This window comes from Marinobacter sp. (genome assembly GCF_048259445.1).
Lineage (GTDB): Bacteria > Pseudomonadota > Gammaproteobacteria > Pseudomonadales > Oleiphilaceae > Marinobacter.
This window is the reverse complement of sequence record NZ_JBLXHQ010000015.1, coordinates 55,118-112,788: the sequence shown is the minus strand read 5'-3', so window position 1 is coordinate 112,788 and position 57,671 is coordinate 55,118. Positions and strand designations below refer to the sequence as shown.

General features: G+C 55.4%; 49 protein-coding genes (2 of these 49 running past the window's edge). 37 read left to right on the top strand and 12 right to left on the bottom strand.

Going from position 1 to position 57,671, the window contains the following annotated elements:
* The 9 genes from rplS to ung form a co-directional block, all read left to right on the top strand.
* Positions 1 to 227, top strand: partial view of a 50S ribosomal protein L19 gene (gene rplS / locus ACN0RL_RS12320; RefSeq protein WP_417517155.1) — the 3' portion only. The gene continues 130 nt to the left of window position 1, outside the view; the window shows 227 of its 357 coding nt (coding positions 131-357); its start codon lies off the left edge, out of view; it ends in the stop codon at positions 225 to 227.
* Positions 228 to 341: 114 nt separating this feature from the next.
* Positions 342 to 1,244, top strand: coding sequence for a site-specific tyrosine recombinase XerD (gene xerD, locus ACN0RL_RS12315; RefSeq protein ID WP_417517153.1), 903 nt, complete (start codon positions 342 to 344; stop codon positions 1,242 to 1,244).
* A gap of 99 nt (positions 1,245 to 1,343) precedes the next feature.
* Entirely contained in the window at positions 1,344 to 2,075 is a 732-nt protein-coding gene (locus tag ACN0RL_RS12310) for a thioredoxin fold domain-containing protein (protein ID WP_417517151.1), read from the top strand.
* Between the two features lie 174 nt (positions 2,076 to 2,249).
* Positions 2,250 to 3,551: a homoserine dehydrogenase gene (locus tag ACN0RL_RS12305; protein WP_417517149.1), complete on the top strand. Its 1,302-nt coding sequence runs from the start codon at positions 2,250 to 2,252 to the stop codon at positions 3,549 to 3,551.
* Between the two features lie 11 nt (positions 3,552 to 3,562).
* Positions 3,563 to 4,963 carry a threonine synthase gene (gene thrC / locus ACN0RL_RS12300; RefSeq protein ID WP_417517147.1) on the top strand — a complete coding sequence of 467 codons (1,401 nt, stop codon included), beginning with the start codon at positions 3,563 to 3,565 and terminating at the stop codon, positions 4,961 to 4,963.
* A 6-nt stretch (positions 4,964 to 4,969) separates the two neighbouring features.
* Complete coding sequence (gene recJ / locus ACN0RL_RS12295; RefSeq protein WP_417517145.1) at positions 4,970 to 6,703, top strand: single-stranded-DNA-specific exonuclease RecJ; 1,734 nt, start codon at positions 4,970 to 4,972, stop codon at positions 6,701 to 6,703.
* A 390-nt stretch (positions 6,704 to 7,093) separates the two neighbouring features.
* Positions 7,094 to 8,189 (top strand): peptide chain release factor 2 gene (gene prfB, locus ACN0RL_RS12290; protein WP_417517143.1). Its coding sequence is split into 2 segments (ribosomal slippage): positions 7,094 to 7,165 and positions 7,167 to 8,189, totalling 1,095 coding nucleotides; the frame shifts between segments, so codons are not numbered across the junction.
* A 53-nt stretch (positions 8,190 to 8,242) separates the two neighbouring features.
* Positions 8,243 to 9,775: a lysine--tRNA ligase gene (gene lysS, locus ACN0RL_RS12285; RefSeq protein WP_417517141.1), complete on the top strand. Its 1,533-nt coding sequence runs from the start codon at positions 8,243 to 8,245 to the stop codon at positions 9,773 to 9,775.
* Positions 9,776 to 9,777: 2 nt separating this feature from the next.
* Positions 9,778 to 10,503 (top strand): uracil-DNA glycosylase, encoded by a 726-nt coding sequence (gene ung / locus ACN0RL_RS12280; protein WP_417517139.1) that lies wholly within the window; start codon positions 9,778 to 9,780, stop codon positions 10,501 to 10,503.
* Here ung and ACN0RL_RS12275 read toward each other — a convergent pair.
* From ACN0RL_RS12275 to nadB, 5 genes are all read right to left on the bottom strand, one after another.
* Positions 10,497 to 11,330, bottom strand: coding sequence for an HDOD domain-containing protein (locus ACN0RL_RS12275; RefSeq protein ID WP_417517137.1), 834 nt, complete (start codon positions 11,328 to 11,330; stop codon positions 10,497 to 10,499). The two genes, ung and ACN0RL_RS12275, sit on opposite strands and share 7 nt — an antisense overlap.
* A 118-nt stretch (positions 11,331 to 11,448) precedes the next feature.
* Positions 11,449 to 12,312, bottom strand: a complete 864-nt coding sequence (locus tag ACN0RL_RS12270) for a YgfZ/GcvT domain-containing protein (protein ID WP_417517173.1) — start codon at positions 12,310 to 12,312, stop codon at positions 11,449 to 11,451.
* Positions 12,313 to 12,480: 168 nt separating this feature from the next.
* Positions 12,481 to 12,960: a hypothetical protein gene (locus tag ACN0RL_RS12265; RefSeq protein WP_417517135.1), complete on the bottom strand. Its 480-nt coding sequence runs from the start codon at positions 12,958 to 12,960 to the stop codon at positions 12,481 to 12,483.
* The gene (locus ACN0RL_RS12260; RefSeq protein WP_417517133.1) at positions 12,926 to 13,192 is read right to left on the bottom strand and encodes a succinate dehydrogenase assembly factor 2; all 267 of its coding nucleotides are present in this window, start codon (positions 13,190 to 13,192) and stop codon (positions 12,926 to 12,928) included. The genes ACN0RL_RS12265 and ACN0RL_RS12260 overlap by 35 nt, the downstream gene beginning before the upstream one ends.
* Before the next feature lie 11 nt (positions 13,193 to 13,203).
* Positions 13,204 to 14,808 (bottom strand): L-aspartate oxidase, encoded by a 1,605-nt coding sequence (gene nadB / locus ACN0RL_RS12255; RefSeq protein WP_417517171.1) that lies wholly within the window; start codon positions 14,806 to 14,808, stop codon positions 13,204 to 13,206.
* 202 nt (positions 14,809 to 15,010) lie between these two features.
* On the opposite strand from nadB, the gene rpoE reads away from it, so the two are divergent.
* The 13 genes from rpoE to pdxJ all read left to right on the top strand — a co-directional run bounded on the left by rpoE (position 15,011) and on the right by pdxJ (position 28,306).
* Positions 15,011 to 15,628: an RNA polymerase sigma factor RpoE gene (gene rpoE, locus ACN0RL_RS12250; RefSeq protein ID WP_417517169.1), complete on the top strand. Its 618-nt coding sequence runs from the start codon at positions 15,011 to 15,013 to the stop codon at positions 15,626 to 15,628.
* Positions 15,629 to 15,643: 15 nt separating this feature from the next.
* Complete coding sequence (locus ACN0RL_RS12245) at positions 15,644 to 16,213, top strand: sigma-E factor negative regulatory protein (RefSeq protein ID WP_417517131.1); 570 nt, start codon at positions 15,644 to 15,646, stop codon at positions 16,211 to 16,213.
* Positions 16,214 to 16,234: 21 nt separating this feature from the next.
* Entirely contained in the window at positions 16,235 to 17,278 is a 1,044-nt protein-coding gene (locus ACN0RL_RS12240) for a MucB/RseB C-terminal domain-containing protein (protein ID WP_417517129.1), read from the top strand.
* Entirely contained in the window at positions 17,275 to 17,742 is a 468-nt protein-coding gene (locus tag ACN0RL_RS12235) for a SoxR reducing system RseC family protein (RefSeq protein ID WP_417517127.1), read from the top strand. Before ACN0RL_RS12240 ends, ACN0RL_RS12235 begins: the two co-directional genes overlap by 4 nt.
* Before the next feature lie 114 nt (positions 17,743 to 17,856).
* On the top strand, positions 17,857 to 19,236 hold the full coding sequence (locus ACN0RL_RS12230; protein ID WP_417517167.1) for a DegQ family serine endoprotease: 1,380 nt from the start codon (positions 17,857 to 17,859) through the stop codon (positions 19,234 to 19,236).
* A 137-nt stretch (positions 19,237 to 19,373) separates the two neighbouring features.
* The gene (locus tag ACN0RL_RS12225; RefSeq protein WP_417517125.1) at positions 19,374 to 22,097 is read left to right on the top strand and encodes an EAL domain-containing protein; all 2,724 of its coding nucleotides are present in this window, start codon (positions 19,374 to 19,376) and stop codon (positions 22,095 to 22,097) included.
* Between the two features lie 105 nt (positions 22,098 to 22,202).
* On the top strand, positions 22,203 to 24,005 hold the full coding sequence (gene lepA, locus ACN0RL_RS12220) for a translation elongation factor 4 (RefSeq protein ID WP_417517123.1): 1,803 nt from the start codon (positions 22,203 to 22,205) through the stop codon (positions 24,003 to 24,005).
* A gap of 11 nt (positions 24,006 to 24,016) precedes the next feature.
* Entirely contained in the window at positions 24,017 to 24,796 is a 780-nt protein-coding gene (gene lepB, locus ACN0RL_RS12215) for a signal peptidase I (protein WP_417517121.1), read from the top strand.
* Positions 24,797 to 24,823: 27 nt separating this feature from the next.
* Positions 24,824 to 25,213: a DUF4845 domain-containing protein gene (locus tag ACN0RL_RS12210; RefSeq protein ID WP_417517119.1), complete on the top strand. Its 390-nt coding sequence runs from the start codon at positions 24,824 to 24,826 to the stop codon at positions 25,211 to 25,213.
* On the top strand, positions 25,210 to 25,899 hold the full coding sequence (rnc, locus tag ACN0RL_RS12205; protein WP_417517117.1) for a ribonuclease III: 690 nt from the start codon (positions 25,210 to 25,212) through the stop codon (positions 25,897 to 25,899). The genes ACN0RL_RS12210 and rnc overlap by 4 nt, the downstream gene beginning before the upstream one ends.
* The gene (gene era, locus ACN0RL_RS12200) at positions 25,899 to 26,816 is read left to right on the top strand and encodes a GTPase Era (protein ID WP_417517115.1); all 918 of its coding nucleotides are present in this window, start codon (positions 25,899 to 25,901) and stop codon (positions 26,814 to 26,816) included. Before rnc ends, era begins: the two co-directional genes overlap by 1 nt.
* A 31-nt stretch (positions 26,817 to 26,847) precedes the next feature.
* On the top strand, positions 26,848 to 27,576 hold the full coding sequence (gene recO / locus ACN0RL_RS12195; RefSeq protein WP_417517113.1) for a DNA repair protein RecO: 729 nt from the start codon (positions 26,848 to 26,850) through the stop codon (positions 27,574 to 27,576).
* Positions 27,566 to 28,306, top strand: coding sequence for a pyridoxine 5'-phosphate synthase (pdxJ, locus tag ACN0RL_RS12190; protein WP_417517111.1), 741 nt, complete (start codon positions 27,566 to 27,568; stop codon positions 28,304 to 28,306). Before recO ends, pdxJ begins: the two co-directional genes overlap by 11 nt.
* 30 nt (positions 28,307 to 28,336) lie before the next feature.
* Here the strand turns inward: pdxJ and ACN0RL_RS12185 are convergent, their stop codons facing one another.
* On the bottom strand, positions 28,337 to 31,213 hold the full coding sequence (locus tag ACN0RL_RS12185) for an ATP-binding protein (protein WP_417517109.1): 2,877 nt from the start codon (positions 31,211 to 31,213) through the stop codon (positions 28,337 to 28,339).
* A 223-nt stretch (positions 31,214 to 31,436) separates the two neighbouring features.
* Between ACN0RL_RS12185 and cysM the strand changes: the two genes are divergently transcribed.
* The 5 genes from cysM (at position 31,437) to ACN0RL_RS12160 (ending at position 37,332) form a co-directional block, all read left to right on the top strand.
* Positions 31,437 to 32,330, top strand: a complete 894-nt coding sequence (gene cysM / locus ACN0RL_RS12180; RefSeq protein ID WP_417517107.1) for a cysteine synthase CysM — start codon at positions 31,437 to 31,439, stop codon at positions 32,328 to 32,330.
* Between the two features lie 26 nt (positions 32,331 to 32,356).
* Entirely contained in the window at positions 32,357 to 33,700 is a 1,344-nt protein-coding gene (gene rlmD / locus ACN0RL_RS12175; protein WP_417517105.1) for a 23S rRNA (uracil(1939)-C(5))-methyltransferase RlmD, read from the top strand.
* Positions 33,701 to 33,764: 64 nt separating this feature from the next.
* Positions 33,765 to 36,005, top strand: a complete 2,241-nt coding sequence (gene relA, locus ACN0RL_RS12170) for a GTP diphosphokinase (RefSeq protein WP_417517103.1) — start codon at positions 33,765 to 33,767, stop codon at positions 36,003 to 36,005.
* Entirely contained in the window at positions 36,002 to 36,853 is an 852-nt protein-coding gene (gene mazG / locus ACN0RL_RS12165; protein WP_417517101.1) for a nucleoside triphosphate pyrophosphohydrolase, read from the top strand. Before relA ends, mazG begins: the two co-directional genes overlap by 4 nt.
* 134 nt (positions 36,854 to 36,987) lie before the next feature.
* Positions 36,988 to 37,332, top strand: a complete 345-nt coding sequence (locus ACN0RL_RS12160) for a pilin assembly protein (RefSeq protein ID WP_417517099.1) — start codon at positions 36,988 to 36,990, stop codon at positions 37,330 to 37,332.
* A gap of 27 nt (positions 37,333 to 37,359) precedes the next feature.
* On the opposite strand, the gene ACN0RL_RS12155 is transcribed toward ACN0RL_RS12160, so the two are convergent.
* A complete protein-coding gene (locus ACN0RL_RS12155) occupies positions 37,360 to 37,593 on the bottom strand; it encodes a hypothetical protein (RefSeq protein ID WP_417517097.1) in 234 nt (77 codons plus the stop codon).
* 122 nt (positions 37,594 to 37,715) lie between these two features.
* Between ACN0RL_RS12155 and ppc the strand changes: the two genes are divergently transcribed.
* The 6 genes from ppc to ACN0RL_RS12125 all read left to right on the top strand — a co-directional run bounded on the left by ppc (position 37,716) and on the right by ACN0RL_RS12125 (position 44,684).
* Entirely contained in the window at positions 37,716 to 40,361 is a 2,646-nt protein-coding gene (gene ppc / locus ACN0RL_RS12150) for a phosphoenolpyruvate carboxylase (RefSeq protein ID WP_417517095.1), read from the top strand.
* Between the two features lie 61 nt (positions 40,362 to 40,422).
* Positions 40,423 to 41,796 (top strand): HDOD domain-containing protein, encoded by a 1,374-nt coding sequence (locus ACN0RL_RS12145; protein WP_417517165.1) that lies wholly within the window; start codon positions 40,423 to 40,425, stop codon positions 41,794 to 41,796.
* A 202-nt stretch (positions 41,797 to 41,998) separates the two neighbouring features.
* A complete protein-coding gene (gene adk / locus ACN0RL_RS12140; RefSeq protein WP_417517093.1) occupies positions 41,999 to 42,652 on the top strand; it encodes an adenylate kinase in 654 nt (217 codons plus the stop codon).
* 33 nt (positions 42,653 to 42,685) lie between these two features.
* A complete protein-coding gene (gene tsaB, locus ACN0RL_RS12135; RefSeq protein WP_417517091.1) occupies positions 42,686 to 43,384 on the top strand; it encodes a tRNA (adenosine(37)-N6)-threonylcarbamoyltransferase complex dimerization subunit type 1 TsaB in 699 nt (232 codons plus the stop codon).
* A 77-nt stretch (positions 43,385 to 43,461) separates the two neighbouring features.
* Positions 43,462 to 43,821: a UDP pyrophosphate phosphatase gene (locus tag ACN0RL_RS12130; RefSeq protein WP_417517089.1), complete on the top strand. Its 360-nt coding sequence runs from the start codon at positions 43,462 to 43,464 to the stop codon at positions 43,819 to 43,821.
* Positions 43,821 to 44,684, top strand: a complete 864-nt coding sequence (locus ACN0RL_RS12125) for a class I SAM-dependent methyltransferase (protein ID WP_417517087.1) — start codon at positions 43,821 to 43,823, stop codon at positions 44,682 to 44,684. Before ACN0RL_RS12130 ends, ACN0RL_RS12125 begins: the two co-directional genes overlap by 1 nt.
* A gap of 30 nt (positions 44,685 to 44,714) precedes the next feature.
* Here the strand turns inward: ACN0RL_RS12125 and plsB are convergent, their stop codons facing one another.
* Entirely contained in the window at positions 44,715 to 47,183 is a 2,469-nt protein-coding gene (gene plsB / locus ACN0RL_RS12120) for a glycerol-3-phosphate 1-O-acyltransferase PlsB (protein ID WP_417517085.1), read from the bottom strand.
* Positions 47,184 to 47,322: 139 nt separating this feature from the next.
* On the opposite strand from plsB, the gene nudC reads away from it, so the two are divergent.
* Together nudC and murI are read left to right on the top strand one after the other, a co-directional pair.
* Positions 47,323 to 48,150: an NAD(+) diphosphatase gene (gene nudC, locus ACN0RL_RS12115; protein WP_417517083.1), complete on the top strand. Its 828-nt coding sequence runs from the start codon at positions 47,323 to 47,325 to the stop codon at positions 48,148 to 48,150.
* Complete coding sequence (murI, locus tag ACN0RL_RS12110) at positions 48,147 to 48,980, top strand: glutamate racemase (protein WP_417517081.1); 834 nt, start codon at positions 48,147 to 48,149, stop codon at positions 48,978 to 48,980. The genes nudC and murI overlap by 4 nt, the downstream gene beginning before the upstream one ends.
* On the opposite strand, the gene ACN0RL_RS12105 is transcribed toward murI, so the two are convergent.
* From ACN0RL_RS12105 to ACN0RL_RS12090, 4 genes are all read right to left on the bottom strand, one after another.
* A complete protein-coding gene (locus tag ACN0RL_RS12105; protein WP_417517079.1) occupies positions 48,975 to 49,982 on the bottom strand; it encodes a DUF2156 domain-containing protein in 1,008 nt (335 codons plus the stop codon). The two genes, murI and ACN0RL_RS12105, sit on opposite strands and share 6 nt — an antisense overlap.
* 42 nt (positions 49,983 to 50,024) lie before the next feature.
* The gene (locus ACN0RL_RS12100; RefSeq protein ID WP_417517077.1) at positions 50,025 to 50,678 is read right to left on the bottom strand and encodes a class I SAM-dependent methyltransferase; all 654 of its coding nucleotides are present in this window, start codon (positions 50,676 to 50,678) and stop codon (positions 50,025 to 50,027) included.
* A 248-nt stretch (positions 50,679 to 50,926) separates the two neighbouring features.
* A complete protein-coding gene (locus ACN0RL_RS12095; RefSeq protein WP_417517075.1) occupies positions 50,927 to 53,104 on the bottom strand; it encodes an EAL domain-containing protein in 2,178 nt (725 codons plus the stop codon).
* A 23-nt stretch (positions 53,105 to 53,127) separates the two neighbouring features.
* The gene (locus tag ACN0RL_RS12090) at positions 53,128 to 55,110 is read right to left on the bottom strand and encodes an HDOD domain-containing protein (RefSeq protein WP_417517073.1); all 1,983 of its coding nucleotides are present in this window, start codon (positions 55,108 to 55,110) and stop codon (positions 53,128 to 53,130) included.
* A gap of 191 nt (positions 55,111 to 55,301) precedes the next feature.
* Between ACN0RL_RS12090 and ACN0RL_RS12085 the strand changes: the two genes are divergently transcribed.
* Together ACN0RL_RS12085 and ACN0RL_RS12080 are read left to right on the top strand one after the other, a co-directional pair.
* Positions 55,302 to 56,633, top strand: a complete 1,332-nt coding sequence (locus ACN0RL_RS12085) for a MinD/ParA family ATP-binding protein (RefSeq protein ID WP_417517071.1) — start codon at positions 55,302 to 55,304, stop codon at positions 56,631 to 56,633.
* Between the two features lie 172 nt (positions 56,634 to 56,805).
* Positions 56,806 to 57,671, top strand: partial view of a fatty acyl-CoA reductase gene (locus ACN0RL_RS12080; RefSeq protein ID WP_417517069.1) — the 5' portion only. 682 nt of this gene lie beyond the right edge of the window; only the first 866 of its 1,548 coding nucleotides appear in the window; it begins with the start codon at positions 56,806 to 56,808; its stop codon lies beyond the right edge, outside the window.

Sequence of the window (57,671 nt, the reverse complement as noted above, 5' to 3'; positions counted from 1 at the left end):
AGGCGTTTGAAGGCGTTGTTATCGGTAAGCGTAACCGTGGCATGAACTCGTCTTTCACTGTCCGTAAAATTTCTTACGGCGTGGGCGTTGAGCGTACTTTCCAGACCTTCTCCAAGCTGATCGAAAGCATTGCAGTTAAGCGTCGTGGTGACGTTCGTCAGGCCAAGCTTTACTACCTGCGCGATCTCTCGGGCAAGGCCGCACGTATCAAGGAAAAGTTGGGCTGATCAGCTTTGTGCTGAGCAACCTTGCATTGAAAAAGGCAGCCCTGGGGCTGCCTTTTTCGTTTCTGGCGAGCCAGAATGTACAGTTATGAATAGGGGTTGTCAGAGAGCTATGGTGTGAGACCAGAGGATGAGGCGGTTATTGTCCGGTTTGTTGACGCAGTCTGGCTTGAGGATGGTCTGGGGGAAAAAACCCGCCAGGCTTATCGCAGCGATTTGCAGCGTCTGGTTGCCTGGTTGGAAAACCAGCCCGGGCGGCCGCTACTGACAGAGGCGCGGAGGACGGATTTGCTGGCATGGATGGCTAATGGGCTCGCTGAGGGTATAAAAACATCAACTGCGGCCCGCCGGCTTTCCGGGATTCGCCGGTTTTACCGGTTTTTGCTCCGGGAGCGGCTGATCGCTGAAGACCCCACTTTGCGTATAGACAGCCCGCGGTTGCCACGGAGATTACCGGACTCCCTGACCGAAGAGGAGGTAGATGCACTTCTGGCGGAGCCGGATCCAGGTTTACCGATAGAGCAGCGGGACAAAGCCATGCTGGAGATTCTATATGGCTGTGGTTTGCGGGTGTCTGAGCTCACGGGTTTGCGCGTCGACCAGGTAAATCTGCGCCAGGGTGTCATACGCGTTACCGGTAAGGGCGATAAAGAGCGCCTGGTTCCCTTGGGTGAAGAAGCTGTGGACTGGCTTGTCCTGTATATGAAAGAAGGTCGCCCTGAGCTACTGAAGGGGCGGGCCTGCGATGCGCTGTTTCCTGGCAACCGGCCGGTTGCAATGACGCGGCAGACGTTCTGGCATCGGGTCAGGCATTACGCCGTTCGTACGGGTATTCGCAAGCATCTTTCACCCCACACGCTCAGGCATGCCTTTGCAACCCATCTGCTTAACCATGGTGCCGACCTGCGTGTGGTTCAGATGTTGCTGGGCCATTCGGACCTTTCGACAACGCAGATATACACTCACGTGGCACGCCAGCGTCTGCAATCCTTGCATCAGGCTCATCATCCCCGTGGTTGAGCCTGCGATTATTAGGTAAGGTAGCGTTCTGAACTTTTGTAGCGAGCAGATGTCGCACGTAAACCAATAATACCCGACTGAAAAGGTGTGTGTGCCAGGATGAATTTAAAACGTTTTTTTGTGGTAGCAGTAATGGCAGCAGGCGTTCTGGGCTCGCCCTTGAGCCTTGCCGGTGATGTTGAAGACGGCATCAGCGAGCGTCTTTCCAAGGCCGTACCCGGGCTGAAAATATCGTCTGTACGCGAATCCGAGGCTAAAGGGCTTTACGAGGTCATCAGCAATAATGGAGACACTATCTACACTACGCCTGATGGCCAATACCTGCTCACAGGTGATCTGCTCAGGGTTACCAGCAGTGGCATCGCCAACGTGACAGAAGAGGCCAGAGCCGGCGAGCGGCGCAAAACCATGGAGGGCTACAGTGGAGGCGGTGTTATTAGCTATAAGGCGAGTAACGAGAAGGCTGTTATTGATGTGTTCACTGACATTGACTGCCCCTATTGCCGCAAACTGCATGATGAAGTGCCGCAGCTCAACGACTATGGCATTACTGTGAATTACTATGCCTACCCGCGTTCAGGTCCGGGCACCCCGTCGTTTACAAAGTACACATCTGTCTGGTGCTCTGATGATCAGCAGTCTGCGATGGATTCAGCCAAGGCCGGCAAAACAATTGCAGCGGCAACCTGCGATAACCCTGTCCTGAAGCAGTTCCAACTTGGCCAGCGCGTTGGCGTAACGGGTACACCGGCTATCCTGCTCGAGGACGGCAATATCGTGCGTGGTTATGTTCCAGCGAAGAACCTTGCCGAAGGACTCGGCCTGCTCTGATATAACCATGAGCCCGGATGCATCCCGGGTAGCTATCTTATGTGACAAGCTTTTGGTTCAGGGCTTATTCAGCAAGCCCTGAACCGGTATACTATCTGGCCTTTCGGTGTCGCAAAATCACTATGCTGCACTATTACAATTTATCAGCACCCCTTCGGGATCAGAGGTGAGAGCTTGAAAGACGTTAGTGTCGGAATCTGCGGACTTGGAACCGTTGGCGGCGGTACATTCAATGTATTGACTCGCAACGCCGCCATTATTGCGGGCCGTGCGGGCTGTAATATCCGGATTACCCGGGTTGCCAGCCGACGCAATCGCGACGATCTGGATTTTGGCGACGTGCCTTTCAGTACTGACATTTTCGACGTGGTGAACGATCCTGCGGTTGATGTAGTGGTAGAACTGATCGGCGGCTACGACACGGCGCGGGAGCTGGTGCTTGCAGCAATTCGTAACGGCAAGCATGTGGTTACCGCCAATAAGGCGCTGATTGCTGTACATGGCAATGAGATTTTTGCAGCGGCAGAAAAAGCCGGCGTTGTGGTTGCCTATGAAGCCGGCGTTGCCGGTGGTATTCCGGTAATGAAGGCTATTCGCGAGGGCCTCGCGGCAAACCGTATCGACTGGATTGCCGGTATTATCAACGGCACGGGCAACTACATTCTTACCGAAATGCGTGCAGGCCGGGCATTTTCCGAGGTTCTTAAAGAAGCCCAGGACCTCGGTTATGCAGAAGCAGATCCTACCTTTGATGTTGAGGGTATCGACGCTGCACACAAACTGACCATTCTTGCTTCGGCCGGTTTTGGGGTTCCTTTGCAGTTCGAAAAGGCCTTTACCGAAGGGATTTCAAAGATCACACCCTACGATATCGCGCATGCGGAGCAGCTCGGCTACCGCATCAAGCACCTTGGCATCGCACGTCGTCGTGAAGAAGGTATTGAGCTTCGCGTCCACCCGACCCTGGTGCCCCAAAGCCACCTGATTGCTCAGGTTGATGGTGTTCTGAACGCGGTGCTTGTTGATGGTGATGCTGTTGGCCAGACCATGTACTACGGGCCTGGCGCTGGTGATGAGGCAACCGCTTCCGCTGTGATTGCCGATATTGTAGACGTCGCCCGGATTGTCGCGAGCGAAAGCACGCTGCGAGTACCTTACCTCGGGTTTGTATCGGATGCGCTGGAGAGCCTCGATGTCCTTTCGATGGAAGATATCCAGTCTGCATATTATCTGCGCATAACCGCTCTGGATCGCCCGGGTGTGTTGGCCAAGATAGCCTCGATTCTGAGTGAGCATGGCATCAACATTGAGTCGATCATGCAGAAAGAATCCGAAGTGAAAGATGGCCGGATTCCCGTCATCATTCTGACTCATACAGTGCAGGAGCGTCAGATCAACCGCGCTATCGAAGAGCTGGAATCCCTCTCCGATACCGATGGTCCCGTTATTCGCATCCGCGCCGAAAACTTTAACTGACAGGTACGCACGTGAAATACATCAGTACGCGGGGGGAAGCCCCCGCTCTGGGCTTTGAAGACGTTCTGCTAACCGGCCTGGCTCCCGACGGTGGCCTCTACGTGCCGGAGTCGCTCCCATACTTCAGTCTGGAAGAAATCCGCAGCTGGCGCGGGCTTCCATACGCAGAGCTCGCGTTCAATATCATGTTCCCGTTTGTGGAAGAGGCCATTCCGGAGGCTGACTTCCGCAAGATGCTTGATGACACCTACAGTGGTTTTGCCCACAAAGCTGTCGCTCCGTTGGTTCAGCTTGATACCAACGAGTGGGTGATGGAGTTGTTCCGTGGCCCAACGCTGGCATTCAAGGATTTCGCGCTTCAATTGCTGGGCCGTTTGCTGGATTACGTACTGGAGAAGCGCCAGCAGCATGCTGTAATTATGGGTGCCACATCCGGGGATACCGGCTCTGCGGCCATTGAAGGCTGCCGCCGCTGCGAGCATGTGGATATTTTTATTCTGCATCCATACGAGCGTGTGTCGGAAGTGCAGCGCCGCCAGATGACTACGGTTCAGGGTGACAACATTCACAACATTGCCGTTCGTGGCAATTTTGACGATTGTCAGCGCATGGTCAAAGAAAGCTTCGGTGATCAGTCGTTCCTGGGTGGTAAAGCCAGGCTGGCAGCGGTTAACTCGATCAACTGGGCCCGGATCATGGCCCAGATTGTGTATTACTTCCATGCCTCGCTGGCCCTGGGTGGCCCGGATCGCAGCATGGCCTTTTCTGTGCCTACCGGTAATTTCGGAGATATCTTCGCCGGCTACCTGGCAAAGAAAATGGGGCTGCCTGTGTCGCAGCTGGTTATTGCGACCAATAGAAACGATATTCTTCATCGGTTCATGAGTGGCAATAAATATGAGCAGCATCAGCTCGAGCACACGCTTTCGCCAAGTATGGATATCATGGTATCCAGCAATTTTGAGCGTTTGTTGTTTGACCTCCATGGTCGTGATGGGCTTGCGGTCAAACAGTTGCTGGAAAATGCAGCCAAAGGTCCGGTGAGCATCGAAGATTATCGATGGAAGTATGCTCGCAAGCTTTTTGACAGTGCGGCGGTTGATGATAAAACGACGTGTGAAACTATCCGTGAAGTCTATGAGCAGAATGAATACTTGCTGGATCCGCACACAGCCATCGGCGTGCACGCTGCCCGTGCCTGCCGCCGGGATCCTCAGGTGCCGATGATCACCCTGGGAACCGCCCACCCGGCCAAGTTCCCCGATGCTATCGTCGACTCTGGTCTGACTGTAAAGCCAGAGCTTCCGGCACATATGGCGGATCTGTTTGATCGCGAAGAGCGCTACACTGTGCTTGATAACGACCGGGCGGGTGTGCAGGCATTTATTGCCAAACACTGGAAGAATGCCTGACCAAGTATGACTCCCAAAAAGATCCTGCGTCGCCCCAGCCCGGACATCAGCCCGGGCTGGGGGCAAGACCTGTCTCCCTTGCTCCGCCGTCTGTATGCCGCCCGCGGTGTTACCTCCGACGAACAGTTAAGCTATACCCTTCGACACCTTGCTTCACCCTTCGAGCTGCGTGGCATTGATCGTGCGGTTGAACTATTGGCAGACGCCATTGCCAGGAACCAGCGGGTGCTTGTACTCGGGGATTTCGATGCTGACGGTGCGACAAGCACTGCGGTAGCGATGCTCGGGCTTTCCATGCTTGGGCTGCGGAGCGTTGATTTCCGGGTACCCAGTCGCTTTGCGGATGGGTACGGGTTGACCCCCGGGATTATCGAACGTCTGCGAGACGAAGGGGAGTTGCCGGATCTCATGGTAACGGTCGATAACGGAATCTCTGCCATCGAAGGAGTAAAGGCGGCGCGGGATCTGGGTATCAGGGTGGTGGTTACGGATCACCATCTGGCCGGCGAAGTGCTGCCAGACGCCGATGCAATTGTGAATCCGAACCAACCCGGCTGTGCCTTCCTGAGTAAAAACGCTGCTGGCGTGGGCGTGATGTTCTATGTGCTTACGGCACTGCGCAAGAAGCTTCGGGAGGCTGGCAGCTTGCCGCAGCCAGAGCCGAACCTGGGTAACCTGCTGGACCTTGTTGCACTGGGCACCGTGGCCGATGTGGTGCCGCTGGATCACAACAATCGTATCTTCGTTGAACAGGGGCTGCGGCGCATCCGTCAGGGTGAAGCCCGTCCGGGAATTCTTGCGTTGCTGGAAGTGGCTGGCCGGGAACACGCAAACATCAGCTCAACGGATCTCGGGTTTGTGGTTGGCCCACGCCTCAATGCTGCCGGCCGGCTGGATGATATGAGTGTAGGCATCGCCTGCCTGCTGGCAGACAGCCCGGATGAAGCCCGGCGCCTTGCCCGTGAGTTGGATACCTTCAACCGGGAAAGGCGCACCATTGAAAAAGACATGAAAACCCAGGCGCAGGATTTGCTGGCCTCCATGTCGCTGGATCTGGAAGGGTTGCCCTGGGGGCTGGCTCTGTTCGACGAGGATTGGCACCAGGGCGTGATCGGGATTCTTGCAGCCCGGATACGGGAGCAGACTCACCGGCCAACGATTGCTTTTGCGCCAGACGAGAACGGTGTGGACATAAAAGGTTCTGCCCGTTCCATTCCCGGCCTGCATATCCGGGATGTACTGGCGGTAGTCGATTCCCGCCATCCCGGGATGATGCATAAGTACGGCGGCCACGCTATGGCGGCCGGCATGACCCTGGCCCGGAGCGATCTTGATACTTTTGCTGAAGCCTTCGATCGCGCTGTGCGGGATACGCTGACTGCTGCAGACCTTGAAGCTGCGATCACGACTGACGGGCCGCTGAGTTCGGATGAACTGTCATTGGAAACTGCGGCGCTGCTGAAACGTGCAGGTCCTTGGGGCCAGCATTTTCCGGAGCCTTTGTTTGACGGTGAGTTCAAAGTGGTCAGCCAGCGTATTGTTGGCGAGAATCATTTGAAGCTGGTTTTGCAGCCTGCAGATGGCAGCGGCATTATTGACGCTATAGCGTTCAATACCGGGCCGGAGGTTCCGGACTACACGCGCACGGGAGCCCGGGTGGTTTACAAGCCGGATGCCAACACGTTTCGTGGCCGGACTAATCTTCAGCTTTTGGTGGATTATCTGGAGCCGCTTTCCTAGCTCGGCGGGCTTTTGAGGCTGGCCAGGAGGCGGGTGCTCTTTTCTTCTGGAAAAAGCAACTCGCTGCGCTCAGACATCTTTTTCCGGCAGAAAAGAGCACCCGCCCCCTGACCGATTGGAAAGCGCGGGTAGATCAACAGTGAAGAACTCCGTTTGGTAATGTGCTGCTTACTCCCAATATTGGGCGCTGGTCAGGAACGGCCTGCCGGGAGTGTCGAAAACATGGATGTTTTCGTCAAGCGTACAGGGACGTATTCACAGCGTCTCCCGGCAGGCCGTTCCTGATCAGCGCTTTTGTCAAACCAGCGGACAACGGCTGATTTGCAGCCGGAATTCGGGTAGAATCCCGCCACGGTTTTTTCACCATTTTCCAATACGAGTAAGGTTTTCATGGAAATTAATCCCATTGTGACGAAGATTAAAGAGCTTCGTGAGCGTACTGAAGCGCTCAGGGGGTATCTTTGACTACGATCAGCGAAGTGAGCGGCTGGTCGAAGTAGAGCGAGAAATGGAAATGCCCACCGTGTGGGATGATCCTGAGCGCGCTCAGGCACTGGGCAAGGAGCGCTCCGATCTTGATCTGATTGTCAGCACCATCGACAACCTCACAACCGGTCTTTCCGATGCAGAGAGTCTGCTGGAAATGGCTGTTGAGGAAGATGACGCTGACACAGTGACCGAGATTGAATCGGATCTTTCAACGCTCGATGCCGAGCTTGAAAAACTCGAGTTCCGCCGGATGTTTTCCGGTGAGATGGACGCGAACAGCGCCTATCTGGAAATCCAGGCAGGATCGGGCGGCACTGAGGCTCAGGATTGGGCCAACATGCTTCTTCGCATGTACCTGCGCTGGGCTGAGAGCCGTGGTTTCAAGACAGAGATTGTAGAATTGCAGGAAGGTGATGTGGCTGGTGTGAAGAGTGCCACCATTCACATTCAGGGCGAGTACGCGTTCGGTTGGGCGCGCACGGAGACCGGCGTTCACCGTCTGGTTCGCAAGTCGCCTTTCGATTCCGGCAACCGTCGTCATACGTCTTTTTCTTCGGTGTTTGTGTCACCGGAAGTGGATGACAGTTTCGAAATTGAAATTAACCCCGCAGATCTTCGAGTGGATGTTTACCGTGCCTCCGGCGCCGGTGGTCAGCACGTTAACCGGACAGAATCTGCGGTGCGCCTGACTCACAATCCCACGGGTGTTGTTGTGGCCTGTCAGGCCGGTCGAAGCCAGCATCAGAACAAGGATCAGGCCATGAAGCAGCTGAAAGCCAAGCTGTATGAGCGTGAGATGCAGGAGCGTAACGCCGAGAAGCAAAAGGCCGAAGATGCAAAATCTGACATTGGATGGGGCAGCCAGATTCGTTCTTATGTGCTGGACGATGGCCGCATCAAGGATTTGCGCACCAAGGTGGAAACCAGCAACACCCAGGCGGTGTTGGATGGTGATATCGACAAGTTTATTGAAGCCAGCCTGAAGATGGCGTTGTAACCAGCGCCATTACCACGCCAACCCGGACACCCCCGATTTTCTAGTGAGCCAACATGACTGAACACACCAAGAATGCACCGCAAGAGGACAACCGCCTGATCGCCGAGCGTCGCGCCAAGCTTGCGGAGTTGCGTGAGAGCGGTAATCCCTTCCCCAACGACTTCCGTCGCGATGCCACAGCCGCTGAGCTGCAGGCGAAATACGGTGAGAAGACCAAGGAAGAACTGGAATCGATGGGCGTGCAGGTTGCCATTGCCGGGCGCATGATGCTGGATCGCAAAGCGTTCAAAGTGGTTCAGGACATGACCGGCCGCATCCAGATTTATGCCACCAAAGATGTGCAGAAAGACACCAAACATTGGGATTTGGGGGATATCGTGGGTGTTCGCGGCACCCTGTGCAAATCCGGCAAAGGCGATCTTTACGTCAGCATGGACGAGTACACGCTGCTCACCAAGTCCCTGCGCCCGCTGCCGGAGAAGCATAAAGGCCTGACCGATACCGAATCGCGCTATCGTCACCGCTATGTGGACTTGATGGTAAACGAAGACAGCCGTCGGGTGTTCCTTGCGCGCTCGAAGATTATTACCGCCATGCGTCAGTTTTTTGCGGACCGCGATTTCATGGAGGTGGAAACCCCCATGTTGCAGGTTATTCCCGGTGGCGCCACTGCGCGGCCATTCATGACCCATCACAACGCTCTGGGTATTGATATGTACCTGCGCATCGCGCCGGAACTGTATCTGAAGCGCCTGGTAGTAGGCGGTTTTGAGCGGGTATTCGAGATTAACCGTAACTTCCGGAATGAGGGGCTTTCTACCCGCCATAACCCGGAATTTACCATGGTGGAATTCTATCAGGCGTATGCCGATTACAACGATCTGATGGATCTTACCGAAGACATGCTGCGCGCTATTGCTGAGCAGGTGCTGGGTACCACCACCGTTGTGAATACCCGTATTCTGGCCGATGGTACGGAAGAGTCTATCGAGTACGACTTTGGCAAGCCCTTCGAGCGCCTGACGGTAGTGGACGCTATCCTGCGCTACTCTCCGGATGTGACTGCCGAGCAGCTCGCGGATGAGGCGTCTGCGCGGCAGGTGGCCAAAGACCTGGGCATTCACGTGAAAAACGGCTGGGGTCTGGGCAAAATTCAGATCGAGATCTTTGAAGCGACCGCAGAGCATCGTCTGATGCAGCCTACGTTCATCACCGAGTACCCGAAAGAGGTGTCGCCGCTTGCGCGCTGCAAGGACAGCAACCCGTTTGTGACCGAGCGTTTCGAGTTCTTCGTGGGTGGCCGCGAGATTGCCAACGGCTTTTCCGAGCTTAACGATGCAGAAGACCAGGCTGAACGCTTCCAGGCGCAGGTTGCCGAGAAAGACGCCGGCGACGACGAGGCTATGTTCTATGATGAAGACTATGTGATGGCGCTGGAGTATGGCTTGCCACCAACGGCGGGCGAGGGCATCGGTATTGATCGGCTTGCCATGCTGCTGACCAACTCCCCCTCTATTCGTGATGTCATCCTCTTCCCGGCCATGCGGCCGGAGCACAAAGCCGAGAGCACCAGACCGGAGGAGTAACCATGCACCCGGTTGAGGTACTGGCTAGCCATCTCAGGCCCGGCCGGGGCTGGAAAGAGCACCTCGGAAACGAGTTCAGCCAGCCCTACATGCAGGCGCTGGCCGAGTTTCTGGCTGCCGAAGAAAGCGCCGGGAAGATTCTCTTCCCGGACAGCTCCCATTGTTTCAATGCTTTGAACAGCACGCCTCTGGACAAGGTGCGTGTTGTTATTCTCGGGCAGGACCCATACCACGGCCCCGGTCAGGCCCATGGTCTGTGCTTTTCAGTAAGGCCGGACGTTCCTCCACCACCGTCGCTTGTTAACATATTCAAGGAAATCCAGAGTGATCTGGGTATTGCACCGCCGGATCATGGCTGCCTTCAGCCCTGGGCGGAGCAGGGCGTGTTGCTGCTCAACAGTGTGCTTACTGTGGTTCAAGGCCAGGCGGGCGCGCATCAGGGAAAAGGTTGGGAGACATTTACAGATCGCGTGATTGAAACGGTGAACCGGGAGAGTGAGGGTGTTGTGTTCCTGCTATGGGGCAGTTATGCCCGAAAGAAAGGGCAGCACATTGATCGGAGCAGACATATGGTGCTGGAGGGGCCGCACCCGTCACCCCTGAGTGCTTATCGTGGATTTTTTGGTTGCAGGCATTTCTCCCGGGCCAATGAATGGCTCCGGGGGCAGGGGCAGCAACCCATAGACTGGGCGCTGCCCTCCAGAGCAGATTTGAGCGTTGGCTATTGAAGCAAAGCCATTGCAGCTTCCATTTGTGCGTTCAGGTCTTCTTCTTCGTTCATGTCGATATTCGGGTCCAGGCCGAGGCGATCGAAAGCCGAGATGGCGGTCCAGTCCATCTCTGCCCATCGGTGCTCAGAGCCCGCAATCAGCTGCAGATTGGCGATCATGACCAGGTCGGCGTAGTCGGCCGAAGGTACTTCGCGCTGGAAGTTCGCGTATTCCAATGGAACGTTTTGCAGATCTTTCGGGAAATCCCACTTTTTAAGAATAGCTGTCCCGATCCTCGGGTGCAGTTCCTCAATGATGTTGTCCAGCAGGATGCTGCTGATCTGCACATCTTCGTCTTCTACGTAGCGCAGAATGGGCAGTACCCCAATCAAGTGTACCAGGCCGGCCAGGGTAGCCTGATCAGGCTTCAACTTCGTGTAGTGCTGTGCCAGAACGTGGCAAACGCCTGCAACTTCGGTACTGGTTTGCCAGGTCGCACGTAGCCGCTTGTCGATCATGTCTGAGGTTGCCTGGAACATCTGCTGCATGGCCAGACCCATGGCCAGATTGCTGGTGTAGGCCATGCCGAGCCGGCTTACCGCCATGTTCAGGTTCTCGATAGCTCGGTTGCCGCGGAAAAGCGGGCTGTTGCAGACGCGGATAATACGTGCAGAGAGCGCCGTATCATTGCTGATCACCTTGACCAGGTCGCCAATGGCTGAGTCTTCTGATTCGGCGATCTCGCGCACCTGAAGCGCAGCTTCTGGCAGGGTGGGGAGTATCAGTTTATCGTTCTCAATCGCGGCAGTGAGATCCGCTTTGATGGTTTCGGCAATATTCGACATGGCTCGATAGGGATCCGCTTGGCAGTTCGGGGGGGGCTTGAGTACACAGGCCTGATACCCCGAAGGTCAGAATTATGAGTTCTATTTATAGCAAATTTTAGCGGGCTTGCCTGTCAACTTATGTATCATTAGTTGCGCCATCTTCACGTTCGGTAACGCTATAAGGCAAAGGCTGCATTTGCAAAGAGGCATCGGGATGGCCTTCCACGACCAGTTGGCCATGGGCGGCATCATGCCGGACGACCGCTAGCAGCTGGCAGGAACCATCACTGAATCCAACTGCGTTGACTACTTCGCCAACTGAGCGTTCGCCTGCCATGATAAGCGCTCCCGGTGCAGGCAAAGCGCTGGCATTTGCCATGTGGAAGCGAAACAGACTTTTTTTGAGTTGTCCGAGAAAGTGCATCCGGGCGATAACTTCCTGGCCAGTGTAGCAGCCTTTTTTGAAATGCACGCCGCCCAGATGTTGCCAGTTGAGCATCTGCGGCACGTAGGATTCGCTGGTGGTTGTGTTTAGCATGGGTACGCCTGCTGCAATCTCGGATGCCTGCCAGTCCGCCAGGGTCTTCTCTGGAATGGAATCCAGCTTCAGGTCTCCTGCGAAGGGTTGCCAGAGTTCAAAGCGGGGCAGCCCTTCCGCCGTATTCTCCGTCCGAATCAAAAATCCGGAATCCAGCGTGAGAGTGTCCCCGGGGGACATCAGGTTGTTCATCTCTTCTCCGGCAAGACTCGACGCGGCTTCATCGCCCAGTAGCCCGATGATTTGTCCGTCAGCCTGTACCGTCATGGTAGTGCCACGGAACAGCATCATGTACTTGCGCAGGTGAGTTATAACTGCCTCTGACAGTTCGGCTGGCAGGTCCATCAGAACGTCGTCACCATCGCGTACCAGACGAGTCAGGCAATAGGCACGCCCCTTGGGTGTTGCGCCCGCGGCCCGCGGTGATTTACCGGTTTTAACGTCGTCAAGGCTCTGGCTCAGTTGTCCTTGCAGGAATTTGTCTGTGCCCGGACCGGAAATGCGAACCAGAACGCGATTGGTCAACAGAGCGCGGCCTTTGGCCGGCGCCGGAAATTCGGCTGAGGTATAAGCGGGTGTGGCTGAAACAGGTGTATCTGTACCAGTCATGGGAAAACTCCGGGCAGTAGGCTATTCGAATGATTGCTGAGTGCGGCCCAGTCGGAGCCACATTCTCAGACGACGAAACTGATCTTCGGATACGTTACCCGCAATCCGTTTGCCGGAGAGTAACACAACCGGATACGTGGAAGATTTGGAGGCGATGGGCTGCAGTTTCAAGAGTGCGGCTGTTGAGCACATACGACTGGCTGGGCTTGGGCTCACAGCCAGGATTTGCCCGTCACCCAGATGTGCGTAGAGGGTGTCCTCTTCTTGATGCAGCCCCAGAACGGCCGATGGTCCCGCCAGTAGTCCATTCCGCCGATACTGGAATATCGCGCCCGCCAGAGCTAACGGGGCCAGTATGAACATCCAGTTTTTACCAGCTGCACCGGCAATCAGCGCGAAGGCGCTGGCTATCAGCCATGGTGCTGCGGCGAGACAGCCAGCCGCAGCACAGCGTGACAGCGTCAGGTTAATCCGGCTGGACACGGGTGAGGATAATGTCAACGATACGCTGCAGATCCGCATCGTCGGGACTGCTACGTTGCATGAACCACTCGAACATATCGGCGTCCTCGCAGCTCAGAAGCTTCTTGTAGCGTTCCTGGTCTTCTACATCCAGACCAAGGTAGGCTTCTTCCAGAAACGGAATCAGCAGGACATCCAGTTCCAGCATGCCGCGGCGGCTATGCCACCAGAGACGCTTGAAATCAGGGTTTTCTGCTTGGGTGTCTTGCATAATGGCTCTCTTTACGGCGAAGGTGTTCTGTAGGTGGTTGGTATGAGCACGGTATCACGGGCTTCGTGCAACAGTCCCGGGTAATCCAGCGTGTAATGCAGGCCCCGGCTTTCTTTGCGCTGAAGCGCTGAGCAGATAATCAGATCAGACACGGTCACCAGATTTCTGAGTTCCAGAAGGTCATTGGTTACCCGGTAATTATTGTAAAACTCGCCGATTTCGGCGGACAGAAGATCTACTCTGTGTTTTGCCCGCTGAAGGCGTTTGGTAGTGCGAACTATGCCTACGTAATCCCACATAAAGTGGCGTAGCTCGTCCCAGTTGTGAGAAATCACTACGTCCTCATCAGAGTCGCGCACCTGACTTTCATCCCACGCTGGCGCTTCCGGCGGCGGCGGAATGTCGGCTTCTCTGCGCGCAATGTCGGCAGCCGCTGCCCGGCCATAAACCAGGCATTCCAGTAAGGAATTGCTGGCCATTCGGTTGGCTCCATGAAGCCCGGTAAATCCGGCTTCACCAACAACGTAAAGCTGGTTTATGTCAGTGCGTGCCCGCTCATCGCTGACAATACCACCACAAGTATAGTGCGCGGCAGGCACCACTGGAATCGGCTCGCGGGTAATGTCGATGCCAAATTCCAGGCATTTTTCATAAATGGTCGGAAAGTGATGCCGGATAAACTCCGTCGGTTTGTGGCTTATATCCAGGTAAAGATGATCTGCACCCAGCCGCTTCATCTCGTGGTCGATGGCGCGGGCTACTATGTCCCGCGGCGCCAGTTCTTCGCGCTTGTCAAAGCGGTCCATAAAGCGGGAGCCGTCGGGTAGTTTCAGAAGACCGCCTTCACCCCGCACCGCTTCGGTAATCAGAAACGACTTGGCATGAGGGTGGTACAGGCAGGTCGGATGGAACTGGTTGAACTCCATGTTGCCAACACGGCAGCCTGCGCGCCAGGCCATGGCGATGCCATCACCGGATGCACCGTCAGGGTTGGTGGTGTATCGGTACGCCTTGGATGCACCGCCGGTTGCAATTACTGTGAACCGCGCCCGGAACAGTTCGACATGGTTATCTTCCAGATTCAGTATGTAAGCGCCTACGCAACGATTCCCCGGCAAGGCGAGTTTGCGATTGGTGATGAGATCGACCGCAACGCGCCCGGACATGAGCTCGATATTGGGCCGGGCCTGGGCCTGGGCCGTCAGTGTGGTGGAGACGGCGTGCCCGGTGGCATCGGCTGCGTGAATAATACGGCGGTGACTGTGACCGCCTTCACGGGTGAGGTGGAGCTGGGCATCGGTGTCACGGGTGAAATCGACGCCGGTGCCGATAAGCCATTCAATGCTCTCCTTGCTGTGGTCGACGGTAAATCGCACAGCTGCTTCGCTGCACAGGCCACCACCTGCGGCCAGGGTATCCTGCACATGGTTTTCAGTGGAGTCCTGGTCGTCCAGAACAGCAGCTATGCCGCCCTGGGCCCAGAGTGTGGCGCCGCTGCTGATATCGGCCTTGCTCACAACGCATACCTTCAGGTGTTCCGGAAGGTTAAGCGCAACGGTCAGGCCGGCAGCACCGCTGCCGATAATAAGAACATCATACTCATAGGATTGTGGCATCGGGTCGGTATCGCGGGCCATAATGTAGATGTGTATTGAACTAAACTTTGCGCTTGCTGTCTATTTGGCCTGATGGGTGACCTGCCCGATGGGTTGGGTTGTCGTTTCCATAAACGGGCGCCGGACAGTGAGTATGAACCACCAGAAACTCGTATCGGCCGGAGAGCTGGCCAGGAAATCAGAGCGCACCGGCATAACGTCCATGGCACCCGAAAACGACCAGAAACAGGCTGAGCAGCCAGATAGCCAGACAGACCTGCAGCTCGTTCGCAAAGTGCGGAACGGGGATCGCGCAGCGTTCGATCTTCTGGTGGTCAAATACCAGTCGAGGGTTGCCTCAATCATCAGTCGGTACGTCTACGATAGCCAGGAAGTCATGGATCTTACTCAGGAGGCGTTCATCAAGGCTTACCGGGCCATAGATCGCTTTCGTGGTGACAGCGCTTTTTACACCTGGTTGTATCGCATTGCGGTGAATACCGCGAAAAATTATCTTGAGTCTCGCAGTCGCAGGCCTCAGGGCAGCGCTGATTCCGCCGAGGCAGAGAACTACGATGACGGCAGACGCTTGCGCGATATTGCGTCGCCTGAGCGCCTGCTTCAGCGTGATCAGCTTCAGAACGAACTGAGGAATGCGATAGCCAGTTTGCCAGAGGAGCTGAGATCGGCCTTCTTGCTGCGAGAGTACGACGGGCTCAGCTATGAAGACATTGCGCGAATTCTGGAGTGTCCCATCGGGACCGTGCGTTCGCGTATATTTCGGGCCCGCGATGCCGTTGACAGGCATCTCGGGCCTCTGCTCAATCATTCCGTGACGTAATTGAGGGTGCATCCTATGGATGATCGTCTCAGAGAAACACTGTCTGCCATGATGGACGATGAAGCCGATGAGCTTTCGGTCAGGCGTCTGTTATCCCATGAAGAACAGAGCGATGTGCGTGCACAGTGGCAGCGGTGGCAGGGTATTCATGACCTTATGCATCGCGGCCATTCACCGGCTGAGGGTGTTGATGTAAGCGCGGCAGTGCGCGAAGCCCTCGACGGCCGCACCAGGTCGCAGGTATCGACCGCACCGCAGAATCGTGAGGCTCCGCGCCACTGGCAGTGGCCGGCGGTGGCGATGGTTGCCGCTGCTTTGCTGTTAGGCTTTGGTGCCGGTGCGGGCTGGGATTCCGGAGAGCTCTCCCGCAATGACCTGGTCTCAGCGCCTGCAGCGAAAATGCCCGTTGTTGAATCTGCCGTCGAAGGCGCGCCGGTTCAGGAAATTGCCCTGCAGGGGCTTGACGAGCAGCAGTGGGAATATATGAGCCGATATCTGCTTGAGCACGCTCAGCACAACAGCGTGGGTGCAGGGCAGGGCTCAGTGGGTTATGCCCGTCTTGTCAGCGCTAATGGCAGCTACTGATATCAAGCAATGAAGGTGTTCATGATCACAGCCCGTTATTTTGGCCTGAGCCTGACTGATCTGTCATTGCGCGGGCTCCTCGCATTGATACTGGTGCTGGTTATGCCAGCCTATACAGTCGCTGGAGAAAAATCAGCGGTCTACTGGCTTGAAAGACTTGGGCCTGCCCTTAATATGACGTCCTATCGCGGCGTGTTTGTTTACGCCCGGGGCTCTAGCGTGCATTCCATGCAGATTGCCCATCGTTACCACGATGGCGTGGTGGAGGAGCGCCTGGTTTTGCAGGACGGAGGCAGCGGAGAAATCGTTCGCCGGGGCATGAATGTGGTCTGCGTGCTCCCGAATCAGGGCCGGGTAAAGCTTGACCAGGTTATTCCCTCTGGGCCTTTTGCTGAGGCTTTCGCCAGCCAGCTCGTCCCTGTAAGCCGATGGTACAGTGCCGAGCTGAAGGGTGAAGACCGTATTGCCGGTTACGATGTGGTTACTGTGGCGTTGACGGCCAAGGACCAGCATCGTTACAGCCATCGTCTTTGGCTGGAAAAGTCCACCGGTCTTTTGGTAAAAAGCCATGTGCGGTCCTCCAGTGGTGAGGTGTTGGAGCACTTCCAGTTCACCAGTCTTGAGATTACGGACGATATCTCTGACGGTGAGTTCGAGATCCGCACCGAAGGCCTCGAGATCTCCCGAACCCTGAACGAGGCCGACCAACGCGTTGATTTGCAGGGCGAGTTTGCAAAAACACCTCGAATGCAGGGTTGGCAGCTCAACTGGCGCCCCGAAGGTTTTGAGCCTGCGGCAGCGCCGATTGCGGGGAACGGGCAGGCCATTGCGTTTTCCGACGGGTTGGCTGCATTCTCGGTGTTTGTCGAGCCCGCTGGCGGAGTCAGCATGCCTACCGGTGCTTCCCGTATCGGGGCAACAACGATTTACATGCGTCAGCTGCAAAGCGGAAAACAGGTGTTTCTCGTGACGGTTGTGGGCGAGATACCACCAGCGGCGGCCCGGCAGGTTGCGGAGTCGGTGCAGGTTGAAAAAACGTTTGCCCTGGGAACGGGGGAGCAGTGATTACCGAGACCGGAAAAGTTGTTGCCGTGACGGGAGAGCACGCGTGGATACAGACCATCCGCACCAGCGCCTGCCAGAGCTGTGCTGCACGCAGCGGTTGTGGGCAAAAGGTTCTGGCTTCTGCTACCGGTGGAAGGGCCAATCAGGTACGGGTTGTTAATTCCGTGAATGCCTGTGTTGGCGAAGAGGTGACACTGGGTATTGATGAAAGCGCGCTTCTGAGCGCTTCATTGCTGGTGTATGCACTCCCCCTGTCATTGATGGTGGCTGCCAGTATGTTCGGGCATTACTTGTCTGGCGGCAGCGATTTTGCGGCCATGTCGGGCGCTGTGGTTGGCCTTGCGTCAGGCTTTCTCGTAAGCCGGCATTTACAGAGCCGGAATACCGGCAACTATGAACCCACACTGCTCCGGGTGAACCGTATCCCGGCCGGGGTGGTTTCTCATCCAGACTCGCTAACATGATATTCAGGGGATTCTGATATGCTGAGAATGACAACAGCGGTTACCCGCTTTTCCCCGGCATCACTCACTCAGAGGTTGCCGGCTTCTTTGCTGCTAACGCTGGCGGCCCTTCTGATGCTGGCCTGGAGCCAGGCAGGCTTCGCTCGCGGCCTGCCGGATTTTACAGGTCTGGTTGAAGAAAATGCAGGCGCCGTGGTGAATATAAGTACCACCAGTGCTGCCGCTACGGGTAACACTCGCTTCCACGGCTTGCCTTTTGATGAGCGACAGTTGGATCAACTGCCGGAATTTTTCCAGGAATTCTTCCGTGGCCCCCAGTCCCCCTTTGGCGGGGCACCGGGCAATTCTCAACCTCGGCGCTCCATGGGTTCAGGGTTCATTGTCTCCGCCGATGGTTACGTATTGACCAATAATCATGTGGTTGAGGGTGCGGATGAGATTATTGTCCGGCTCAATGATCGTCGTGAACTGCCGGCCACTCTGGTGGGCACAGATCCCCGTTCGGATATGGCTGTTCTGAAAATCGAGAATGGTGACGATCTGCCGGTTGTGAAAACAGGACGCTCCAGAGACCTCAAGGTGGGTGAGTGGGTGTTTGCGATCGGCTCGCCATTTGGCTTTGATTACACGGTTACGGCGGGGATCGTCAGCGCGTTGGGTCGTTCGCTCCCTTCAGAAAACTACGTGCCGTTCATTCAGACTGATGTTGCCATCAACCCGGGTAATTCGGGTGGCCCACTGTTCAATCTTGACGGCGAAGTTATTGGTATTAACTCCCAGATCTACACGCGTTCCGGTGGTTTCATGGGGGTTTCTTTTGCTATTCCCATTGATGATGCCATGAGCGTATTTCGGCAGCTTCGCGACAAAGGCGCGGTTTCCCGAGGCTGGCTGGGTGTGCTGATTCAGGAAGTGAACCGCGATCTGGCTGAATCATTTGGCCTCAAGCGCCCGCGGGGTGCGTTGATTGCGGAAGTTATGAATGGCTCTCCCGCTGAGGAAGGCGGCCTGCAGTCTGGAGATATCGTGCTTGAGTACGACGGCGACGATATTCAGCTCTCGTCGGATCTGCCGCCCATGGTGGGCCGCACACCGGTTGGCGAGACGGCTCGCCTTACCGTTCTCCGTGGTGGAAAAGAAATCACACTGGATGTCGAAATTGGCCAGCTGCCGGATGAAGGTAGTGCCCGGCAAACGGCTCCCTCTGGTGGCAGTTCATCATCAGCGCCTCTGGGGCTCACTGTTGAGCCCCTGCCAAAGGATCTGGCGGACTCTGTTGGTGTATCGGGTGGTGTCATAGTGACCGGTGTTGGCAGAGGGCCAGCCTATGATGCGGGTATTCGCGACCGGGATGTGATCACCGAGATCAACAGGAAGGCTGTGGCATCGGTCGATGATTTCCGGAGTGTAGTCAGAACGCTGCCGGAGGGGCGGGCTGTGTCCGTGCGCGTAGTGCGCCAGGGCAGGGCAATTTATCTTGTAATGAAGCCCTGACTGTAGCTTCCTGAAAAGAAAGTATATTGTTGCAAAAAGCCCCGAAACCTGATGTTGGAAACGACAGGCTTCGGGGCTTTTGTTATACTGCGCTCCAGAAATAATAAGAGCTGCCACGGAACGGATCAGGCCGGATTATGAACAGAAAGGATCTTCCCCTCCTGCAACTTCTGAACCCCCGTAATGCCTGGCTTGCCTGGCTGCTTCTGGTGGTAACGATCACAGTAACCGTCGCGTCCTGGCAGTTTTCCATTCGGTTGGTAGAAGATCGTACGGAAGCCCGGTTCCGAACCCAGTCACTACAATTGAAAACCGCCATTGAGGAACGATTGCTCAACTACGAGCAGGTTCTGGCAGGTAGTGCCGGCCTTTTCGCGGTCGCGGGTAAGGTTTCCCGTGATCAATGGCGGGAATATGTCCATAAGGTCGATATTAACCGCTATTACCCGGGTATTCAGGGCATCGGGTATGTTGAGCGTATCGAAGTGCGCGGGATGGCCGATCACATTGCTTCGGTGCGTGCCGAAGGCGTATACAAATACCTGGTGAAACCACTGGGAACCGGCCCTTTCTATTATCCCATGGTGTACCTCGAGCCCGGAACTGAAAGCAATCGGAAGGCTCTGGGTTATGACGCTTTCAGTGATCCGGTTCATCGTAAGGCCATGGAACGTTCGCGTGATGGTGCAATTCCAACGGTAACGGCCAAGGTGGTGCTGGTTCAGGAAGAGCTGGAAGAGGGGCAAGCCAGCTTTCTTATGTATTACCCTGTCTACCAGGGCGGACAAGTGCCGGATATACAGGCGGAGCGCCGTATGATGCTGGCAGGTTTCGTGTTCAGCGCGTTTCGCATGAACAACCTTCTTGACGGCATTATTGGCCTGATTTCGCCGTTTCTTGATGTTCGCATTTACGACAACGGTCTGGTCGCCCGCGAAAACCTGATGTATGGCTCGAATCTTGGCTCTCTGGATAATGAGTACAGTTTTGAAATGAGCCAGACTGTAAGTCATGGCGGGCGAGACTGGTTGTTGCAGACGCGCTCCACCCCGGCTTTTGACTATCTGGCATCTGATCCGCGCCCGTCGATCGTGCTTGGCAGTGGTGTTGTTATCAGTCTGCTGCTTTTTGTTGTAGCACTGGTACTGATTCACTCACGCCTTATGGCACAAATCGGCGCCGGGCGTTATCGCGCGATCACGGAGGGCGCGGCTAACGTTACGCTGGTCATGGATGAGTCTGGTACGCCGCTTTACTCCAGTCCGTCCAGCTTTGATATTCTGGGTTTTGACCCCGACGAAGTTCAGGAGTTGGCGCTGGAAAGTCTTGTGCATGAAGACGACTGGCCCAACCTGAAACATGGCTTTGACGATGCCATGGAGGCGCCAGGCAAACAGATGCCCGTTATCCGGGCGCGGATTCGTGATGCTGCTGGCGACTGGCGCGACATGGAGGGCACTTATACTGCCATGCTTAGCGTGCCCGGCGTTAACGGTGTGGTGTTGAGCCTGCGTGACCTGACGCAGCTGAAAGCGGCCCAGTACGAGCTGCACCGGCTTGCGTTTTACGACCCTCTTACCGGGCTGGCTAATCGTCAGTTATTCCGTGATCGTCTCGATAATGTGGTGCGCCGGAGCCGCAGAAGCGGCGAGCCGGCAGCTCTCATGTTCCTCGACCTTGATGGCTTTAAGCGAATCAACGATACGTTGGGTCATGATGCGGGTGACGAGCTTTTATGTCAGGTTGCGAAATGGATCGAGGGCTGTGTGCGCGAAGAAGATTCAGTGGCCAGGCTTGGCGGCGATGAGTTCGTGGTCTTGTTGTCACAGGTCAGTGGTACAGAAGCGGTTTCCAAGGTTGCGGAAACCATTCTGCGCAGGCTGTGTCAGCGGATTCGCCTGAGTGATCATGAGGTGGGTATTACGGTCAGCATTGGTATCACCATGATTCCTCACGATAGCGAAGACTCCGGCGCATTGATGAAGTATGCCGATCTGGCCATGTACCGGGCCAAGGAAATGGGGCGGAATACATACCAGTTCTTTACTCCTTCCATGAACATCAAAGCTGCACGCCGCTTACTGCAGCAGGAAGAACTGGCGAGTGCCCTCGAGGGTGAGCGTTTTGTTCTGCATTACCAGCCCAAGGTGGATCTGATCAGCGAGCGGGTGATTGGTGTTGAAGCTTTCCTGCGCTGGCATCACCCGGAAAAAGGCCTGGTATCGGCGCAGCAGTTTATCGGCCTGGCTGAAGAAACCGGGCTGATTGTGCGTCTTGGTGAATTGGCGTTACGCCAGGCCTGTATCCAGGTGCAGGCGCTGGAACGGGCGGGTTTTGAAGACCTGAAAATGGCGGTCAATCTGTCGGTACGGCAGATCACGGATTCCCGCTTTCTCGACATGGTCCGGCGGGTGATTACCGAGACGGGGGTTTCGCCAGAGAAGCTGGAACTGGAAATGCCTGTGGAGTTGCTGAACGAAGATCCGCGCATGTTGCGTGAGCTTCTGGTATCGCTCAATGACCTTGGTGTGTGTCTGATACTGGACGATTTCGGAGCCGGTTCATGCTCCCTGGTTGCTTTGCAGCAGCTGCCTTTGGATGTGATCAAGATTGATCACCGCTTTATCCGCGATATTCCGTACAATGTCAGCGCAACCGATGTCGCTTCTGCGGTGATCGCGCTGGCGCAGAAGCTCCACCTCACCGTTGTAGCTGAGGGTGTAGAAACGCCGCAACAACTGAGTTTCCTGAAGTCGGCCGGGTGCACCCAGTGCCAGGGCAATCTGTTCAGCTATCCGTTGGACGAAGATGCCCTGATTGGATTTCTAATCCGGCAGTATGAGCGGCCGCTTATTTGCTGATCATGGCAATGGCGGCCGGTTACCGGTAAAATCACGCCGGCCCCGGATGCTGGTAGTGGTCTCTCCGGGCTCAATCCTCCGTATTACTATGAGTATTCATTGTCTGTGACTGAACTGAGCCGAATCCGTAACTTCTCCATTATCGCCCACATTGACCATGGAAAATCCACACTTGCAGACCGTTTTATCCAGGTTTGCGGAGGCCTGACCAATAGGGAAATGGCCGAACAGGTGCTGGACTCCATGGATCTGGAGCGCGAACGGGGCATCACCATCAAGGCTCAGTGTGTCACGCTGCATTACACGGCGCAGGACGGTGAGGTATACAAACTGAACTTTATTGATACTCCTGGTCATGTGGATTTTTCCTATGAAGTATCGCGTTCGCTGTATGCCTGCGAAGGCGCGCTGCTCGTTGTAGATGCTGGCCAGGGCGTTGAAGCCCAGTCTGTAGCCAACTGCTATACCGCCATCGAGCAGGGCCTGGAAGTTGTGCCGGTTCTGAACAAGATGGACCTGCCCCAGGCAGAGCCTGAGAGGGTTGCAGCTGAAATAGAAGATATCATCGGCATTGATGCTTCGGATGCGGTGCGCTGCTCTGCCAAGAGTGGAATGGGTGTTGAAGACGTTCTGGAAGACCTTATCAAGAAAATACCACCGCCCCAGGGTGATCGTTCGGCGCCATTGCAGGCCTTGATCATAGATTCCTGGTTCGATAACTATCTGGGCGTTGTCTCTCTTGTCCGGGTTACCCAGGGCATTATGAGAAAGGGCGACAAGATTGTTATCAAATCTACCGGCAAGGCCTGGAACGCCGACAAAGTAGGGATTTTCAATCCCAAGCCTTTTGACACCAACATATTGGAAGCCGGTGACGTGGGCTTTGTGGTTGCCGGTATCAAAGATATTCACGGCGCTCCGGTGGGTGACACTATCGTGCACCACAAGTTTGCTGCCGAGACACCCATGTTGCCCGGATTCAAGAAGGTGCAGCCGCAGGTATACGCAGGCCTGTTCCCGGTAAGCGCTGATGACTACAACGATTTCCGCGATGCGCTGGAAAAGCTGACCCTGAATGACGCTTCACTGTTTTACGAGCCTGAGAGCTCCGATGCTCTGGGCTTTGGCTTCCGCTGTGGTTTCCTTGGCATGCTGCATATGGAGATCATTCAGGAGCGACTGGAGCGTGAATACGATATTAATCTGATTACTACCGCACCTACGGTTATTTATGAGGTGCTGACCAAGCAAAGAGAGACGCTGTCGGTGGACAGCCCCTCAAAGTTGCCGGATATTGGCTCGATTGAGGAAATGCGCGAACCCATCGTCGAGGCGAATATTCTCGTGCCCCAGGAGCACCTGGGTAATGTTATTGCGCTTTGTGAAGAGAAGCGGGGCGTTCAGAAAAACATGCACTTTACGACCAATCAGGTGCAGTTGACCTACGAATTGCCGATGGCCGAAGTGGTACTCGATTTCTTTGATCGTATCAAATCTGCCAGCCGCGGTTTTGCGTCTCTGGACTACCACTTCGTGCGTTTCCAGCAGGCAAACCTTGTACGTCTTGATGTACTCATAAACGGTGAGCGTGTGGACGCTCTGGCTTTGATCGTCCATAAAGAGCAGGCCCACTACAAGGGGCGCCAGCTGATTGAGAAGATGAAAGAGCTGATCCCCCGGCAGATGTTTGATATCGCCATTCAGGCTGCCATCGGTAATCAGGTGGTGTCGAGGGTCAGCGTGAAAGCGCTGCGCAAAAACGTAACCGCAAAATGTTACGGCGGTGACGTCAGCCGCAAGAAAAAACTGCTCCAGAAGCAGAAGGAAGGCAAAAAACGCATGAAGCAGGTAGGTAATGTCGAGGTGCCTCAGGAAGCGTTTCTTGCCGTGTTGAAAGTCGATAATTAAAAGGCATCTGGATGGATATTGATTTTCCACTGGTTCTGGTTGTTCTGACCTTTGCGTCGGGGCTGATCTGGCTGGCAGATATACTGTTTTTGCGTAAGCGTCGCCTTGCAGCGCTTCCTGCGGATGCGGCGCATGGTGAAGAAGAGCCTAAAGAGCCCTATCTGGTCGATCTCAGCCGTTCTTTTTTTCCGGTATTGGCCATTGTTCTGGTCCTCAGGTCGTTTCTGGTGGAGCCGTTCCAGATTCCTTCAGGCTCCATGTTGCCAACGCTGGAAGTCGGCGATTTTATTCTGGTCAACAAGTATGCCTATGGGCTGCGTTTGCCGGTTGCCGGAACCAAGATACTGGAGATCGGCGATCCGGATCGGGGTGATGTGATGGTGTTTCGTTATCCCAAGGACGGCGAAACCAACTACATCAAGCGAGTGATCGGCCTCCCCGGAGATACAGTACGCTATCGTGGCAAGCAGCTTTTCATCAACGACCAGCAGATAGACAGCGAATTTGTTGTGCGTCTGCCGCCGGTAGAAGTGCGCCGGGAAGATCTGGGCGCAGTGGAGCATGATATTTTTCTGACCATGGGGCGCCCTGGCGCCGCGGGCGAAGGCGAGTGGCAGGTACCGGAAGGGCACTATTTTGTAATGGGTGACAACCGCGATAACAGTAACGACAGTCGCTACTGGGGTACGGTTCCGGACGAGTTGGTCGTGGGTAAGGCTTTTGCTATCTGGATGCACTGGAAATCCTTAACCAGTCTGCCATCCTTCAAGCGGGTGGGCGGTATTGAGTAATTCTTACTATTCTGGAGTTCAGTTGTAATGAAGAAAAACAATCTATCCGCCATGAGCCGTCAGGGTGGTGCTTCGGCGCTTGTCATTCTGGTCATGGTGTTGTTTTTTGGCAGCTTGCTTACTTTGGTTATCAAGGTCGGGCCGGCGTACATGGATGACCTTACCATTCAGGAAGCGCTGGAAGGTCTGGATGGTACCGAGGGTTTGTCCCGGATGGGACCGGCCCAGGTTCGTACCCTGATGAACAAGCGACTTAGCGTAAACAATATCCGGGGCTTTGATGCCAAAGATATTACGGTCGAAAAAGACGGCGAGCTCGTCGTGATCAATGTGGACTACGAAGTTCGCAACAATATCTTTCGCAACATAGATACCGTTGTTCACTTCCAGCATAGATATGAGATGAAGGGCAAGTGAGTTCGCAGCCGGACCTGGATCAGTTACAGCGATGTATTGGCTATCAGTTCAAGTCGCCAGAGCGGCTTATGCTGGCACTGACGCACCGGAGTTATGGTAACCAGAATAACGAACGGCTGGAATTTCTCGGTGACTCCATTGTCAATATGGTTATCGCCGAGTATCTGTTTCTGAACTTTGAGAAAGCCCGGGAAGGCCAGTTGAGCCGTTTGCGGGCCAGAATGGTGAAGGGGGTAACTCTGGCCGAGATTGGCCGTGAGTTCCAGCTGGGAAGCTATATGCGACTTGGTTCAGGCGAGCTGAAGAGTGGCGGCTTTCGCCGTGAGTCCATCCTTGCCGATGCGGTCGAGTCGATTATTGGTGCTATCTACCTTGACAGCGATTTCGAGACCTGCCGAGAGCAGATATTGCGTTGGTTTGAGCACAGGCTGAAGCAGCTCGACCTCCAGGATACCCAGAAAGATCCCAAGACCCGCTTGCAGGAGTATCTTCAGTCCAGGCAGTTCCCTCTGCCCAGATATGACGTTATATCTGTAGACGGAGAAGCTCATAATCAGACATTTCATGTGTCCTGTGTGTTGTCTTCGCTGGACCGAACGACCAGCGGAGTCGGAAGCAGTCGCCGCGTGGCGGAGCAGGAAGCGGCACGCAGCGCGCTGAAACAACTCGGCGTGGAGACACCCTGATGAACGATATTACCCGTCCGGAGAACCCCGACAGCCGTTGTGGCTTTGTGGCCATTGTTGGTCGCCCCAATGTAGGCAAGTCGACTTTGCTGAACCATATTCTGGGGCAGAAACTGAGCATTACCTCCCGTAAGCCACAAACCACGCGCCACAAGGTGCTGGGAATTAAAACCGTGGGCCCGGTGCAGGCGATTTATGTGGACACGCCCGGGATGCACGTGGAAGAGCCCAGAGCCTTGAACCGCTATATGAACAAGGCGGCCACCTCTGCACTTTCCGGTGTGGACGTGGTGGTATTCGTGGTGGATCAGCTTGCCTGGACCACGGCTGATGAGATGGTGCTGGAGAAACTGAGCAAGCTGGAATGCCCGGTTATTCTGGCGTTGAACAAGGTTGACCGGATTGAAAATCGGGAAAGCCTGCTACCACATCTGGACATGCTTTCCAGAAAGCGCGAGTTTGCAGAAATTATTCCTATGTCGGCGCTGAAGGAGACTAACCTGAAGCCGCTGGAGGAAACGGTAGGTCGTTTCCTGCCCGAGAGCGTCCATTTCTATCCCGATGATCAGATAACCGATCGGAGCGAACGCTTTATGGCCTCAGAGATGGTGCGTGAAAAAATCACCCGCCAACTTGGGGCCGAGTTGCCATACTCTGTTGCGGTAGAAATTGAAGAGTTCAAGCACGACGGTAACACTTTGCATATATCGGCGTTGATCCTTGTGGAACGCGAGGGCCAGAAAAAAATCATGATCGGCGACAAAGGCGATAGATTGCGTAGCATTGGCCAGGATGCCAGAGCCGATATGGAGCGCATGTTCGACAGCAAGGTCATGCTGCGGCTATGGGTGAAAGTAAAACGCGGCTGGGCGGACAGTGACCGTGCGCTCAAGAGCCTGGGTATGAACGACCTCTGACGCCTGAGCCTGTCATGCCCCCCGAGGCACCATGAGAAGAGAAGCGCAGCAGGAACCCGCTTACGTGATTCACCGCCGCCCGTGGCGGGAAACCAGTCTCATGGTTGACCTCTTTACTCTGAATCACGGTCGTATGAGCGTGATAGCCCGCGGTGCCAGCGGCAGTAAAAGCCCGCTCAAGGCTCAACTTCAACCCTTTCAGCCACTGATGCTGGGCTGGGTGGGGCGCGGCGACCTGAAGACCCTGACCCAGGTAGACGTGCGTGACGGCCCGGCTTTGCACCGTACCGTCTCCCTCTACAGTGGTCTGTATCTGAACGAGCTGATACAAAGGGTGTTACCCCTGGCGGATCCTCATCAGACTCTTTTTGCGGCATACATTGATGCGCTTGCGCAGCTTGCACAGACGTCTGATGTGGAGCCGGTATTGCGAAAGTTCGAACAGGCGTTTGCGGTCGCCCTGGGGTACGATTTTTCCTGGGATCTGGCCATGGATACCGGCCAGCCTGTCCATGCCACACAAAACTATTGCTATGACCCCGAACAGGGTATTGTTGCCGCCGTCTCGGCTGGCGTGCGTTTACAGAACCTGCCCGGGGATACGCTGCTGGCGCTTGCCAGCGGGGATTATGAAACCGTTTCAAGCCGTCGGATATCAAAGCGGGTAATGCGGGTCCTGACAGACTATCTGCTGCAGGGGCGCCCACTGAACAGTCGCAGTCTTTTCAATCATCTCAGGGGAGAACGACATGAATCCTAGAGTATTGCTTGGTGTCAATATCGATCATATTGCCACCTTACGTGAGGCCCGGGGAACACGTTATCCCGATCCGGTACAGGCTGCGCTGATGGCAGAAGAGGCCGGTGCAGACGGCATTACGATTCACCCCAGAGAGGATCGGCGCCACATACAGGATCGTGATGTATTGCTGCTCAAAGAAGTGCTGCAGACCAAAATGAACCTCGAGATGGCCGTTACGGACGCCATGCTGGAATTCGCCGAGAAGGTGCGGCCCGAGTGCGTTTGCCTGGTCCCGGAAAAGCGGGAAGAGCTGACGACCGAAGGCGGGCTGGATGTAGAAGGTCAGGAGGCTCGTGTTGCCGGCGCTTGCGAACGGTTGGCCAAACTGGGCGCAGAGGTGTCCCTCTTTATTGACCCGGATCGCGCTCAGATAGATGCTGCGGTGCGTTGCGGTGCACCGGTTATCGAACTCCATACGGGGGAGTATGCTGAAGCGGTTGGTCCAGAGGCACAAGAAGCCGCCTTCAAGGTTCTGGCCGAAGCGGTGTCTTACGCGCGCAAAAAGGGGCTGATTGTGAACGCGGGCCACGGTCTGCACTATCACAACACTGAACGGGTTGCTGCTATCCCGGGCATCAATGAGCTGAATATCGGCCACGCCATTATTGCCAGAGCGGTATTTTGCGGCCTCAAGGAAGCGGTCCGGGATATGAAAGCGATCCTTGACCGAGCGCGTGGAAGAGCCTGATTAACTCCGAACTTAATTAAAAGAGCACCGTCAGCTGGTTTCAGCTTGCTGATGGTGCGCCCTGAACATCTCCTGCCAGTCGGTCTGCTCGCTCCAGATTTGCAACCGTTCCATCGCAGAAACCAGCTGGTTCTTTTGCAGCTCCATATCTGATGCCGAGCACTTGAGCGCCGTTTCCAGCCGGTTTGCTGCCGAGCGCAGCTCCGGAACTCCGCAGTAGCGTGTTGCGCCGTGAAGTTTGTGCACACATTCCAGCAGATTTTCCAGATTGCGCTCATCCCAGAACCGTGCAATCTGGTTCAGGTCAGCAGGGAGCTGTTCCAGAAGCATGCTGAATAATTCTTCTGCCAGATCTGTCTTGCCAGCTGCCAGCTGGATGCTTTCACCGACGCTTACACAGTCTCGCTGCATTTTACGCGTGGAGGGTCTCAGTGCGCGTCTCGTGTCCCGGACTTCCGGAACCGCAGGCTGGCCAGCCTGGCGGGTACTTCGGCACTGGTAGCCTGTACACTCCTGTATGGTTTCTGCAAGCTGTCCGCTGCTGATTGGCTTGGGCAGATAACCATCGAAACCCTGCCTGGTCAGGCGCTCCTGCTCATCGGCCAGTGCGTGTGCCGTCAGGGCAATGATCGTTGTTCTGTGATTGTTATCGTCCATCTCACGAAGGCGAGAGGTTGTTTCCACGCCGTCCATGCCGGGCATCTGGAGGTCCATGAAAACGAGGTCAAAAGCCTTTTGCCGGGCTTTGCTGAGAGCCTCAAAGCCGCTTGATGCGCCTTCTACGTCTATCTGGTAATCCTGTAGCAAAGTCATGACCAGTTTCAGGTTGGCTTCGTTATCGTCTACGGCCAGTACTCTGGGTATGTTGTCGGGGGCCGGCAGCCGGACCGGATTCTCCTGGCGCGAAATACCCTGACCGGAGGTGTTAATGCCGTGCACCAGGAGGAGCAGTTCGTCATACAGCGCGTCACGGCACACCGGCTTGGACAGATGGCCGCTTGCCAACTCGGCCAGAGGAGTGTCGTGTACTTCCAGGGTTGGTGTCAGCAACAGCGTGCGGCAGTCGCGTTCAATCTCCAGCGCCCGCACCAGCTCACAGTACTGGTTTGAGTTGAGCAAGTGCCGGGTGATTCCGACGATCGCTGCCGCATAACCGGCCTGGCTTTTCTGGGCGCCCTCGATCTGTTCCTGCATGGCGCCGGGCGACGCAACACGATCAACCGTTATGCCCCACTCCCGCAAAAGATGCTCAACTGCAAGGCCGCAGGTTTTCTGGTGTTCCAGATAGATAACCCGCTCGCCCCGAAGAGCGTCCCGGGGTGCAATCGCCTCCCCACCAGAAGAAAGCTCAGGTGTCAGGGTGAACCAGAAGGTTGAGCCTTTCCCGAGTTCGCTCTGCAGGCCGATCTTGCCGCCCATCTCCTCCACCAGACGCTTGGAAATGGCGAGGCCCAGGCCGGTGCCGCCATATTGCCTGGCCGTAGAGGCGTCTGCCTGACTGAACGCGTTAAACAACGATTGCTGTTGAACCCGGGATAAACCCACACCCGAATCTGTAATGCTCAAACGAAGGGTAACCCGATTGTTTTCTTTGTCCTCATCTTCAAGGCTGGCACGCAATACCACTTCACCGGTCTGGGTAAACTTGATGGCATTGTTGACCAGATTGGTGATCACCTGTTTGACCCGCAGAGGGTCGCCCATGATGTTGTCCGGTACGTCGTTGTAAACCAGAGGCACCAGGTCCAGGTTTTTGCTGTGGGCAGCGGGTGCCAGCATAACCATGACTTCTTCGACAATATCCCTTAGCTGGAAAGGAACGCGATCCAGGATCAGCTTGCCCGCCTCAATCTTCGAGAAATCCAGAATGTCGTTGATGATCGTCAGCAGAATTTCGGAAGACTTGCGTATGGTGCTCAAATGATCCCTTTGCTGGCGTGGCAACGGGCTTTTGAGCAGTAACTCGGTAAAACCGATAATTCCGTTGAGCGGGGTCCGGATCTCATGGGACATATTCGCCAGGAATTCAGACTTTATCCGACTGGCTTCCAGGGCCTCCTTGCGCGCAAGGTCCAGTTCGATGTTCTGGATTTCAATGGTTTCCAGAGTCTCGCGCAGGTCTTCTGTTGCCTGATCAATGTTCTGCTGCATTTCTGCCTGGGCTTTGCTCAGCTCCTCTGCCATGGCGTTCAGGCCTGATTCCAGTTGCTCAAACTCCGGGCCTGCTCCGGTGTGAACCCGGGTGTCGAGTTTTCCCTCTTTCAGTTTCGCCACTGCCGCGTTCAGCTCGAACACCGGGCCGGTAAAGGCGCGACTCAGGCGCAAAGCAATCAGGAGGCTGAAAATCACACCGCCAAGAATCAGCAGCAAGGAAATCAGCAGCGCTTTGTAGGTTTCTTTCTCAGTGCGTATGTGGGACATCTCCACGGCCACCCATCCCAGAGGCGCGCGCTGCTGCGAAGCGGACTGACGGGCATCCGGGTCAATCATCGACTGGATCATCAGATCCTGAAGGAAAACCGGGGTGACGAACCGCGTGCTGGCTGTGCGGGCGATGGTGTTTGGCTGCTTGCTGGCCAGTTCTTTGCTGTCAAGATTGTCGGAACTTCCGGGGCCGGTATGCAGCAAGCGGCGGCGGTCGCCGTCAAAGAAGGTGATGGATCGCACGTCCTGCTCTTCCAGTAGTGCGTTGGAAAGGCTGCCCAGCAGACTGCGATTCGCAGTGAAAAGGCCGTATTCCGAGCCGGCCGCAAGTTGACGAGACAGCGACTCGCCGCGATCTCGCAGCAGGCTTTCAATACTGGTTACCCAGCTGTAGGTAAAAAACAGCCCCAGCATGAGGGTGGTGAGGAGGGTGGGAACCAGGGTCACCACCAGCACTGTTTTGCGAATACCCCAACGTCGCATACGAGATTCCCGAAAGATAACTTAACGCCGCCTGCTTGCTCAGGTTACGTCCTTGTAATAGTAGGCTATCCGGGCACGGATAACCTTACAATCAGTGCCGGTTGTGTGGCAGAACACACTGTTTATATAGCCTCCAGTCATGGTTTTAGCGAGAAGCTGTATTGGGCGACCGGCGCTATAAGGCGTATCATGCCAACCCAAAAGTGTACCACAGGGTTCTCATATGCATTTTCCCACAATTGAAGATTATGTCGGGCATACGCCTTTGGTTCGGTTGCAGCGCCTTCCCGGCGATACCAGCAACGTAATCCTGGCAAAGCTGGAGGGTAATAACCCCGCCGGCTCCGTAAAAGACCGGCCCGCCATAGGGATGATTCAGGAAGCCGAACGCCGTGGCGAAATCCAGCCAGGCGATACGCTGATCGAGGCAACCAGTGGCAACACCGGCATCGCTCTGGCGATGGCTGCTGCTATCAAAGGATACCGCATGGTTCTCATCATGCCTGCGAATATGAGTGAGGAGCGCCGTGCATCCATGCGGGCTTACGGTGCTGAAATCATAACGGTCAGCAGCGAAGAAGGCATGGAAGTTGCTCGGGACAAGGCGCTGCGAATGCAGGCTGAGGGCAAGGGCAAAGTGCTTGATCAGTTCAGTAACCAGGATAACCCGCTGTCGCACTACCGGACCACCGGGCCGGAAATCTGGGAACAGACTGAAGGGCGGGTAACTCACTTTGTCAGCTCCATGGGTACTACGGGGACAATTATGGGCGTTTCCCGGTACCTCAAGGAGCGCAACCCGGACATCAGCATTATTGGCCTGCAGCCAAAAGAAGGCGCGTCCATACCGGGAATCCGCCGCTGGCCGGAAGCCTATCTGCCCAGTATTTACGATGCGACCCGCGTGGACCAGGTACTCGACATCGGTCAGCAAGAGGCTGAGGAAACCATGCGCGCACTGGCGGAACGCGAGGGTATTTTTTGTGGCGTGTCATCCGGCGGCTCTATTGCAGCCGCGCTTCAACTGTCAAAACAGGTTGAGAATGCCATTATCGTGGCCATTATCTGCGACCGTGGCGACCGCTATTTATCGACAGGCGTCTTCCCCGGCGCCTGAACCTGACGACATCAAGAGAACAGATTATGAGCAAACGACGCAGGAAGGTGCTTCCTACGGAACCCGTGCGCTGTGATGTGGAAAAGCTAAGCCATGATGGTCGCGGTATCGCTCGTCAGGACGGCAAAATCCTGTTCGTGGATGGCGCCTTGCCGGGTGAAACCGTTATGGCAAAGGTCGTATCCACCCGAAGCAAATTCGATGAGTTGCGCACGCTTGAAGTGCTTGAGGCGGCACCTGACCGCCAGGTGCCGCCCTGCGAGTTTGCAGACCTTTGCGGTGGCTGCAGCCTTCAGCACATGAGCAGTGATGCACAGATCGAGTTCAAAGAAAATACATTGCGTGAGCAGTTTGCCCATTTTGGGGGCATAGAGCCTGAAGAGTGGATCGAGCCGATCCGCCCGGAAAGCACACTTGGGTATCGCCGAAAGGCGCGCATGGGTGTGCGCTATGTTAAAGCCCGAGAATCAGTACTGGTAGGTTTCCGGGAGAAACGCAACAGCTTCCTGACGGATATCGATCGTTGCGTGGTGCTGGATCCCCGCATTGGCGAGCGCATTCTTCCTTTGCGCGAGCTCCTGCACAGCATGGATGCCTATGCCCGTATTCCTCAGGTGGAAGTTGCCTGTGGTGACGATACGGCCGCGATGGTTTTCCGCAACATGGATGACCTGAGCAGTGGCGACAGGGACAAGCTGATTGGCTTCGGTCAGGCCCATGATTTGCATGTGTACCTGCAGCCCAAGGGCCCGGATACCGTTCATCGTATCTGGCCTGAATCAACAGGCAAGGATGACGAACGCCTCAGCTACCGGCTTGAAGCGTTTGATCTGACCATGAAGTTTCATCCCATGGACTTTACTCAGGTCAATGCAGGCATCAATAAGGACATGGTAAACAGGGCCGTGGAGTGGCTGGATGTGCAGCCGGATGAGCGGGTTCTGGATCTGTTTTGCGGGCTGGGAAACTTTACTTTACCCCTTGCACGTAAAGGCGCCCGGGTAGTTGGCGTGGAGGGTGATGATGCCATGGTGGTCCGAGGCCGGGAAAATGCAGAGCTGAACGGTCTCGCGAATGTATCGTTCCATGGCGCTGACCTGCACGGTGATTTTACCGGCCAGAGCTGGGCTAAAGAGGGTTTTGACAAGATTCTCATCGATCCACCGCGCTCGGGTGCTGAGGAAGTCTGCAAATACCTGACCGCCTTTAATGCCAGGCGAATCGTATATGTATCCTGTAACCCGGCTACTCTTGCCCGGGACGCAGGAGTGATGGCGCGGAACGGATACCGCCTGGTGCGCGCCGGTGTGATGGATATGTTCCCTCATACCACGCACGTCGAGTCTATCGCGCTGTTTGAGCGGGATTGACACTGAATGTCGTTGTGCGCAGCAAGGGATTGCTGTGTGAACCAGCTGGAATGACAAAGCAGATATGGTAAAAGTTCGCGAAGACTATGCAATGACCGGCGATGGCCAGGTCGATATCGAGGGCTGGGTTCAGCAGATAGCATCGCAAACCCACCTGGATGACGTGCCGCAGTTTCGCAGGGCCTGTGAGAAAGCTGCTGAAATCGATTTGCAGGCGTTCCGGGAAGACCGCCAGTGGGCCTCTGGCTCCAGCAGCTTTCGTATTGGCATTGAGATGGCTCAGGTGCTGGCGGAGCTACGCCTTGACCAGGCCAGTCTTGTAGCCGCCATCCTCTACCGCGCGGTGCGGGAAGAAAGGGTTGCCCTCGAGGCTATTCGCAAGGAGTTCGGTAGCGAGATAGCCGGGCTGATTAACGGTGTGCAGCAGATGGCGGCCATTTCTTCGATTCACCATCCGCTCAAGGGCAATGTGCTCGGGCAGAGCGAAGGCCAGCTGGACAATGTTCGCAAGATGCTGGTCACCATGATTGATGATGTCCGGGTTGCGCTGATCAAGCTTGCCGAGCGCACTTGCGCTATTCGGGGTGTCAAGAATGCGCCTGAAGAAAAGCGCATGCGGGTCGCCCGGGAAGTGTTCGATATCTATGCCCCGCTTGCCCATCGCCTGGGTATCGGCCATATCAAATGGGAGCTGGAAGACCTCTCATTCCGTTATCTGCATGAGACGGCGTATAAAAAAATTGCCAAACTTCTGGATGAAAAACGCCTCGATCGGGAAGGCTACATCCGTAATGTGATCGGCACCTTGCAGACAGAGCTCAAAGCCTCCGGTATTGAAGCCTCGCTTTCAGGTCGTGCCAAGCATATCTATAGCATCTGGCGAAAGATGCGTATAAAGGGCATTGATTTCTCACAGGTTTACGACATCAGGGCTGTGAGGATTCTGGTTCCGGAAGTGCGGGACTGTTACGCCGCCCTCGGGATCGTGCACACGCTCTGGCGTCACATACCCAATGAATTTGATGATTACGTCGCCAATCCCAAAGAGAATGGCTACCAATCGTTGCATACAGCGGTGATCGGGCCGGATGGGAAAGTAATGGAAGTCCAGATTCGCACCCATGCGATGCATGAAGATGCGGAGCTGGGTGTGTGTGCCCACTGGTTATACAAAGGCACGGACAGAAGCAATAAATCTTCGGGCTACGATGCCAAGATCAACTGGCTCCGACAGGTACTGGAATGGCAGGAAGAGCTGGGTGATCTCTCCGGGCTGGCAGACCACCTCAAATCCGATATTGTTTCGGACCGGATTTACGTTTTCACGCCTGAAGGTCATGTTGTCGACCTGCCGCAGGGCGCCACACCGGTGGATTTTGCCTATCGTGTTCATACCGAAATAGGCCATGCCTGTCGCGGCGCCAGGGTGAATAGCCGGATTGTTCCGCTGACCTACCCGCTGAGGACCGGTGAGCAGGTGTTCGTACTCACTTCCAAGAACAATCCTTCTCCGAGCCGAGACTGGCTGAACCCGAGCCTTGGTTATATTCAGACATCGCGGGCCCGGGCCAAGGTCACACACTGGTTCAAGCAACAGAATCGCGATCGCAACATAGCGGATGGCCGTGCGATTATCGAAGACGAGTTCAGGCGCCTGTCTTTGCACGATGTTGATCTGGGCGAACTGGCGGTAAAGGTCAATTACCACAGTGCTGAAGATATGTTTGCCGCTGTTGGCGCTGGCGATCTTCGCCCCGCACATGTCGCTAACCTGGCCCAGCAAATGCTGGAGCCCAAATCCGAACAGCTTGACCTCAAACTGACCGCCCAGCGGCGCAAGCCTTACGATACAGAGTCGGATATCCACATTCTGGGTGTCGGCAAGCTCAAGACCCAGGTGGCCAAATGCTGCAAACCCCTGCCGGGAGATGCTATCGGCGGATACATAACGGTCGGGCGTGGAGTAACGGTTCACCGCCAGGACTGTCTGACGTTTCTGAACCTTCAGGAATTTGAGCCCAACCGAATTATTGAAGTGAGCTGGGGAGGCCAGCAGGCATCCGTTTACCCGGTGGATATCGAAATCGAGGCGTATGACAGATCCGGCCTTCTGCGAGATATTACCCAGGTTTTGTCGACGTCCAAAAGCGATGTGCTCGCTCTCCATACCGTGACAAACCGGGATGACAACACCGCAACCATGATTGTTACTGTGGAGATTCACAGTCTGGAGCAATTGGCACGGTTACTGGCTCAGATCCGCAATCTGCCCAACATCATTGACGTCAGGCGTAAGCGCTCATGAGCTATTCTATTGAGGATCTTAAAGTACTGATGGGTCGGCTGAGAGATCCTGAGACCGGTTGCCCCTGGGATTCGAGGCAGACATTCAGAAGCATTGTGCCGCATACCCTGGAAGAGGCCCACGAAGTAGCCGATGCCATAGAACGGGAGGACTACCCGAACCTGAAAGACGAGCTGGGTGACCTGCTGTTCCAGGTGATTTTCTACTCGCAGATCGGGGCGGAAGAGGGTCACTTCAGCTTTGATGCGGTGGTCGATAATCTGGTGCGTAAGCTTGTGCGCCGTCATCCTCATGTGTTTCCAGAGGGTACCCTTGAAAGCCGCATCGACCCGGATAACCGACCAGACGAAGCCTGGATCAAAGAGAGCTGGGAGCGCATAAAAGCGGAAGAGCGTGCCCAGAAGCAGGCGGAAGATTCGTCGGCAGCAACGCCGGGCCGGCTTGATGGCATCGCTCGGGCTTTGCCAGCGATGGTGCGGGCGGAAAAACTACAGAAGCGCGCAGCGAGGCATGGTTTCGACTGGCCTGACATCGCTCCGGTTTTCGACAAGCTTCACGAGGAAATAGATGAATTGAAGGAAGCCTGGCAGGCTGCCGAATCCGGACAGGGTGATCACGACGCCGTTGAAGATGAACTGGGCGATCTGCTATTCGTATGTGTGAACCTGGCGCGTTTCATGAAGGTTAACCCTGAGCAGGCAGTAGGCCGCACAAATCACAAATTTGAGGCACGATTCCGGGCTATCGAGCAGGTTCTGGAGCGTGAAGGCCGCTCCTTTGACGAAGAAACTCTGGAAGCACTCGATGAGATCTGGCAATCCGTTAAGGGTATTGAAAAGAAAACCTGACAGCAGGAGGAAGTAGGTACAATCCGTTACCAATTTCCTGAGTTTCTACTCCTGAGCTTCGTCTACACTTGCCGTTAAGAGTGCACCTTTTCTGTGCGCTGTGTGCTTTCAACAGGATTCAGGAGTCAGGCTCGATGAAAATCAAAGATCTGGTCAGTTATTGGGACAAGCATGCAAGAGGCAGACTTACCCGGGATGCCAGTTTTATCGCTTTGTCAGACCAGCATCACCGGATGCTTGAAAAACTGTCGGTTCTCTATCCATTGAAGTCGTCGCAGGATCTCATGCGCGACCTGATCTCCTCCGCTCTTGACGAAATAGAAACCGATTTCCCCTATGTTCAGGGCACCAAGGTAGTTGCCCATGATGAGGACGGTTTTGAAATATTTGAGGACAAGGGGGTTACTCCGGAATTCGTGCGCCTGAGCCAGAAGCACATAAAGCGCCTCAAAGCCCGCCAGCTCGAATCCGTAGCGTGACCGAGCGGGCTAAGGGCTCCAGCTGACTTAACTGCTTTTACTGCTCAGTTTTTCTTTTAGTGGGCCCTGGCTGGCAAGATCATCCAGGGCTGCGGCAATCACATCATTGAGAATGTCACTTTCGCTGCGATCAGGATAAAGCTCTGCCAGCGCAGAGATTCTTGCAGCGTCTTCCAAAGGAAGCCTGAGGTTATAGTCGTGGGTTCGCTCAACAGGCTTTTGCTGTTGCTCCCACTGCTTGGGCAGATCCGTTACTTTCATGGGTACTCCTTATAGGTATGGCATTAATGTCACAGCTAGGCATCAATGGCCAATAGACTTTTCCGGCGGTTCCTTAGTATCGTTAGTTTACTTTGTCTCCGTCAATTCAAAAGGAAGTCAATGTGACTGAGCTACACCCTGATCTTCGCGAAAATGTCCGTATGTTGGGCGAGCTTCTGGGCCAGAGCATTCAGCGCCATCCTGGCCTGGATTGCTTTGATCTTATTGAGGAAATCCGGGCTGCCGCTAAATCCGATCGGCGGCAGGAAAGCGGGTCCGGCCAGCGCCTGGTTAACCTTCTCGGCAAGCTGAGCGATGATGAGCTGTTGCCTGTCACCAGGGCATTTAACCAGTTTCTTAACCTTGCGAACCTTGCAGAGCAATACCACGGTATTCGCCGTAAGCGCGACCATCAATCTGACCTTATGGTGGAGCCGGTTTCAGATGTTTTCGAGCGTTTAAAGAACAGCGGTGTCAGTCCCGAAGCACTTCATAAATGTGTGGCAGACCTGCGTGTCGAGTTTGTGCTGACAGCGCACCCCACGGAAGTGGCGCGGCGCACGCTGATTATGAAATACGATGAAATGTCGGAGTGCCTGGCCAGTCTGGATCATGACGACCTGAATACGGCCGAGCAAGAGGCAATCACAGGACGTCTGTCCCGGCTGGTGGCAGAAGCCTGGCATACAGACGAGATCCGGCATGAGCGACCCACGGCTGTTGATGAGGCTAAATGGGGCTTTGCGGTCATCGAAAACAGCCTTTGGCAGGCCTTGCCGCGATTTCTTGAGAACCTTGATGGATCGTTGCAAAAAGCGACAGGAAAGGGTTTGCCATTGCAGGCGTCACCCGTTCGCATCGCCTCCTGGATGGGCGGCGACAGGGATGGCAACCCGAACGTTACTCACCAGGTGACGCAAAAGGTATTTTTGCTCGGACGCTGGATGGCGGCGGATCTTTTTCTCCGTGATATCCAGGCATTACGGGCCGAGCTTTCCATGTGGCAGGCAAGTGATGAACTGCGTGGCTTGGCAGGTGATTCCCGGGAGCCATACCGCTTTGTGCTGGCTGAACTCCGTGAGCGCCTGCTCAAAACCCGGGATTGGGCAGAGGCCCGTGTCAGTGGCGAGCCTGCAGATACCGGCGGTATCCTGTTCGAGAATCAGGATCTGACGGCACCGCTGGAGCTTTGCTATCGCTCACTGGTTGAGTGTGGGCTGGAACATATTGCCAAAGGCGCACTGCTGGATACCATTCGCCGGGCTCATACATTCGGGCTTCCGCTGATTCGTCTGGATATCCGGCAAGAGGCCACCCGGCACGCCGAAGCCGTGGCCGAGATGGTGGAGTATCTTGGTCTGGGCAACTATATGTCCTGGACTGAGAAAGAACGCCAGGCATTCCTGATACAGGAGCTTCAGGGGCGTCGTCCGCTTGTCCCCCGGAACTGGGAGGCTTCTGAACCGGTGCGCGAGGTGCTGGACACCTGTGAGGTGGTTGCACAGCAAACGCCGGAGGCGCTGGGTTCCTATGTCATTTCCATGGCCAGCAAACCCTCCGATGTGCTCAGCGTTATCCTGCTGCTCCGTGAGTCAGGCATGAAATTCCCCATGCGGGTGGTTCCTCTGTTCGAGACGCTGGACGACCTGCGCGGAGCACCCGACAGTATGGCGGCGCTGTATGAGGTCGAGTGGTATCGGGATTACTGTCAGGGCCGGCAGGAAGTCATGATTGGCTATTCGGATTCGTCCAAGGATGCCGGTCAGCTTATGGCGGCCTGGGCTCAGTATCAGGCGCAGGAAAAACTCACCCGGGTAGCAAGCCAGTACGGTGTTCACCTGACGCTGTTTCACGGCCGCGGGGGGACGGTTGGCCGGGGCGGCGGTCCTGCGAATCGTGCGATTCTGTCTCAGCCTCCCGGTTCGGTGAACGGCAGTTTCCGGATTACCGAGCAAGGTGAAATGATTCGCTTCAAATTTGGCTTGCCCCAGCTGGCTGTGCAAAGCCTGACGCTTTACACCACAGCGGTGATTGAAGCGACTCTGGCACCACCGCCTGAGCCTGAAGACAAGTGGCGCGAGACCATGGACTGGCTGACTGAACGCTCGCTGAAGGCCTATCGCGAAGTGGTCAGGGAGAATCCGGATTTCGTACCTTACTTCCGCCAGGTGACCCCTGAGCAGGCGCTGGGAAAGCTGGCCCTCGGCAGCCGGCCTGCGCGCCGTAAAGCTTCGGGTGGTGTCGAGAGCCTGCGGGCAATTCCCTGGATATTTGCCTGGACTCAGATGCGCTTGATGCTGCCCAGCTGGCTGGGTAGTGATGTGGCGCTTGAAGATGCGGCCAGAGAAGGGCGGTTGCCCATGTTGCGCGAGATGATGCAGGGTTGGCCATTTTTCCGCACTTATGTAGATATGCTCGAAATGGTTTTGGCCAAGGCCGACCTGCGTATCGCCGGTTATTATGAAAAAACCCTGTTGGACGACGATAAGTTGAGAGAGCTAGGCGCCAGTTTGGGGAAGCGGCTCGAAGGTTGTGTTCAGCGCCTTCTGGAACTCAAGGAGCAGAACGAGCTGCTGGAGGATGAGCCGGTGTTTGCCCATTCTATGCGTGTGCGCAACCCTTACACAGACCCCTTGCATTATCTTCAGGCCGAGTTGCTGAGGCGTGATCGTGAGAGCGAAGGCAAAGGTGAAGTCCCGGAGCTGGTAGAACGCGCACTTAAGGTTACAATGGCGGGAATTGCTGCCGGTATGCGTAACACCGGTTAACAGAACCGGGAACGGATGAGGGGCACGCAGAGCCCCTGCCATGGACAACAGGAGTATTGGTGTGGCTCTCGCAGTGCGACTGCAGCGGTTTTTTGATCAACAGGGCATAGCCTACAAAGAGCGATCTATTGATCCGGCCTCCAGCCTGGATGCGGCGGTGTCCGCTTTGGGGCAAGCGCGTGAGGATTTTATCAAGGCAACGCTGTTGATTGATATCAGCGGCATTGTGATGGTGGTCCACAGTTACGACAGCGCGCTGGATGCAGATGCCCTTCGGCAAATGACTGGCCGCCACCTGCAGCCACTCACGGTACAGCAGACCATGAGGCTGTTCAGTGACTGCGATCCTGGATTCACGCCACCAATTGGTAACGCCTACGATCTGCCCGTGTTGCTGGACGAAGGTATCGATCGGTTTGAGCGGGTTTTGTTTTCCAGTGGCACAGATCATTCTCTGGTTGAGCTGGACGGCCGCTCGTTGCGTCTTGCAATGTCGGGCTCGCGGGAGGGGCATCTGGCGATCCGTGGCCCTGGCAATGAGGGTGCCAGGGACGCACTGACGTTGGCAGAAGTGGCCAGCAAACTGAAAAAACTGTACCGATTACCGCCCATGCCCGCTCTGGCACTGCGCATTCTGCGACTGACTTCAAATACCGAAGCAACGGCCCGGGAGCTGGCGGAACTCATAGAGTTTGATCCAAGCCTGACTGCGCAGGTCATGCGTTATGCGCGTTCAGCTCTGTTCCACTATCCAGGCCAGATAAACTCCGTTCAGGATGCGGTAACCCGGGTTCTGGGGTTTGACCGCGTGGCGCACATCGCGATGGGTATTGCTTCTGTTCGGGCGTTCGACGTGCCCAGGTCAGGTATCCTCGGCATGGATAGTTTCTGGCGCCACTCACTTTACTGCGCATTCCTGTGTCAGACTATGGCGCCCAGCTGTGGTGCCGATAAAGGCCTTGCATACTTATGTGGTCTGTTGCATAACTTTGGTTTGCTGCTGGTGGGGCACCTGTTTCCTGTTGAGTTCAAAGAGCTCAACCGGCTACGCGAAGCTAACCCAGAAACCAGTATGCAGTCGCTTGAACAACAGGTATTCGGGCAGGGTGGTGAGCAGGAAATCATTGCCGTCGGGCACGGTGCTATCGGTGGTATTCTGCACCGGTTATGGGAGCTGCCTGATCCGGTGGTCAAAGCAGCCGGTGTCCATCAGCACCCGGGTTATCAGGGCGAGCATGAAAATTATGTGATGATGGTCCAACTCGCCAATGCGCTGTTAAAGGATCGGGGTATAGGTGATGAATTTAACCCTGATGATATTCCCGCACTGCTGCAAGGGTTAGGGTTGGAGTCCTCAGTCGTCAGTGATCTGATGGCGCAGATTGATCAGGTTGCCCCTGAACTGGACGCTCTTGCGTCGTCGCTGACCGCCTGACAGCGATCTGCCCGGCCTCTGAAGCATGTCCGTTTGCGGGAGATGATACGGAGGTCGACTTTCTCTGAAGAGCGTGACTTCGTATAATGCGCGATCATCGAATCCGGCTGACACCTTATTCCGGACAGAGAGGTTGTCGCAAAAACACAGATTTTTGCCACAACTTTTCAAACTATAATGACGAAAACGGGAGCACAGCGTTATGCGAATCATCATGTTAGGCGCACCAGGCGCGGGGAAGGGGACTCAGGCCCAGTTCATAACTGAACGCTTTGGCATTCCCCAGATATCCACCGGTGACATGCTTCGAGCTGCAGTCAAGGCTGAATCCGACCTTGGGAAGCAGGTCAAGGAAGTTATGGCAACTGGCGGTCTGGTGTCCGATGACATAATCATCGCGCTGATTGAAGAGCGGGTTCAGCAGCCTGATTGTGAAAATGGCTATTTGCTGGATGGCTTCCCCCGCACTATTCCCCAGGCCGAAGCCCTGAAAAACCAGGGTATTGTTATCGACTATGTTGTCGAGATTGCGGTTGATGACGAAGAGATTGTCAGCAGACTTTCTGGTCGTCGCGTGCACGAGGGTAGCGGTCGTATCTATCATGTCAAATACGATCCGCCGAAAGTGGAAGGCAAGGATGACGAAACCGGCGAGCCCCTGATGCAGCGTCCGGACGACAAGGAAGAGACCATCCGCAAGCGCCTGAAAATTTACCACGACCAGACGGCACCTTTGATTGGCTATTATCAGGATCTGGCAGAAACGCAGCCGGAACTTGCGCCTGAGTACGTGAGCGTAAAAGGTGTTGGCAGCCTGGACAGCATTCGCGATCAGATTCTTGCCAAACTTAAATAATTCAATGACGTTCCGCCGAGGCAGCGCCCGCTTGTGAAACTTTTGGCACTGGATACCTCCTCAGAGGGCTGCTCCGCAGCCCTTTTTGTTGATGGTGAGGTTTTCGAGAAATTTGAGATCGCTCCCAGAGGGCATACCCGCCTGTTGATGCCGATGATTCGCGGATTACTGGCGGAGCAAGGGCTGAAACCGGCAGATCTTGATGCCCTGGCGTTTGCTTGTGGGCCGGGTTCCTTTACCGGAGTTCGTATTGCCACAGGCGTGATTCAGGGGCTGGCGTGGGGGCTTGATCTCCCGGTGGTGCCTGTCTCTTCTCTGGAGGCGGTTGCTCTGGGTGCCATCGAAGCCTTGCAGGTAGGCGAGGGCGAGGGTGTTGCTGTCGCGTTTGATGCCCGCATGAGCGAGCTTTATTGGGGTTGTTTCCGCAACCGCTCGGGCCTGCCGGAGTTGCTGGGCGAAGAGCGTGTTTGTTCGCCGTCCAGGGTTGCCCTGGAAGCCGGCGTTGCAAACTGGGTTGGCGCCAGCCAGGGTTGGGCATTTCGTGACGGTATGCCCGACGACATATCAGAACGAATCAATTCCGTAGATGAAGCTCTTGTTCCCCGGGCAAGCTGGGTTGCACGTCTGGCTGCTGTAAAGTTCAGCCAGGGTTTGGCTGTGCCGGCAGATCGAGCGCAACCGGTCTACATCCGGGATGAAGTTACCTGGAAGAAGCTGCCGGGCCGCGAGTAAGTCTTTTAATCGGCGCAGACTTCTTCCATACTCAGGCCAACATAGAATACTTTCCCCGAGCGAGCGGTACCCTGACGATGATTGGTGGTATTAATCCAGGCAGTACACTTTCCTATCAGTCGGGCACCAATAGCCCCGTTCGTGAACGCAGTGATGCTGCCCGTTCACCCGCTTCTGCTCCCGAGAAAACAACCGAAACCGCCCGCCGTGATCTTGCAGATAGTCCGAGTGTGCCGGCGGCTGAGCGAAACGCCAGTGACAACCCCGAACGCCGTGTAGAGGCTCGCCGCGCGGCTGAGGATGTGCGTCTGGAGCGTTTTCGGGCAGACGAGGTTCCGCTCCCCGCGGCACGGGCATTATCTACTTTTGCCAGCGTTGCAGCAGCGGGACAGGAATCTGGTGGCACAGCGCTCGCCGGGATTGATATTCTGGTCTGATGTCTCGCGCCAAAGCTCCGAAAGCCTCCTCCACAGCTGAAACCATTCCATTGGCAATTGCCAGAAGTTCGCTGGGTGATGAGCGCCAGGCTCTGGCTCTCAGTACTGATCTTTCCTTGCCCTACCTGGGCGTTGCTTGCCCTAAAGACACATTGCATGTGAATGCGTTGTTGTTTCTGGATGAAAATGGGCTGTGTCTTCAGGTTGCCGGAAAAAATGCGCCTGGCCCGGTAAGGGCAGAGTTTGTTACCGGTAAAATGGGTTACCGCCGGGAGCATGGTGGAGGCTCCGGCCAGCTCGTAGCGCGTGCGGTCGGCTTGCAGAAAGCAAAGGCGGGTCTGCATGTTCTGGATGCTACAGCAGGCCTGGGTCAGGACGCGTTTGTACTTGCCAGCCTGGGATGCAGAGTGAGCCTTTTCGAGCGCAATCCGGTAATTCATGCGCTGCTGGCAGACGGGCTGGCGCGGGCAGCGTTGAGTGTGGATTGTGCTCCGATTATCGCCCGGATGACGCTACAGTCCGGAAGCAGTATTGATTGGCTGCGCAATGTTGCGACTGGCAACGATGATGACGAGAACTCCGTTCAAGGCGCTGCAGCTGATGTGATTTATCTGGACCCCATGTTTCCCCATAGAGAAAAGTCGGCGTTGGTAAAGAAGGAAATGCAGGTGTTCCGAACGGTCGTAGGGGATGATGACGATTCAGAAGCACTGCTGGAGGCTGCATTGGCTGCAGCCAGATACAGGGTTGTGGTGAAGCGCCCTCGCAAGGCCCCGGCAATCAGCACAGCTGAACCAGGTACCCGGATAGAAGGCAAAAGCAGCCGCTACGACATCTACCCCATCCGTGCTTTACCACGTTAGGCGCATGATCGCCGGGCTTTTGTGTCCGCCTCAGGCGCCCAGCATGGTCACTTGCTGAATGGCTTGGCGTTTCTCGACACTCAGTACGAGCCGCGCATCATCAGCTACCTCATCCAGCCCCTCGCCATAACAAAGCAGCCCGTTGTCATCGGTGGTGATGACGCCATCCTTCTGCATGTTGGCGATAAAATTCCGGAACAGGGTCTTGTCGAAAAACTCAGGCGCATTGAGACCGAACAGTATGGACATGCGCTCCGCCAGCAATGTGCTCTGCTCTTCAAGCTCGGCCGCAGTAATCTTGCCGGAGCCATACTTGCGCAGTATGCCCAGAGCGATGTGGTAACGCTCTACTGTCTGGATAATGAATCTTGAGAGCACTTTCAGGCGCAGCATGGCTTCGGTGCCTTCTTCCGGGTGCGCGATCCGATCGTTGTCCAGAGCTACCAGCAAGCCCTGTTCTACCAACACATCAATCCACTGGTTGATCACCGCTTTCGCTTCGTCGGGCTGATACTTCAGGAACAGTTCCGACTGCACGTAGGGGTAGGCGACGCTTGCCAGGTAAACGATCTTGTCTCGAGCCAGTGAACTTTTGTTTTCAAACAGGCTGGCCACCAGCGAGGGCAATGCAAAGAGGTGCTGGATGTTGTTCCGGTAGTAAGTCATCAGAATGGCATTACTGCCTTCCAGCCCGATGATGTCGCCAAGTTTCTGGGGTTGACGCGAGACCAATCCCATTGACTCGCAGTAGGCAACCCAGTCTTTGCCGGTACCTTCAGGAAGGGTGACGGTTTTGGCGTAAGGGAAGGCTTTCAGGAGCTCCGCATACTGATCCGCGAGGCGGATTAACTGGCCCTCGTCCATTGCAAGCCTTTCGGCACCAAGCAGCACGGTTGCAATCATGCCAATGGGGTTGACGGAAACCGCTGCGTTGATATTGGAGGCGACTCTGACAGACAGCTCCGCGACAGCCCTGGTAAGCCAGGCAGGGCGGTATTCGGAGTCGTAGGCCTCGTCCCGCCAGCTGTCGTGAACCTCGTCCAGAACGTCAGAAAGATGTATGGCTTCGCCAAAGTTAACCGCTACCCGGCCAAAGGAGTTGCCGAGTTTTCGCGCAGTTTTGGCAAGGCCCAGTACGCTCTCTTTCTGTTTTTTCTTGCCTCTGAGTTCCCCGAGGTAAGAGCGACCTTCCATGACTTTCTCGTACCCGATGTACACCGGTACAAACACGATTGGCTTGCGATGGTCGCGCAGAAAACTGCGGACCGTCATGGAAAGCATGCCCGGCCGTGGCTGCAACATCCGGCCGGTACGACTACGGCCGCCTTCTACAAAATACTCAACGGAATAACCGCGAGTGAGCATGACATGCATGTATTCATTGAACACCGTTGAGTACAGGGGGTTGTCGCGGAAGCTTCGGCGCATGAAAAAAGCCCCGCCCCGGCGCAGAATCGGTCCCACAACCGGCATGTTGAGGTTGATTCCAGCAGCGATGTGCGGGGGCATCAGGCCGTTTTTGTAAAGCACGTAAGACAGCAGAAGGTAATCAATGTGAGAGCGGTGGCACGGAACATAGACAACGGCGTTGTTCTGGGCGCTTTCTGTCACTACGCGTATGTTATTAACCGACACACCGTTGTAGATGCGGTTCCACAGCCAGGCAAGAAGTACATCAAAAACACGGATGGTAACCACAGACATATTAGCGGCGATTTCATCGGCATATTTGAACGCCCGGGCACGAACCTTGGCCGGTGCAATGTCCTCGTCAGCTGCTGTTGCCCGAATAGCTTCTTTGACCGCCTGAGTTCTTAGCAAGCCTTCTACCAGCGTTCTCCGGTGAGACAGGTCTGGGCCAAGAACGGCTTGGCGCACTTTGCGAAAGTGGGTGCGCAGAATACGTGCAAGTTTGCGGTTGGCGCGTTCTTCGCTGTGACGGTACTCATTGATAACCTGCTTGAGAGACAGCGGCTGATTGAATTGCACATAGGTGTTGCGGCCGTGCACAAGAATAATAAGAAATTTCTGCAGCCGGCCGGCGACAGACCAGGTATCGGAGAGCAGAAGTTTTACTAACGACTTTTCTTTGTCGGGAGAGCGGCCCCAGAACAGGGATACCGGAATAATCTGTACATCCTGCTCAGGGTTCTCAAGGCCGTAGCGAACCAGAGCCTGGAATTCGGCAGTCGGAGTGGGGGTCTGGCGCCTGTGAAACAGACCACCAACTCGGCGATAGAGGAAAAAAAACGAATGTGAAGGCCCATTCTTTACCGGCAGCGATGTGGTCGCACCCGGTAATCTGGCCCGAATCACTTCCTGTTCAAGCACCAGCCTGCTCGAAAGTGAACTGTACTGCAGCACGTAACAAACCGGTTTTTCGGGCGAAAGCCCCAAAGCATCGACGCTGTTTCCGCTGACATCTGTCCGGACCCATAAAAACAGTATTTTCCGGAAAAAGGTCAGAATCAGGCTTCGAATACCCTGGTAAAGACGCATAAAATGTCGCTCCGATGGAAAACAGGCGCCAAGTTTACTTGGTTGCGAACGGGCCGGAAAGTCACTGCTGCATACTTGATGGCCATGGCTCTGTGATACATTCCTGTTTTGCTTGTTTATCACGAAGGTACGATTGCAGATGGCAACATCAACGATTCAGTGGAGCCCCGGCTGGACCACGCAGGCACCCGAGCAGGGCGATCTTGTGCTGGCGCTGTCCGGGTCTGGTGTTTTCAAACCTCAGGATGGCTGGTTGCAACCGCTGGAAAACATACCCGGTAATCCCGAAAGTGCCGGTTTTGTTTCGTTGGGGAGTGCTGATGGCCGGCCGGTTTTCGTGACTGAAGTGCCGGAGTCCCTGATCGCCGGTCGTGAGATAGTTCCTTTGCGTGATGCGTTAATGATGATTAGTGATGTGCCGGCGGCCATGCTCAGTACCGGATTTCAGGTGTGGCAATGGTTTCAGGATCATCAGTACTGTGGGCGCTGCGGTGGCGGGACAGGTTTTCATCCGAGGGAGCGGGCAAAGTGGTGCAGTAGCTGTAATATCCCGTGGTATCCGCGCCTTGCGCCTTGCGTGATCGTGGTTATACGCAAGGAGGATCGCTACCTTCTGGCAAAGTCCTCCCGGGTTAAACGTCATTTCTACAGCCTGATCGCGGGTTTTGTGGAGCCGGGCGAGAGCCTGGAAGGTGCAGTTGTTCGTGAGGTAAAAGAGGAAACCGGTCTGGATGTGACCAATATTCAGTATCAGGCATCCGAGCCCTGGCCGTTTCCACACCAGTTGATGGCAGGATTCTTCGCCGACTATGCCGGTGGAGAGCTGATTCTTCAGGAAGATGAGCTGGCAGATGCTGGCTGGTTTTTGCCCGGCAGCCGGCCCCCGGTTCCTCCGGATACCACCATTTCAGGGCGTCTGATACGCGATATGGAAAGAGTGATCGCCGGGGGAGGCGTGGGGCGTTGAGTGAACGTGGAACGCCTCGCATTCTGGTTTTTGACTCCGGGGTTGGCGGGCTGAGCGTTGCGGCTCGTGTGCATGAACAACTTCCCCGCGCATCGATTGTGTACCTGGCTGACAATGCCGCTTTTCCTTACGGAAGCCAACCGGAATCTGTAGTGATTGAGCGCTGTTGCAGGCTTATTACAAAGGCGCTCGAGCAGTACCCTTGCGATGCTGTTGTCGTTGCCTGTAATACGGCCAGTACCATTGCGCTGCCGAACTTACGGGCCATAACAGACGTGCCTGTGGTTGGGGTAGTGCCGGCAGTGAAGCCGGCGGCGGCGCACACTCTGAATCGGCGTATAGGTATTCTGGCCACCCCGGCAACGGTGCGGCGACCCTATCTTGATGAGTTGATCCGGGAATTTGCGCCCGGTTGCCAGGTTGAGCGAGTGGGCAACCCGGAGCTTGTTCAGTGGGCGGAGGATCTGGCACGGGGGGTGCCGGTGCCTCAGTGCGATCTCGACAATGCCGTTGCAACACTGCGCGATGCCGGTGTCGATACCGTCGTTCTTGGGTGCACCCACTATCCGCTTTTGCTCGCGAGCCTCAAGCAGAGTCTGCCTGAGGTAAAATTCTGGGTGGATTCAGGGGATGCGATTGCACGCCGGGTTGTGTGGCTTCTGGCGCAAGCGGGTAAGCCTGTAGAAGCGTTTGAGCAAGGCAAGGCGCCTTGTGTGCCTGTGGCTGCGGCTCTATTCTCGGGCGTCGCCCCGGAGGCTGTGGCAAGCTATATGGCAGGCCTGGGCCTGCAGCCAAAGCTGGTTACCGGGAACTGGCCAGAGAAATCATAGCACCTGAGTCAATTTGAACATGGCCAGAAACTCCAGGGCCGGTATGCTCCGTTTATGGCAGCAGTAGGTTTTGAAGTTGTCGCCCCGGAATCTTGACTTGGTAAACTCCAGACCCTTGAAGTTGTAGATGAAACTCCCCCTGTTGTAGAGGCCATGGAGGATTCGCTTCAGAAGCTGGCTTTCCTGATGCTCCGTATTGGCGTCAAGGGACAATGGAATGAGCCCGAGGTCGAGATAAGGGATGCCCTCGGCTTTGAATGCCGCCATGGCATGCGCCATCAGGGTATAAAATATGCCCTGTTTGAAGTCTGCGTTGGCGCGAGAAATGTTTGGCACGTAACTGATGATTTCGTTGTTGCGATAAATCGGGTCAAAGTAGATAAAGCCGACAGCCTTACCATCCTGGTAAGCATAAAAATGGCGCTCATTTTCCCGGTAGGCCATTTCCATAGGACGAATCAGAAAGCGGATCTCATTGCTTTTGCACTTGCGGGTACGGATCCAGGCTTCCGAGATTTCGCGGGTATGATCGTCGCTGAAGCGTTCCTGCACGGTAATTCCGCTTTTCTCAGCCTGGTTCAACGCTGTGCGCAGAATCTGTTTCTTCTTGCCGCTGAGGGACCACTTGCCCAGGTCGATTCGTGATTCGCTGCCAAACTGAGTGCCATACAGCCCGAAACTCATGTGTAAATAGTCCACAACCGGCTTGGAAACCTGAACATAGGCGGCATTGGGAAAACGTCCCTGAAAGCGCTCAAGAATATCTCCTAAGTTTTCTGGTGCACACACCGGGTCGGAAAGAACAATGGTGGCGCCCCACTTGCGCATATAGGCGACATACCCCATGTCCGGTACGTCGAAATACTGCATGTCTGGCTGCAGGGTAGAGAACGACTGGGAGTGGGCGCCGAACCTCTTCAGATAGCCCACTCTTTCACTGAAGGTGAATGTTGTGCTTTCAATCTCTGCGGTCTGCTCAAGTGCAAGGATCTGATCTGACATGGTGATTCTCTCCCCGATTGTTATTATCTGGCAGGCGGTCTCTTACGCTTGCTTGCGGCCGAGAATTGACCAGTAGCAGTCCATGTTCATCAGTTTGAAGTGCTTTTTCTCCGTAACCTCGAGGCCCAGTCGCCGCATGTGCTCCGGGTAGTTGTAGATTTTGTGGAATGCATTGTTGGCGAACAGCCAGAAAGTGAAAACGGCCATATACCAGTAGAGTTTCTTGAACGTTCGTGAGAACACATTGCCGGTTGGGTAGCAGAAATCACCCACAACAACGCGGGCGTCCCTTTTGCCCAGCTGAATCAGATGCTCCAGAACCCGCACCATCATGGTTTCGTCAAATACATTGAGGAAAAAATTGGCGACGACCATGTCGTACCGGCCAAACTCGTCCACTTTCATGATGTCGCTGTGAATACGGCGAATGGTGAGGTGAGGGGCTTCGCTTTCCTGGGCCTCTCCGAACTTCCGCAACATGGTTTCTGACAGATCAACAACGGTGACCTCGGCACCCAGCTCAGCGGCGCGCAGGGCATCACGGCCATGGCCAACGCCGGCAAACAGGATACGGTCCCCGGGTTTTACTGTTTCCACATCCAGCATGGCAGTTTTGCAGCGATGGATGTTTTTGCCGCTGTAGAGATTGCTGAGAAAATCGTATACGGGGCCGATGTAACGGTACTTGTCGCGCATGATGACTGCTGCCTGTTCTTGTTCGCTGGGATGTTGCCACCGTTATTGTCATTTTTGCCCTGGCGATAGCTGTGGGCGTTCAGGTGGCCGATACCTTGTTAATGCGAGCTTAGTGAACGAGGTGGGGAAAATATGTGCAGCAATGCGCATTTTCGGATACACAAGTTAACGCACAGCAATGCTTTGCAAACAAGTTCAAGGTTTTGTTTAGGATTGTAGGGCAATCGTTACGGGGTGGGGGTTTGTAATCAGCTGGGTACGGCAGAACATATTCTTGTTTGTGCCAGTAGTTTGCCGATATCTGCTGCGGGTTGTGCCGGCCCGTAGAAGAAACCTTGCACCTGATGGCAGCCAAGAGTTCTCAGGTACTGAAGCTGCTTGTCCGTCTCCACGCCCTCGGCGACGATTTCCAGTTTCAGGCCGTGAGCCATGGCAACAATAGCGTTAACAATGCAGGCATCATCTGCACCGCCACGAATGGCTTGAACGAAAGACTGGTCTACTTTCAGAGTGTGAATAGGCAGCCTGTGCAGATAGTTGAGTGATGAATAGCCAGTGCCGAAGTCATCGATGGCGATACGCACGCCCATGCCGGCAAGCTCCCGGAGCTTCTGGCTGATCTGTTCCAGGTCATTCATGATCACGTTTTCGGTGATTTCAATTTCCAGATTGCCCGGTGGGAACTTGTTGGCCTCTACCCTTTCCATCAGAGTTTCCACAAAGCGGGGGTGTTCTACCTCAATAGGAGAGAGATTGACGGCCAGGCGCAGATCCTGGTGGCCGGCGCGGATCCATTGGCCGACATCACGACAGGCCTGATCCAGAACCTGCTCGCTCAGTTGGCCGATCAGCTTGGTTTCTTCAGCCAGATTGAGGAAATCTCTGGGGTAGAGTAAACCACGTTCAGGGTGTTCCCAGCGCACCAGTGCCTCGAGCCCGACAATCCGGTTGGTGTTTGCGCAAACCTGGGGCTGGTAAAATACCCGGAGCTCATCTCTCTCAAGCGCCAGGCGCAGATCCCGCTCCAGATGCAGACGATTCGTGCTGTCGATGCTCATGCTCTCGGAGAAAAAACGATAGCTGTCTTTGCCTCGGGCCTTAACATGGTACATGGCGATGTCGGCGTTCTGGATCAGCTGATCCATGCTGTCTCCCGCCTCCGGGAAGATGGCAATACCAATGCTTACGCCCACAAACACTTCGTGTTCACCCAACAGGAAGGGTGCCTTGAGCGTTTTTATCAGCTTTCTGGCGATCTGACTTGCATCCTCGTGCCCGTGAACTGACGGCAACAGCAACGTAAACTCGTCACCGCCGAAGCGTGACAAGGTGTCGCCCTTGCGTATACAGCTTTCGAGGCGCTGGGTTACAGCTTGCAGAAGCCTGTCGCCCATGGCGTGGCCAAGGGTGTCGTTAATAATTTTGAAGCGGTCGAGGTCAAGAAACATAACCGCCAGCTTCTGGCCCCCGCGGCGGGCATGGGTGATGGCCAACTCAAGACGATCTTTGAACAGAGCGCGGTTAGGCAGGCGCGTAAGCAAGTCGTGATAGGCCTGAAAGTTAATGAATGCCTCAGCTTCCTTGCGCTCGGTGACATCCCGGGCAGTTCCGTAATAGCAGGCTTTCTGGCCACTGCCACTGCCGCCGGTATTATGGTTATGTGTCCAGGTTTGAGGGTCGATGGGAAAGGCGGTGATTTCAAAATGTCTCGTAGCCCGGCGGCTACCGCGGGTTTTGAGACGTATCTCCAGGGTTCGGGGGTTGTCTGCACTGATATCCGGAGCGTTGAGCGCATAGGCACCTTTGGCAACATCGCGGTCGTCCAGAATATGCCGAAAATGCTGGCCACAGAGCTCAGCCGGCTTGTACCCCAGCAGCATTTCAACCTTGCTGTTGATAAAACAGAAGCGGCCGCCGGCATCGAGCATGAAAACGATGTCGGGTGAGCTGTTTACAATGTAACGGTGCAGAGCTTCAGATTTCTCGAGTCTCACCTGTATGTCTTCGTGAGCTTTGAGCAAGGACTGCTTACCGACGACGCCTTTTACTGTGGCGATCAGCTCTTCGGGATCAAAGGGCTTGCGGACATAATCCAGAGCGCCGCGTCGAAGCGCCCGGCTGACAGCTGTGAATGAGCTTTCTCCACTGATTACGATACTGCCGCATTCAGGCTGTTGGTTCGCAAGATGGGCCATCACGGCAAAACCGTCGACCTCTGGCATGCGTAAATCCAGCAAGGCAAGATCAAAGCGGAGGGTATCGATCAGTTCGCAGGCGTGTTTCCCTCCATGGGCCTCTGTTACATGATAGCCGCAGTTCCGGAGCAGTGAGGCTAGCGCGCCTACCAGGCGTGGCTCGTCATCAACCACCAGAATGCGCGCGGTTGCCTCCTGCGAGAAAAGCCTGTTGGACTGTTCAGGTGCCATCTATTCGTATCCGTTCTTCTGCGTCAGTCGGATTTAGTAGTTTCCTGGCTGGCCGCAGGCAGCAAAATCCGGAAGGTGGTACCTTCCTGCCCCGTGCGGCAAGCAATAATGCCCTCCATGTCGTCCACAAGCTGCTTTACAATACTAAGGCCCAGACCGCTGTGGCCCTCTCCTTTAGTGGTTTTTCCCGGAGTAAACAGAGCATCCCGTACTGCTTCGGGAATACCTGAACCGGTATCGGTAATTTCCATCTCTACCCAGTTACGGCGGCCTTGCCAGACCGGGGCGGATGTTTTTAGCGAAACTTCTCCACCGGCATCAGGCAGGCTCTCTACGGCATTTCTGATCAGGTTGATCAGGATCTGGCGGATGACTGGCGGACCGGCAATAACACGCGTCGGAGCACTACACATTAGCACGTTAAAACGCAGGTTGCTGTCGCTGAAGAGGCTGTGTTCAAGCACACGTGCAAGGCTTCTTAATTCCGCATTAAGGTCCGATGCTTCTTCGCCTGTGTCACCGGTGTTGTTATTGCTTATCTGCAGCAGCAGATTACCCGCGCGATCCAGTTCTTCCCGCACAACATCCAGATCTTCACGGGCGTCGGGGTCATCAAGCCGGTTGCGCAGCTGATGAAGGTATTGCCGCACTATGGTCAGAGGATTACTGATCTCATGTACCTGTTCGCGTAGTTTCTCAATGGCGATGTCATGATTTATCCCGGCGTTTGCTGTTTCGGCCTCGCAGGCGGTCGTCTTTTCCTGAAGAACGGCGGAGAGCTGATGGATAAACAGACCTGTGAGGTCCATGGTTGTATCGAGTGTATTGCCATCAGTACCCAGCACAAACACACCAGGGCATTGATCGCCTGTGATCATCGGGATGGCTGTCAGAGAGTGGGTTCGCAGCAGCGATAAAAGCTGCCGGTCGAGTATCGCCGGCGTTTTCTCGCCGAGGCTGACAGGCATTCGCGAGGCGAAGGCTTCTGTGAGTACGCTGCCGCCTGGCTGCGCAGACACCACAAGGTCAGGATGCGGGCCGGTGGTGCCGGACAGCAGTTCAAGGCTGTCATCGTCGTATCCGAAATATAACGCGGGCAGCCCGGTAATCAGAGTCAGGCTGTTAACCGTTTCGGCCAGAATGGCGCCACTCTTGCCGGTAAGATCGGCGAAGCCAATGGCTTGCTGGGCGATAGCGTGCCGCAATACGGTTTGTCGGAGCTGTTTTGATGCAGGCTCGGGGTCATAAGTGTTGATCAGCGGTATACCCAGGGAATCAGCCATCGCAGAAACATCGTGGCTGATCCGCCGGTTGATCTCCCTGGTCAGCTCCTCACTGAGCCCGAACATGGTGCCTGCCGCCGCAATGCCAGCTGAATCAGAGAGCGCGAGGCGGGTGGAGAGGGCGATGACTTTGACCAGATGTCCGGCATCCCGCAATTCTGAAGGCAGCGCCTGTTGGTAGCGCATAGCGTCGGCTGCCAGAGTCCCCAGTCCCCAGGATGTAACCAGCTCTGCCGCGATATCGGATTGCCGATCCATATACTGCTGCCTGGCTTCCGTATCCGGCGTTCTGATAGCAATCAGCTCCCCGATGTTATGGAGCATGCCCAGCATAAAGGCTTCGTCGGCTTCCGGGTAACGCGTGAGGGTTGCCAGGGCCCTTGCCGTCAGGGCGGCGGTCAGAGCGTGTCGCCAGTAATCCCGCAACTGGTGCCATGCGCCGTCGCCCAGTTCAAACAGGATCTGGCGCAGAGCTGCGGTGAGTACCAGTGTTTTAAAGCGCCTGGTTCCAAGGCGCATCAGCGCCTGGTCTATTGATCGAATTCCGGGAGTCGGGCCATACAGGGCAGAGTTGGCCAATGCCAGTATCCGAACCACGAGAGCGGTATCCGAGGCCACAATTTCGCTGATCTCGCGATAGTTCCCATCCCGGTTGCAAACGTCAAGCGCGCGCAGAGTGACCTCCGGAAGGCTCGGTAGTTGAAGGTCGGATACTGTATTCATACGATTTCCTGCCGCACTACGAGATCAGTTTTTGAAACTCTGTTCATTTTTTTGTTCGAGAGACTGAGCTTAGACAAAAACTCGCTGATTTAAAACAACCAGTGTTCTTTTTTTGAACAGCGTATTCATTGCGGCCCGATATGTGTATTATTTTTACAGACTAGAGCGCCTTTTGCTGTTGTTTCAAGGATGTGAAATCGCCCGTCATGAGTGCTCAGGAAGCTCGCAAGCAGAAAATAAGCCCGCCCAGGACCATCGCTGTAACCGGCGGTAAGGGTGGTGTGGGTAAAACATCGGTAGCCCTGAATCTGGCGCTCACCCTGGCTCGAAATCATAAGCGAGTGTTGTTGCTGGATGGCGACACCGATCTTGCCAACGTCAGCATTATGCTGGGGCTTTATCCGGAACGAACGCTTGCAAACGTGGTTGCCGGCGAGTGTCAGCTCGAGGATATACTGCTGGAAGCGGATTACGGTCTGCACATTGTTCCGGGCGCTTCCGGTGTTCAGGAATGCATGGATATGGAGCCTGAAGAGAGCTTTCGTATTTTGCGCGCGCTCTCAAAGCTTGAAAGCCGTTACGATTACGTCATAACGGATACCGCCGCAGGCCTTCAATCTACGGCTTTGCACATGATTGCAGCGGCTGAGCTGGCTTGTGTCGTCGTTACCCCGGATCCGGCCTCGCTGACGGATGCGTTTTCCCTGATCAAAGTGCTGAGGCGTCGCGGTTACCGGCGAACGCCAAGTGTGCTGATCAACATGGCGCAGGGCGCGAGCCAGGCCCGTTCGGTGTTTCAGCGCCTTGACTCGGCGGCCCGGAGACATCTGCAATGCTCCCTTCATTACATGGGGGGCATCTGGCGCGACGAGACCCTGCGCCAGTCGGTGCTGAACCAGAGGCCCGTCGCACTGCTGCCGGCGGCTGACCCCTCGTGCCGTCAGTTCATTACCTTGGCAGATATGCTTGATGTGCGTTTGTCTCAATTGCCTGCAAGGAAAGCCGGCATTGCAGCCTACTGGCATTCCGTTTCGAAGCGGCAGTCGGAGCAAAAGAAAAAGGATGCTGAGTCTGCGTCTTCTGCATCTGCCAGCCCTCGCGAACGCTGCCTGCAGGCCGTTAGTGAGCTGGAAGCTGTGCTCGGGCAGACACCTGAGAGCGTTTTGCTCCGCTATGATGTGTTCACGCGATTGTTCGCTCTTATGGGCCGGGCACCGGATAGCGATACCGTTGAAATTGTCCAGGCCGGGCTTGGAGCGATCGATTGGCAACCCCTGGTTCCTGAGCAGCGAGAGCTCCTGGCAAACCATCTGAGGCACCTTGCCGACAAGATCTGTTCATGGTCGGACACCAGGGAACACGAGCAGGAGCCGCCGCAAGCTGTGCTGCCCGAGCCCTCTTACGACAGCATCAGTTTTGGCGATCAGGACAAGCTTGTCAGGGCTTTGAAAGAACAACCCTCCGATATTTCCCTGAATAACTTTCTGCGTTCTTTAGCCGGCAAGAGAAAGATCGACGGCTGAGACTTCCTGGTTAACGATTGCTACAAAGACATGCCGGTTAATTCGTCATTTCTTCCGGCGCCTTTGTCGCGTAGCGTGCTGATGATAACCATGCAGTCTGTCACGGCACTGTCAAAGAGATTGTGCAAGGATCAGTCAGGTACTGCAGGCACCCGGAAAAGGAGTTTTCAGAATGGTAAAGCCGCAAAATCGGGCGGGAGTGTCGTCGTCAAAAGTACTCGAACAGCTCCGTGGAAAGCATGTCCTGATTACGGGCACCACGGGCTTTCTTGGCAAGGTTGTTCTGGAAAAACTGATTCGCGCAGTACCGGACATTGGCGGTGTGCATCTTTTGATAAGAGGCAATGCGCGTCATCCTGACGCCCACAGTCGATTTCTTGACGAAATTGCAACCTCCTCTGTATTTGATCGCTTGCGCCAGGAGAAGGGCGAAGCTTTCAACGTTTTTCTGGACGAGCGCGTGCATTGTGTCACAGGAGAGGTAACGCAGCCCGGTTTTGGCCTGCAGCCAGAAGCTTTACGAAAACTGGCGGGTAGTATTGATGCCGTCATTAACTCTGCTGCCAGTGTTAATTTTCGTGAAGAGCTGGACAAAGCTTTGTCCATTAATACGCTATGCCTGGAAAATATTGCAGAGCTGGCACGTCAGAACCCGGCGCTTGCGGTTGTTCAGGTATCTACCTGCTACGTAAACGGCATTAACTCGGGGCAGATTTCTGAATCGGTGGTCAAGCCCGCTGGCGAGGATATTCCCCTCAGCCCTGCTGGCTATTATGAAATTGACGAGCTGATCCGGTTGCTGGAAGACAGTATCGCGGACGTGCGTTCGCGCTACTCAGGTAAAATGCTGGAGCGCAAGTTGGTGAAACTGGGTATCCGTGAGGCAAACCGCTACGGCTGGAGCGATACCTATACATTTACCAAATGGCTGGGTGAGCAGTTACTGATGAAGGCCCTCGACGGCCGTGCCCTTACAATCGTGCGTCCGTCCATTATCGAGAGTGCCCTTGAAGAGCCGGTGCCAGGCTGGATTGAGGG

Coding starts and splice junctions, on each gene's coding strand:
- ACN0RL_RS12310 (WP_417517151.1), top strand. CDS start 1,344: ATGAATTTAAAACGTTTTTTTGTGGTAGCAGTAATGGCAGCAGGCGTT.
- recJ (WP_417517145.1), top strand. CDS start 4,970: ATGACTCCCAAAAAGATCCTGCGTCGCCCCAGCCCGGACATCAGCCCG.
- lysS (WP_417517141.1), top strand. CDS start 8,243: ATGACTGAACACACCAAGAATGCACCGCAAGAGGACAACCGCCTGATC.
- ung (WP_417517139.1), top strand. CDS start 9,778: ATGCACCCGGTTGAGGTACTGGCTAGCCATCTCAGGCCCGGCCGGGGC.
- ACN0RL_RS12275 (WP_417517137.1), bottom strand. CDS start 11,330: ATGTCGAATATTGCCGAAACCATCAAAGCGGATCTCACTGCCGCGATT.
- ACN0RL_RS12260 (WP_417517133.1), bottom strand. CDS start 13,192: ATGCAAGACACCCAAGCAGAAAACCCTGATTTCAAGCGTCTCTGGTGG.
- nadB (WP_417517171.1), bottom strand. CDS start 14,808: ATGCCACAATCCTATGAGTATGATGTTCTTATTATCGGCAGCGGTGCT.
- rpoE (WP_417517169.1), top strand. CDS start 15,011: ATGGCACCCGAAAACGACCAGAAACAGGCTGAGCAGCCAGATAGCCAG.
- ACN0RL_RS12245 (WP_417517131.1), top strand. CDS start 15,644: ATGGATGATCGTCTCAGAGAAACACTGTCTGCCATGATGGACGATGAA.
- ACN0RL_RS12240 (WP_417517129.1), top strand. CDS start 16,235: ATGATCACAGCCCGTTATTTTGGCCTGAGCCTGACTGATCTGTCATTG.
- ACN0RL_RS12230 (WP_417517167.1), top strand. CDS start 17,857: ATGCTGGCCTGGAGCCAGGCAGGCTTCGCTCGCGGCCTGCCGGATTTT.
- ACN0RL_RS12225 (WP_417517125.1), top strand. CDS start 19,374: ATGAACAGAAAGGATCTTCCCCTCCTGCAACTTCTGAACCCCCGTAAT.
- lepB (WP_417517121.1), top strand. CDS start 24,017: ATGGATATTGATTTTCCACTGGTTCTGGTTGTTCTGACCTTTGCGTCG.
- ACN0RL_RS12210 (WP_417517119.1), top strand. CDS start 24,824: ATGAAGAAAAACAATCTATCCGCCATGAGCCGTCAGGGTGGTGCTTCG.
- era (WP_417517115.1), top strand. CDS start 25,899: ATGAACGATATTACCCGTCCGGAGAACCCCGACAGCCGTTGTGGCTTT.
- recO (WP_417517113.1), top strand. CDS start 26,848: ATGAGAAGAGAAGCGCAGCAGGAACCCGCTTACGTGATTCACCGCCGC.
- pdxJ (WP_417517111.1), top strand. CDS start 27,566: ATGAATCCTAGAGTATTGCTTGGTGTCAATATCGATCATATTGCCACC.
- ACN0RL_RS12185 (WP_417517109.1), bottom strand. CDS start 31,213: ATGCGACGTTGGGGTATTCGCAAAACAGTGCTGGTGGTGACCCTGGTT.
- cysM (WP_417517107.1), top strand. CDS start 31,437: ATGCATTTTCCCACAATTGAAGATTATGTCGGGCATACGCCTTTGGTT.
- rlmD (WP_417517105.1), top strand. CDS start 32,357: ATGAGCAAACGACGCAGGAAGGTGCTTCCTACGGAACCCGTGCGCTGT.
- relA (WP_417517103.1), top strand. CDS start 33,765: ATGGTAAAAGTTCGCGAAGACTATGCAATGACCGGCGATGGCCAGGTC.
- mazG (WP_417517101.1), top strand. CDS start 36,002: ATGAGCTATTCTATTGAGGATCTTAAAGTACTGATGGGTCGGCTGAGA.
- ACN0RL_RS12160 (WP_417517099.1), top strand. CDS start 36,988: ATGAAAATCAAAGATCTGGTCAGTTATTGGGACAAGCATGCAAGAGGC.
- ACN0RL_RS12155 (WP_417517097.1), bottom strand. CDS start 37,593: ATGAAAGTAACGGATCTGCCCAAGCAGTGGGAGCAACAGCAAAAGCCT.
- adk (WP_417517093.1), top strand. CDS start 41,999: ATGCGAATCATCATGTTAGGCGCACCAGGCGCGGGGAAGGGGACTCAG.
- ACN0RL_RS12130 (WP_417517089.1), top strand. CDS start 43,462: ATGATTGGTGGTATTAATCCAGGCAGTACACTTTCCTATCAGTCGGGC.
- ACN0RL_RS12125 (WP_417517087.1), top strand. CDS start 43,821: ATGTCTCGCGCCAAAGCTCCGAAAGCCTCCTCCACAGCTGAAACCATT.
- plsB (WP_417517085.1), bottom strand. CDS start 47,183: ATGCGTCTTTACCAGGGTATTCGAAGCCTGATTCTGACCTTTTTCCGG.
- nudC (WP_417517083.1), top strand. CDS start 47,323: ATGGCAACATCAACGATTCAGTGGAGCCCCGGCTGGACCACGCAGGCA.
- ACN0RL_RS12105 (WP_417517079.1), bottom strand. CDS start 49,982: ATGTCAGATCAGATCCTTGCACTTGAGCAGACCGCAGAGATTGAAAGC.
- ACN0RL_RS12100 (WP_417517077.1), bottom strand. CDS start 50,678: ATGCGCGACAAGTACCGTTACATCGGCCCCGTATACGATTTTCTCAGC.
- ACN0RL_RS12095 (WP_417517075.1), bottom strand. CDS start 53,104: ATGGCACCTGAACAGTCCAACAGGCTTTTCTCGCAGGAGGCAACCGCG.
- ACN0RL_RS12090 (WP_417517073.1), bottom strand. CDS start 55,110: ATGAATACAGTATCCGACCTTCAACTACCGAGCCTTCCGGAGGTCACT.